Source organism: Aquimarina agarivorans, from assembly GCF_000218485.1.
Taxonomy (GTDB): domain Bacteria; phylum Bacteroidota; class Bacteroidia; order Flavobacteriales; family Flavobacteriaceae; genus Aquimarina; species Aquimarina agarivorans.
The window spans coordinates 1-57,671 of record NZ_AFPB01000086.1; the positions used below are offsets into that span (position 1 = coordinate 1).

The 57,671-nt window shown below is 32.3% G+C and carries 43 protein-coding genes and 3 pseudogenes (1 of these 46 running past the window's edge); 17 read left to right on the forward strand and 29 right to left on the reverse strand.

What is annotated here, in order from left to right:
• The first annotated feature begins 224 nt into the window (after positions 1 to 224).
• Together GMC_RS0104055 and GMC_RS0104060 are read left to right on the forward strand one after the other, a co-directional pair.
• On the forward strand, positions 225 to 1,229 hold the full coding sequence (locus GMC_RS0104055; RefSeq protein ID WP_010520932.1) for a zinc-binding metallopeptidase family protein: 1,005 nt from the start codon (positions 225 to 227) through the stop codon (positions 1,227 to 1,229).
• A 964-nt stretch (positions 1,230 to 2,193) separates the two neighbouring features.
• Positions 2,194 to 5,286 (forward strand): SIR2 family NAD-dependent protein deacylase, encoded by a 3,093-nt coding sequence (locus GMC_RS0104060; RefSeq protein WP_010520934.1) that lies wholly within the window; start codon positions 2,194 to 2,196, stop codon positions 5,284 to 5,286.
• 975 nt (positions 5,287 to 6,261) lie between these two features.
• Here GMC_RS0104060 and GMC_RS0104065 read toward each other — a convergent pair.
• From GMC_RS0104065 to GMC_RS0104090, 6 genes are all read right to left on the reverse strand, one after another.
• Positions 6,262 to 6,810 (reverse strand): DUF4251 domain-containing protein, encoded by a 549-nt coding sequence (locus tag GMC_RS0104065; protein WP_238527915.1) that lies wholly within the window; start codon positions 6,808 to 6,810, stop codon positions 6,262 to 6,264.
• Between the two features lie 137 nt (positions 6,811 to 6,947).
• Positions 6,948 to 7,208: a carboxypeptidase-like regulatory domain-containing protein gene (locus GMC_RS0104070; protein ID WP_157998135.1), complete on the reverse strand. Its 261-nt coding sequence runs from the start codon at positions 7,206 to 7,208 to the stop codon at positions 6,948 to 6,950.
• Between the two features lie 124 nt (positions 7,209 to 7,332).
• Positions 7,333 to 8,040, reverse strand: coding sequence for a trypsin-like serine peptidase (locus GMC_RS19025; RefSeq protein ID WP_094766249.1), 708 nt, complete (start codon positions 8,038 to 8,040; stop codon positions 7,333 to 7,335).
• Positions 8,034 to 8,405 (reverse strand): hypothetical protein, encoded by a 372-nt coding sequence (locus GMC_RS0104080; protein WP_010520938.1) that lies wholly within the window; start codon positions 8,403 to 8,405, stop codon positions 8,034 to 8,036. Before GMC_RS0104080 ends, GMC_RS19025 begins: the two co-directional genes overlap by 7 nt.
• Positions 8,406 to 8,831: 426 nt before the next feature.
• Positions 8,832 to 9,872: a cysteate synthase gene (gene capA, locus GMC_RS0104085; protein WP_010520939.1), complete on the reverse strand. Its 1,041-nt coding sequence runs from the start codon at positions 9,870 to 9,872 to the stop codon at positions 8,832 to 8,834.
• A gap of 92 nt (positions 9,873 to 9,964) precedes the next feature.
• Positions 9,965 to 12,025 (reverse strand): S9 family peptidase, encoded by a 2,061-nt coding sequence (locus GMC_RS0104090; protein WP_010520940.1) that lies wholly within the window; start codon positions 12,023 to 12,025, stop codon positions 9,965 to 9,967.
• 247 nt (positions 12,026 to 12,272) lie between these two features.
• Here GMC_RS0104090 and GMC_RS0104095 point away from each other — a divergent pair, with 247 nt between their 5' ends.
• The 5 genes from GMC_RS0104095 to GMC_RS0104115 all read left to right on the forward strand — a co-directional run bounded on the left by GMC_RS0104095 (position 12,273) and on the right by GMC_RS0104115 (position 16,930).
• On the forward strand, positions 12,273 to 12,596 hold the full coding sequence (locus GMC_RS0104095) for a YbaB/EbfC family nucleoid-associated protein (RefSeq protein ID WP_010520941.1): 324 nt from the start codon (positions 12,273 to 12,275) through the stop codon (positions 12,594 to 12,596).
• Positions 12,597 to 13,082: 486 nt separating this feature from the next.
• The gene (locus GMC_RS0104105) at positions 13,083 to 13,862 is read left to right on the forward strand and encodes a DUF1853 family protein (RefSeq protein ID WP_010520943.1); all 780 of its coding nucleotides are present in this window, start codon (positions 13,083 to 13,085) and stop codon (positions 13,860 to 13,862) included.
• A 14-nt stretch (positions 13,863 to 13,876) separates the two neighbouring features.
• Entirely contained in the window at positions 13,877 to 15,067 is a 1,191-nt protein-coding gene (locus tag GMC_RS22725) for a transglycosylase domain-containing protein (RefSeq protein ID WP_316928956.1), read from the forward strand.
• Complete coding sequence (locus tag GMC_RS22730) at positions 15,037 to 16,167, forward strand: penicillin-binding transpeptidase domain-containing protein (protein ID WP_316928957.1); 1,131 nt, start codon at positions 15,037 to 15,039, stop codon at positions 16,165 to 16,167. The genes GMC_RS22725 and GMC_RS22730 overlap by 31 nt, the downstream gene beginning before the upstream one ends.
• 160 nt (positions 16,168 to 16,327) lie before the next feature.
• Positions 16,328 to 16,930 carry a non-canonical purine NTP diphosphatase gene (locus GMC_RS0104115; RefSeq protein ID WP_010520944.1) on the forward strand — a complete coding sequence of 201 codons (603 nt, stop codon included), beginning with the start codon at positions 16,328 to 16,330 and terminating at the stop codon, positions 16,928 to 16,930.
• Positions 16,931 to 17,055: 125 nt separating this feature from the next.
• Here the strand turns inward: GMC_RS0104115 and GMC_RS0104120 are convergent, their stop codons facing one another.
• Entirely contained in the window at positions 17,056 to 17,325 is a 270-nt protein-coding gene (locus GMC_RS0104120) for a hypothetical protein (RefSeq protein ID WP_010520945.1), read from the reverse strand.
• Between the two features lie 125 nt (positions 17,326 to 17,450).
• Here GMC_RS0104120 and GMC_RS0104125 point away from each other — a divergent pair, with 125 nt between their 5' ends.
• Positions 17,451 to 18,389, forward strand: a complete 939-nt coding sequence (locus GMC_RS0104125; RefSeq protein ID WP_010520946.1) for a hydrogen peroxide-inducible genes activator — start codon at positions 17,451 to 17,453, stop codon at positions 18,387 to 18,389.
• A gap of 131 nt (positions 18,390 to 18,520) precedes the next feature.
• On the opposite strand, the gene GMC_RS0104130 is transcribed toward GMC_RS0104125, so the two are convergent.
• Positions 18,521 to 19,672, reverse strand: a complete 1,152-nt coding sequence (locus tag GMC_RS0104130; protein WP_010520947.1) for a THUMP domain-containing class I SAM-dependent RNA methyltransferase — start codon at positions 19,670 to 19,672, stop codon at positions 18,521 to 18,523.
• A gap of 171 nt (positions 19,673 to 19,843) precedes the next feature.
• Between GMC_RS0104130 and GMC_RS0104135 the strand changes: the two genes are divergently transcribed.
• The 3 genes from GMC_RS0104135 to GMC_RS0104145 are packed head-to-tail and all read left to right on the forward strand — an operon-like array spanning position 19,844 to position 21,690.
• Positions 19,844 to 20,575 carry a class I SAM-dependent methyltransferase gene (locus GMC_RS0104135; RefSeq protein ID WP_010520948.1) on the forward strand — a complete coding sequence of 244 codons (732 nt, stop codon included), beginning with the start codon at positions 19,844 to 19,846 and terminating at the stop codon, positions 20,573 to 20,575.
• Entirely contained in the window at positions 20,572 to 21,261 is a 690-nt protein-coding gene (locus GMC_RS0104140) for a ZIP family metal transporter (protein ID WP_010520949.1), read from the forward strand. The genes GMC_RS0104135 and GMC_RS0104140 overlap by 4 nt, the downstream gene beginning before the upstream one ends.
• Positions 21,262 to 21,690, forward strand: a complete 429-nt coding sequence (locus tag GMC_RS0104145) for a DUF4268 domain-containing protein (protein WP_010520950.1) — start codon at positions 21,262 to 21,264, stop codon at positions 21,688 to 21,690. It begins immediately after the preceding gene.
• Between the two features lie 78 nt (positions 21,691 to 21,768).
• Here the strand turns inward: GMC_RS0104145 and GMC_RS0104150 are convergent, their stop codons facing one another.
• From GMC_RS0104150 to GMC_RS0104180, 7 genes and pseudogenes are all read right to left on the reverse strand, one after another.
• Positions 21,769 to 22,410, reverse strand: a complete 642-nt coding sequence (locus GMC_RS0104150; RefSeq protein WP_010520951.1) for a peroxiredoxin-like family protein — start codon at positions 22,408 to 22,410, stop codon at positions 21,769 to 21,771.
• 399 nt (positions 22,411 to 22,809) lie between these two features.
• Positions 22,810 to 23,600, reverse strand: a pseudogene (locus GMC_RS19035) ((Fe-S)-binding protein).
• Positions 23,601 to 23,618: 18 nt separating this feature from the next.
• Positions 23,619 to 24,872, reverse strand: a complete 1,254-nt coding sequence (gene serB, locus GMC_RS0104160) for a phosphoserine phosphatase SerB (RefSeq protein WP_010520952.1) — start codon at positions 24,870 to 24,872, stop codon at positions 23,619 to 23,621.
• 138 nt (positions 24,873 to 25,010) lie between these two features.
• Entirely contained in the window at positions 25,011 to 25,793 is a 783-nt protein-coding gene (locus GMC_RS0104165) for a (Fe-S)-binding protein (protein WP_010520953.1), read from the reverse strand.
• Positions 25,794 to 25,822: 29 nt separating this feature from the next.
• Positions 25,823 to 27,154: a 4Fe-4S dicluster domain-containing protein gene (locus GMC_RS0104170; RefSeq protein ID WP_010520954.1), complete on the reverse strand. Its 1,332-nt coding sequence runs from the start codon at positions 27,152 to 27,154 to the stop codon at positions 25,823 to 25,825.
• Positions 27,155 to 27,161: 7 nt separating this feature from the next.
• Positions 27,162 to 28,112 carry an MlaD family protein gene (locus GMC_RS0104175; protein WP_010520955.1) on the reverse strand — a complete coding sequence of 317 codons (951 nt, stop codon included), beginning with the start codon at positions 28,110 to 28,112 and terminating at the stop codon, positions 27,162 to 27,164.
• Between the two features lie 302 nt (positions 28,113 to 28,414).
• On the reverse strand, positions 28,415 to 29,602 hold the full coding sequence (locus GMC_RS0104180; protein WP_040472422.1) for an N-acetylmuramoyl-L-alanine amidase family protein: 1,188 nt from the start codon (positions 29,600 to 29,602) through the stop codon (positions 28,415 to 28,417).
• Positions 29,603 to 29,853: 251 nt separating this feature from the next.
• Between GMC_RS0104180 and GMC_RS0104185 the strand changes: the two genes are divergently transcribed.
• The 3 genes from GMC_RS0104185 to GMC_RS0104195 all read left to right on the forward strand — a co-directional run bounded on the left by GMC_RS0104185 (position 29,854) and on the right by GMC_RS0104195 (position 34,325).
• Positions 29,854 to 32,526 (forward strand): putative LPS assembly protein LptD, encoded by a 2,673-nt coding sequence (locus GMC_RS0104185; protein ID WP_040472423.1) that lies wholly within the window; start codon positions 29,854 to 29,856, stop codon positions 32,524 to 32,526.
• Between the two features lie 18 nt (positions 32,527 to 32,544).
• On the forward strand, positions 32,545 to 33,342 hold the full coding sequence (gene proC, locus GMC_RS0104190) for a pyrroline-5-carboxylate reductase (protein WP_010520958.1): 798 nt from the start codon (positions 32,545 to 32,547) through the stop codon (positions 33,340 to 33,342).
• 74 nt (positions 33,343 to 33,416) lie between these two features.
• Entirely contained in the window at positions 33,417 to 34,325 is a 909-nt protein-coding gene (locus GMC_RS0104195; RefSeq protein WP_010520959.1) for a DUF8428 domain-containing protein, read from the forward strand.
• A gap of 266 nt (positions 34,326 to 34,591) precedes the next feature.
• On the opposite strand, the gene GMC_RS0104200 is transcribed toward GMC_RS0104195, so the two are convergent.
• Positions 34,592 to 36,055 (reverse strand): glutamate synthase subunit beta, encoded by a 1,464-nt coding sequence (locus GMC_RS0104200; RefSeq protein WP_010520960.1) that lies wholly within the window; start codon positions 36,053 to 36,055, stop codon positions 34,592 to 34,594.
• 2 nt (positions 36,056 to 36,057) lie between these two features.
• Complete coding sequence (gltB, locus tag GMC_RS0104205) at positions 36,058 to 40,563, reverse strand: glutamate synthase large subunit (protein ID WP_010520961.1); 4,506 nt, start codon at positions 40,561 to 40,563, stop codon at positions 36,058 to 36,060.
• A gap of 460 nt (positions 40,564 to 41,023) precedes the next feature.
• Here gltB and GMC_RS0104210 point away from each other — a divergent pair, with 460 nt between their 5' ends.
• The 3 genes from GMC_RS0104210 to GMC_RS0104220 all read left to right on the forward strand — a co-directional run bounded on the left by GMC_RS0104210 (position 41,024) and on the right by GMC_RS0104220 (position 43,175).
• The gene (locus tag GMC_RS0104210; protein ID WP_010520962.1) at positions 41,024 to 41,362 is read left to right on the forward strand and encodes a P-II family nitrogen regulator; all 339 of its coding nucleotides are present in this window, start codon (positions 41,024 to 41,026) and stop codon (positions 41,360 to 41,362) included.
• 46 nt (positions 41,363 to 41,408) lie between these two features.
• Entirely contained in the window at positions 41,409 to 42,674 is a 1,266-nt protein-coding gene (locus GMC_RS0104215) for an ammonium transporter (RefSeq protein WP_010520963.1), read from the forward strand.
• Positions 42,675 to 42,836: 162 nt separating this feature from the next.
• On the forward strand, positions 42,837 to 43,175 hold the full coding sequence (locus tag GMC_RS0104220) for a P-II family nitrogen regulator (RefSeq protein ID WP_010520964.1): 339 nt from the start codon (positions 42,837 to 42,839) through the stop codon (positions 43,173 to 43,175).
• Between the two features lie 334 nt (positions 43,176 to 43,509).
• Here GMC_RS0104220 and GMC_RS0104230 read toward each other — a convergent pair whose 3' ends face one another.
• The 12 genes and pseudogenes from GMC_RS0104230 to fabG form a co-directional block, all read right to left on the reverse strand.
• Positions 43,510 to 44,769 carry a DUF2254 domain-containing protein gene (locus GMC_RS0104230; RefSeq protein WP_010520965.1) on the reverse strand — a complete coding sequence of 420 codons (1,260 nt, stop codon included), beginning with the start codon at positions 44,767 to 44,769 and terminating at the stop codon, positions 43,510 to 43,512.
• Between the two features lie 6 nt (positions 44,770 to 44,775).
• The gene (locus GMC_RS0104235; protein WP_029489595.1) at positions 44,776 to 45,726 is read right to left on the reverse strand and encodes a Brp/Blh family beta-carotene 15,15'-dioxygenase; all 951 of its coding nucleotides are present in this window, start codon (positions 45,724 to 45,726) and stop codon (positions 44,776 to 44,778) included.
• Between the two features lie 142 nt (positions 45,727 to 45,868).
• Complete coding sequence (locus tag GMC_RS22090) at positions 45,869 to 46,297, reverse strand: bacteriorhodopsin (protein ID WP_238527917.1); 429 nt, start codon at positions 46,295 to 46,297, stop codon at positions 45,869 to 45,871.
• Positions 46,294 to 46,719: pseudogene (locus tag GMC_RS22095) on the reverse strand (bacteriorhodopsin). Before GMC_RS22095 ends, GMC_RS22090 begins: the two are co-directional and overlap by 4 nt.
• Positions 46,720 to 46,978: 259 nt before the next feature.
• Positions 46,979 to 48,757 carry a YfiR/HmsC family protein gene (locus GMC_RS0104245; RefSeq protein WP_238527919.1) on the reverse strand — a complete coding sequence of 593 codons (1,779 nt, stop codon included), beginning with the start codon at positions 48,755 to 48,757 and terminating at the stop codon, positions 46,979 to 46,981.
• A 6-nt stretch (positions 48,758 to 48,763) separates the two neighbouring features.
• A complete protein-coding gene (locus GMC_RS0104250; RefSeq protein ID WP_010520968.1) occupies positions 48,764 to 51,469 on the reverse strand; it encodes a TonB-dependent receptor in 2,706 nt (901 codons plus the stop codon).
• Positions 51,470 to 51,569: 100 nt separating this feature from the next.
• Positions 51,570 to 53,208, reverse strand: a pseudogene (locus GMC_RS19045) (ABC-F family ATP-binding cassette domain-containing protein).
• 216 nt (positions 53,209 to 53,424) lie between these two features.
• Positions 53,425 to 53,769 carry a hypothetical protein gene (locus GMC_RS0104260; RefSeq protein WP_010520970.1) on the reverse strand — a complete coding sequence of 115 codons (345 nt, stop codon included), beginning with the start codon at positions 53,767 to 53,769 and terminating at the stop codon, positions 53,425 to 53,427.
• A gap of 153 nt (positions 53,770 to 53,922) precedes the next feature.
• Positions 53,923 to 54,240 carry a hypothetical protein gene (locus GMC_RS0104265; protein WP_010520971.1) on the reverse strand — a complete coding sequence of 106 codons (318 nt, stop codon included), beginning with the start codon at positions 54,238 to 54,240 and terminating at the stop codon, positions 53,923 to 53,925.
• 5 nt (positions 54,241 to 54,245) lie between these two features.
• Positions 54,246 to 55,058 carry a prohibitin family protein gene (locus GMC_RS0104270; RefSeq protein ID WP_010520972.1) on the reverse strand — a complete coding sequence of 271 codons (813 nt, stop codon included), beginning with the start codon at positions 55,056 to 55,058 and terminating at the stop codon, positions 54,246 to 54,248.
• Positions 55,059 to 55,217: 159 nt separating this feature from the next.
• Complete coding sequence (locus GMC_RS0104275; RefSeq protein WP_010520973.1) at positions 55,218 to 57,248, reverse strand: hypothetical protein; 2,031 nt, start codon at positions 57,246 to 57,248, stop codon at positions 55,218 to 55,220.
• 58 nt (positions 57,249 to 57,306) lie between these two features.
• Positions 57,307 to 57,671 carry the final stretch of a 3-oxoacyl-[acyl-carrier-protein] reductase gene (gene fabG, locus GMC_RS0104280; RefSeq protein WP_010520974.1) on the reverse strand. Its footprint extends 385 nt past the window's final position, so 365 of the gene's 750 nt are visible here — the last part of the coding sequence; the start codon falls outside the window, past its right edge; its stop codon occupies positions 57,307 to 57,309.

Below are 57,671 nucleotides of genomic sequence, written 5' to 3' on the forward strand. Positions count from 1 at the left end.
AAAACAACACTGCCAATAGCTCTAATCAATTGAATATGTTTGACTTATAACCGGACAATAGTGATAAATTACCTTTATTTACACAAAAATAGATCAAAGTTTATTACCTTAATTTTTGATAGTTATTGAAAATCTGAAGTTTATTATTGCATTATTATATTGTGAAATATATACTATTCACGAGAACTTCGCATGTAATTACTATTTAATTTTGAACATTATTTATGAAAACTCTTAATTGCCCTAATTGTAATAGTATAGTTTATTTCGAGAATGATTCTTGTATTAATTGCAATGCTACTTTACACTTCGATCCTAGAATTTTTAATTTCATCCAACTTGGTAATAGCAGTAATAACATTAACGATATCAATGCTATATCTAAACCTTGCATCAATCATCAATTTAATTTATGCAACTGGATTGCGGCAGATAATGCAGATTACTGTGTTTCCTGCAAGCTAAATAATGAAATTCCTACTGTTGGCGATACTGAAAATTATCAAAAGTATATAAAACTAGAAAATGCCAAACGCCAATTGGTGTATCAACTATTGAAATTAAAACTTCCTGTAGTATCGAAGATTGAAAATAACAAACTTGGACTAATGTTCAATTTTATTCCCGAAAATAATTCTAAAGGATTAAAAACGGGTTATATGGATGGCACGATCACCATTCTATTAAAAGAAGCCGATGCTGTAGAAAGGGCACAAATTCGCAAATTATTATCGGAGCCCTACCGTACATTGATTGGACATTTTCGACATGAAATAGGACACTATTATTTTAGTCAACTAATTAATAATCAAAACCTATCGCAATACCGAAACCTTTTTGGTAATGAGGAAATAGATTACCAACAAAGCCTTAAACGTTACTATCAAAATGGACCACCAAATAATTGGAATGCACATTATATTTCTAAATATGCCTCAGCGCACCCTGCAGAAGATTGGGCAGAAACATGGTCGCACTACTTGCATATTATTGACCTTTTAGAAACAGCGCATTGTAATAATATTTGTTTTAATGAAAATGGAATCACTTTAAATTACATAGATCCATATAATTCAACGGATACTAATACTATTATTCATCAAAGTATCATTTTAAATATTGTAGCCAATAACCTAAATAGAAGCATGGGTATCCCTGATACTTACCCTTTCGTATTACCTAAGCCTATGTATAATAAACTAGCATTTATTCATAGCCTTTTTAGTTAGCATAAGTTCATTATAAAATTATAACACTAACAATTACGATAACTTAAACTAATCCATCAAAAATAATTATACCTATAATAAAAGCTGTATTGTTAGGTGTTTGAATTGAATATTGATAGTTATAACTTAGTTACTTTCACTTTAGATAAAATAAGGGATTCGATTCATTCTTCTCTAGAAAAACAGGACGAGTTATTTGAGAGTTCTAATATGTTTACAAAAGAATATATTGATCGTTAATCTATTTACAATAATGGTTTGCTACAATTTGACAAACCTTCAGCTATTAATATAGAATTTAATGATTCTTTTTTCTCCTCATTTTTCGATAAATATATTGAATTACCTAGTCAAAAAGTAAAAGAAGGCAGTAAAACTCTATTGATTTCACCATTTAAAAAGAATATTCTTAATTGTAATAAGGTTTAAAGCTAGTTCGAAGCAATCTTAAAAAGTTTCAATATTTTCTAAAATATAGTAATTGATCGCCAATACTACAGGCTCGCTACTCACTAAATTTAAGCTCTTGCGGGAACTACACGAGAATGCCGTAGAAAAAAATATTGCAGGATTATTATCTAATACGAGAATTTTGAAACAATCTAAATGACTTTTACATAATGTCAGATATAAAACACTAATAATATAAAATGCAAGCATTCGCCAATTTGCTACAATATACATTTGTCCTATAATGTTCTGCGTTAAATAACTTTGCTTTGGTAAAAAGCTTTTACCACTGAAATCTTCTTTGATTTTTTTTCTCAAATGTTTCTTCTGCTATAGTAATGGAACACTTATTATGCGAGCCAACGGAAGGAGGGGAGTGTAATGTGTGTGGAATGGGTAATTTGTTTCTAACTTTCTATTAATTACGGATTTCCCTCAAAGTTATTCATACAAAATTTACTATATTTATTTTTTCTGCTTGATTAAATTTCCCCATTGCACTAATATATAATTCATGAACGAAACTATAATACCTAAAGCTTTATTAGATCAAATAAAAGATGGAAATGTAATCTTATTTTTAGGTGCAGGTGCGACATTTGATGCAAAACATCCTAGATACGAATCTCCACCAACTGGGAGGCAATTATCGAACTTAATTGCAAGAAAATTTTTAGGTGATAAGTATTTAGATATGGATTTACAATTTGTTTCTGAATTAGCAATAAGTGAAACAGATTTATTTAGTGTACAGCAATTTATAGCTGATATTTTTAAAGAGTTTAAGCCAGGTAATCATCATTTAAGAATCCCTTTGTATCGTTGGCACTCTATTTTTACTACAAACTATGATTTAGTAATAGAAGATTCATATGAAATTAAAGAAAGGCAACAAGTACTTGCAACTTTTGTTAAAGATGGAGAAAGAATAAAAGACAAAATGATTTTTCCGAATTCACTTATGTATAATAAATTACACGGATCAATAACAGATATAAATGATCAAAAATTACCTTTAATTTTAACTCCAGATCAATATGTTGATCATAAAGAAAACCGTTCACGTTTATTTAAGCGATTACAAGAGTTCTCATATGATTACCCGATTTTATTTGTTGGTTTTAGTTTTGCGGATTTAGATATAAGACTTACTCTAAAAGAACTTAATAAACTTGGAGATGCTAGACCGAGATCTTATATGATTGGACCACATATTACAGATGCTGAACAAAGATTATGGGATTTAAAAAAGATTTCATCTATAAAATTATCTTTTAAAGATTTCATGGAAAGGTTAAAAACTGATATTAGTGAAAATGAACGAGTTTTAAGTGGAATTATTAAAAAAAGCTATTCACATCCAATAATGCATAAATTCCAATCTGATGCAAAAGAACCATCAGATAGATTAATGGAATTTTTAGAAAGAGATATAACTTATGTTCATCCTAATTTAGCAGAAGAAAATACTGATCCAAAGACTTTTTATAAAGGTTATTTTGAAGGTTGGGATCCAATAATTAAAAACTACGATGTACAAAGAAATGTAACAGATTCAATTTTATCAGAAGTTTTTTTAATAGAAGAAAATGAAAGGTTAACAGAACAAGAATTGTATCTAATTAAAGGCAATGCTGGATCTGGTAAGACTGTGTTATTACACAGGTTAACTTGGGAAGCGTCTGTAACTTTTGAACGACTTTGTTTTTATTATAAATCAGATCTATCAATTGAATATAATCGTATCTCAGAATTATATCAATTAGTTAAAGAAAGAATATATCTTTTTATTGATAATGTTACCGAAAGAGTTGAGGATATAGAATATATCTTATCAAAAGCTAAAAAAGATAAAATACAAATTACAATAATATCAGCAGAAAGAACTAATGTATGGAATGTAGAAGGAGATAGGTTATCTCATTTATTAAGTCGAAGTTATACATTAGGTTACTTAAAGGATAAGGAAATAGAAAACCTTATAGAACTTCTTACAAAATATAAATCATTAGGCTATTTAACTGGTAAAAGTTTAGAAAAACAAAAAGAAGCTTTATCTGAAAAATCAGGCAGAGAGTTATTAGTAGCTCTATATGAAGCAACAGCAGGAAAGCCTTTTCCAGATATTGTTATGGACGAATATAAATCGATTCCAAATGAGGAAGCCAAAAGTTTGTATTTGACAATATCTATGTTTCACAGAATTGGCACTTATGCAAGAGCTGGTAATATTTCAAGATTACATAATATTAATTTCTCATATTTTAAAGAAAAATTATTTAAACCTTTAGAGTCTGTAGTTTATAATCATAGGAATTATGTTATTAATGACTTTGTTTTTACTACTAGACATCAATATATTGCTGAACTAGTCTTCGAACAAGTTTTAGTCGATCAAGATGCAAGATTTCAAAAATATATTGCAGTAATTTCAAGTTTAGATATTGATTATGATAGTGATAGACAAGTATTTGTTGATTTAACTAATGCTCGAAAATTAATGGCAACATTTAAAGAGGCAAATATAATTAGAAGTATTTATGAGGTTGCCTATGAAAATGTTGGTGAAGAATCATCTCTATTACAACAGGAGTCTATTTTTGAAATGAACTCAAGTGGTGGTAATTTTGAAAAAGCAGATTTATTACTAAAAAAAGCACATGAAATGGATCCAGATAATCCATTCATAGCACATTCAAAAGCTGAATTCCTTCTTAGAAAAGCTGAGAAATCTGGACAAGATTTAATTACAAAAAAACTTTTAGCGTCTGCAAAAGATGTTTGTAATGATATTATTAAAAATAGAAAAACTAAAAATAAGTCTCATGGATATCATACCCTTTTAAAAATCTACTTATTTGAGTTAGAAAAATTATTTAAAGGAAATAATACTGAATTACTAGAAACTAAAATTCAAGAATTTGAAAAGACCATCAGTAAATCGAAACAATCATATCCAAATGAAAGTTTTTTATTGGATGCAGAATCAAGTTTTAATGAGCTACTAAATAATTCACCACAAGCATTTGAATCACTAAAATCTGCTTTTGAATTGAATAAGAGAAGTCCTTATTTAGCAACAAGATTGTCTAATTATTATGTTGAAAATGATGATATTGATACTGGATTAGGTGTTTTATTAGAGACTATAAATTTAAATCTAAATAACAAAGATTTAAACTTCTTGTACGCTAAATTATTAATGACCAAGAACCCTGAAGATTATGGCGAAATAAAACACTATTTAAGAAAGTCTTTTACTAAAATGGACAAGAGATATGATGCTCAATTTTGGTATGCAAGAATATTATATTTACTTGATGACAAAGAGTATATTGATTATTTTGAATATTTAAAAGGGGCTCCATTAGATATTAGAAGAAAGAAAAAACCTCAAGGTACAGTTACAGAAAATTTGATAACAAAAACTTATGATGGTACAATTACTAAACTTGAAAGTTCATATGGATTTATAAAACAAGACTTTAGCGGTGAAACTATATATTTCCATAGAGGAATAGATTTACAAGATTTAAGGTTTAATTCTAGAGTTAAATTTAATAAAGCTTTTAATTATAATGGAGTTATAGCATTATTGGCAACTTAGAATTTAAGACGGCCTCAGAAAATTTTGGCAAAGCAATAGGTGAACGAGCGTAATATTATAGAGAATTAAGGATGTATATTGTGAGTAGTACTAATGTTTATAGTAGTTCAAATGATTGTCACCAGTCAATATGTTTTCTAAAATATAGCGATTGAGACGTGGTTGTTTCCAAAGGTTTCTTCCAGCCTTGATTTTTTTGTTTCGCCACCGCACAAGCTCGCTCAAAGTATACTTTGTCGTATCAAGGAAAAAAGATAAATAATTATTAGCTCTTAGAAGTTCGAATTTCCTAATTGAATTCTAAAGTTCTTAAAAACATAGAGTTAAAAAATGCTGAATCAAAGCTACAAGGTTAGCAAGTGTATAGAAATTTTGTGTGGATTTATGCGGCGGGAAAATTTCATACTCTTGCGGGAACTTCACGAGAATGCCATAGAAAAAAATATTGCAGGATTATTATCGTATACGCGAATTATGTGCACAACTATAAAGTAGCTTTTTTGAGCGTTGGCCTGCGGTTGGAAATTGTGTTTAAAAAAATTACTTCGACAGCATAATTATTTTTAAAAAGCAATAGATCATTTGCGAGCGGCAATTTTACATAACGGCTAATTATAGGACTAATGTGTCTAACGGAATGTTTCTGATAAATCGTGTATTTGAAAAATTATAAACCATAGTAAAGAATACGTGATTTAAACTGAATGTAAAAACGAATGTTTCACAATGATTCTAATGGAAACGTAAACACTGTGGGATAATTTGCATAATACTAAATTATAGTTGACAAATGATAAATACTGTGCTGAAAACCGAAATAACATATTTGTCCTATAATTTATATTATGTAAAATAGAATATTATAACAAATGGAAGAAGCTGCTTCTTCAACTCTATATTTTATGTCTTTCAATCATCTGCTGACTATGTTTCAAATCAATCCCACGATTTATTTCTTGATATAAAAGAAAAATTTTATTGCACATCTTCAGAAACTATTGGTTCAATGGTTCCGTCATAAGAAATTGGATTTAAGTGTGATGAATTTACAATAACCTGAACTCGATCGGAATTTGAAGCCCATATGATAAATGTATGATTTTCGACATTGTTGTTGGCGTTCAATTTTGCCGTTACTGTATTCTTTTTTGGATTTGTAGTAACGGTGTATTGTTTCATTAAATTTTGAACACGAATTCCATTATCTGTAGTTCCATAATTCCCACTAATTTGTCGTTCTCCAAAGAATGGTAAATCTGCATCAATGGAATCTCCCATTATTTTTATAAAATTCCCATTTCCTTGAACATCAATACGTGCTGCAGAATTTCCTGTGGGAAATAAAATAGTATTCAATACCTGATTGGTTGCTGTTGTATTAAATGGATATACAGCCTTAATATTAATTTGATATTTTTTACTCTCAATCAATTGTATTAAAGCGGCTAATTGCTCCTTTTCCTGAGCGGAGTTTACCAAACGACTTGATTTACAAGCTATAAAACAACTCGCTACACTAATCACTATAAAGCATTTTACAATAAAATTCATACCCATATCTCTATTGGTATTAATATACGAAATAGTTGCGAGGTTTTGCCTATTTAGTTTTTAGCTTTTGACCATTGAGTGTTGGCTTTTGATAATTTCTTGTATAATAACTATAGAAACACTAAAATTTCCTCCACGCCTGCTTCAATAGGACTTACATTTATTGATTTGTACTGTTTGTATCCTTCCTTTATAATTGTAAGCACGTAGGTATCTTGATCTAAATCGTAGTATTTGAATTCTCCTAGCTCGTTTGTCAGCTGCGCGATATCTTTAGAGAACCTATTTTCTGCATTTAGCGTAATTATAGCCTCTTTAATGGGCTTATTTGTAGTTTTATCAAAAACTTTTCCTAAAATTGAAAATTTCATCACCTTCATTCAAATTAAAAACAGCATTCAGTTTAACAATTATACTGTTTCTGGTATTAAAAAACAGTTAACAGTGTTGCAATTGTTAAACTATGAATGCTGCTATCAACACATCCTCAATAAATTATTTATATTTTTTCTTCCAATTGCTAATGTTTTTATACACCGCAGTATTAATTCGAGTAGCTGAATTCCCTAATTTAGAACCGTTAGTATGAATACCAACTACGTAGCGTTTCCCGTTTTTGTATTTCCATACGGGCGAACCACTTTGTCCTCCTGCAGTGACAATATTATATACAAGTGTTCTTGGCGTTACTGCTTTAATTTTTCGGCAATGCCACCACTGCGTACCTAATGGTTTGTCTCCCGGATACCCAGAAAGGTTGACTTTTAAACCAAATAGTTTGGTGAAATTGTAATTTGCAAATCCGAAATAACCTACCGTATTTCCAAACTTGCAGTTTTTTGGTAAAATAATGGCTCCATAGTCATTGATACGTTTTTTCTTTTTTGTCCAACCAGTTACCGAATGAAAATGGCTTGTTTTGCATGATCCGTATGGTTTTTTTGAGCCATTACAGCCAGGGATCACCTCGATACTTTTTGCCCAACCGCCGTGTTTATGCATATATACCACGTGTCCAGCCGTAATTACAGTCCGTGGTCCTACTAAAAATCCAGTACCAATCCAGCTTGTACCATCTTTAGCTTTTATACGTAATGAGCAAATGGCACGCCAAGGATATCGTTTTGTTCCTGCATCATTTTTTGACCACTTTCCGTTCGCATTAAATTTTCTAAATCCTCCCCTTCGTAACTTGCTTAATATGCGTTAATTGCATTTTCGCTAAAGTCACTTTCGGCAAAGTGCTCCTGATCTTCTTCTACTATAGAATAGTCATAACCATTGACCTGTTCCAAGGTGGCTTCATTACTATTCTTTTCGTACGCCTCACTTTGAGCTACATCATCCGCTCCACCTTCAAATGGATTTTCCGAATTTGCAGTCGTATTGCTTTCATCTGTACTTGTTACTTCTTGATAATCTGATTCATTGACATCATCTTCAAATTCGTTTACCGCTTCATCAAATTCCGAAGATGCATTTTCAACTTCTTGTTTTCCATTGAAAGATTCTTCCAATGCATTTTCATCGATTACTGTTTCCGATTCGTATACCCCATTACTTTTCATAATTTTAAATTTAAATGTTATTGTATACTTTAAAATTACTAATTAATGTTTTGTTTATCAGTATTTTAAATACGGTTTTGCTTTAGGTGAAATACGGTTTTTTATAAGGGGAAATGTATTGATTGTGGGGAAAAACACGGTATTGATTACAGTTAAAATGATTCACTATGGGCTAAAAGTATCATAGTTTCGGTTATGACTAAAAGTTATTGCTTTTTTAAACATCCGTTTTTTGCAATTAGCTATTAGCCTTTGGCTATCATATTTTAAAGTCAACAGCTAATTGCCAATAGCTCTTGTAATATTTTTAGAAGCTAAAAGCGAAAGGCATTAAAAATGCATAGTTTTAACTAAACCTGAGATCAATAAAAAAAACCACTCAAACGGGAGTTCAAGTGGTTTTTTAAATACGATTATAATTGCTATTTAACGTACAAATTGAATTTTAGTAGTGTTTCCTTCTCTAATACTATCGAAAAACCCTTGCTTATTCATCCATTCGTCGCTAAAAACTTTACTTAAATACCTTGATCCATGGTCGGGAAGAATGATTACTACATTACTATTAGCATCAAATTCGCCATGTTCAGCAAATTGTTTAACGCCTTGTATAGCAGCACCGCTGGTATAGCCTAAAAACATCCCTTCTTTAAGTACCAATTCTCGGGCAGTATGCGCACTATCTTCATCAGTTACTTTTTCGAATTTATCAATAATATCAAAATCGGTCGCTGTAGGTATTAAATTTTTTCCTAGGCCTTCAATTCGGTAAGGATAAATCTCTTTATCATCAAATTCACGTGTTTCATGGTACTTTTTTAGTACCGAACCAAAAGCATCTACACCTAATACTTTAATATCAGAATTTTGTTCTTTCAAATAACGTGCTGTACCCGATATAGTTCCTCCAGTTCCACTACAGGCCACTAAATGCGTTATTTTGCCGTTTGTTTGTTTCCAAATTTCAGGACCAGTGGATTTAAAATGAGCATCCATATTCAACTCATTAAAATATTGATTAATATATACGGATCCTTTAATTTCCGAATGTAATCTACGAGCAACTTGATAATAAGAACGGGGATCATCGGCACTAACGTTTGCAGGACAAACGTACACCTTGGCTCCCATATTCTTTAGGGTTTCAATTTTATCTTTTGATGATTTTGAACTTACGGCCAGTACACACTCATATCCTTTTATGATACTTACCATAGCCAGACTAAAGCCAGTATTTCCACTGGTAGTTTCAATAATAGTGTCTCCTGGTTTGAGAATGCCCTTTTTTTCAGCTTCTTCAATTATATAAAGTGCAATTCTGTCTTTTGTAGAATGTCCCGGATTAAAAGCCTCCACTTTAGCGTAAAAATTACCAGGTATACCCTCGATGATCTTGTTTAATTTTACTAGTGGTGTATTTCCAATTAAATCAAGTACACTATTAAAAGCCTGTATATCGTCTTTCATAAAATTGTTTTGTGTTACCTATAAAGATAGGATAAAATGTTTAATTATCTCATTTCCTTGCAGGCGATGCAAATCTACGGATTTTTTAATTATTACTCAGTAATTCCTTCCAAATCGAATAAAAACGCATATTCCTCTGCCAATTCTTTTAGCGCTTCAAAACGTCCTGAAGCGCCACCATGCCCCGTATCCATATTTGTGTGTAAAAATAATTTATTATTGTCTTGCTTTAAATTACGCAACTTAGCAACCCATTTTGCTGGTTCCCAATATTGTACCTGAGAGTCATGCAAGCCAGTTGTAATTAATACATTTGGGTAATTTTGCTTAGTAACATTATCATAAGGTGAATATTCCTTCATGTATAGGTAATACTCCTTTTCATTAGGATTGCCCCATTCGTCATATTCTCCCGTGGTTAACGGTATCGAATCATCAAGCATGGTGGTTACAACATCAACAAATGGTACAGCTGCAATTACTCCATGATACAATTCTGGCCTACTGTTCATTACAGCTCCTACCAATAATCCTCCTGCAGATCCGCCCATGGCGTACAAATGTGCTGGACTGGTATATCCTTTTTCAATTAAAAATTCCGAACAATTGATAAAATCAGTAAACGTATTTTTCTTTTTTAATAGTTTTCCATCATCATACCATGGTCTGCCCAAATATTCGCCTCCGCGAACGTGGGCAATTGCATAAATAAATCCGCGATCCAACAAACTTAAACGCGTGGTTGAAAAATAAGGGTCAATAGTATGTCCGTAAGATCCATACCCGTATTGCAGTAACGGTTGCGATCCGTCCATTTTAATACCTTTTTTGTAAACTAAAGATATTGGAATTTTAGTTCCATCATTTGCTGTAGCCCAAACCCGTTCAGAAGCATAATTATTTTTATCAAACTTCCCTCCTAACACTTCTTGCTCTTTTAAAACCTTACTTTCTTGCGTAAGCATATTAAATTCAATTACCGAAGTGGGTGTTGTTAACGAGTTATAACCGTAGCGAAACCATTCAGTTTCAAAATCAATATTGATGCTTGAATATGCCGTATAAGTTTCGTTGTCAAACGGCAAATAGTAATCCACTGTGCCGTCCCATCGCTTTATCCGAATTTGGTTTAACCCATTGGTACGCTCGCTAAGTACTAAATACTCCTCAAAAACATCAATATCTTCAAGTAAAGTATCGCTTCGGTGCGGAATTAAGGTTTCCCAATGCTTTTTTTCGGTAGCATCTTCCTGAGTTTTCATCAATTTAAAATTGGTGGCATCATCTGCATTTGTTAAAATGTAAAAATGACCATCATAATGAGCCATACCATATTCCAAACCACGAATACGTTCCTGAAAAATTTTGAAATCTTTTAAAGGCGTATTGGCATCTACAAAACGATATTCAGAAGTTAATGTCGCACTAGCGCCTATGCAAATGAATCTTTTTGATTTCGTTTTGTAAACAAATACATCAAAAGTTTCGTCTGTTTCTTCGTAAACATCAACATCTTCGGTAACTGATGTTCCCAAAGTATGACGACAAATTTTATAAGATCGTAAAGTTTCAGGATCTTTTAAGGTATAAAATAAGGTACTATTGTCATTTGCCCAGGTAATGCTTCCTGTAGTATTTTGTATGGTTTCCTCGTAATATGTTCCAGTAACTAAGTTTTTTATACGTATAGTATATTCCCGTCTACTTACGGTATCCACTCCAAATGCCATCATCGTATTATCCGGACTGATGGATAATCCTCTTGCTTTATAATATTCATGTGGTTCGGCTTCAATATTACAATCCAGTAATATTTCTTCGGAGGCATCTAATGATTCTTTTCTGCGTGTGTATATGGGGTACCCCTTGCCAGTTTCATAACGCGTTATGTACCAATATCCGTTGTATTTGTAAGGCACTGAACTTTCATCTTCTTTAATTCGGGCTTTCATTTCCTGAAATAAAGATTGTTGAAAATCCTTGGTATGCGACATATTTTCTTCAAAATACTCATTCTCAGCCTTTAAATAATCTAAAACTTCCTGGTCTTCGCGCTGATTTAACCAAAAAAAGGGATCAATTCTGAGGTCGTTATGTATGTTTAGTTCCTTTGCTACTATTTTCGCCTTTGGAGCGCTTACTTCAGTTTTCAATAGAAAAAGTGTATTTTTTTTATAACTCACAATTTATTTAAACTCTAAAAATCTTACCATATAAAATTGATATATATTTCAACATTTTTTTACTTTTGATGGTTGATAAGTTTATTTGATTACGTGTTATAGTGTCAATTTTTGTCGATTAATACTTGTATTTAGACCAAATTACATAAAATAAAATGTTCGTATAATAAATGAATAGTGACACTAATTAATTTTTAAAAATTTAAAATAAGAAACTATGTTTGGAGATATGATGGGCATGATGAATAAATTGAAAGAGTCGCAGGAAAAAGTTGCCCAAACTAAAGAAAGACTGCATACTGTTTTAGTAGATGAACAAAGTCTGGATGGTTTACTAAAAGTGACTTTAACAGCAAACCGTACGATAAAAAGTATTACTGTTGATGATGAACTATTAAAGGATAAAGAACAATTAGAAGATTACCTGATTTTAACACTTAATAAAGCTATTGTTAAAGCGACAAGCATTAATGAAGCTGAGCTAGCCGCTGCCGCCAAAGATGGTCTTCCGAATATTCCTGGAATGGATAAGTTTATGTAAAGATTGGTTTTTGTTTGCTACTGAGGGGTTAAAGTTTAGCTTTAAGCCATTAACTTTTAGCTTATAAATGTTGGGTGTTACGCAAATATTTTTTATTTCTTGTTGATTTACAGCTTTTTTATAAGTCTTACATCTTAAGTCAATATTTAAAGAGAAAATCTATGTTCTATAATTTATGAGCGGAGCAGTCTATAATTCAGTCAATGAAATTGAGTGTTAACCCGAAACAAATTTTAGTTGACCCAAAATCTTTTTATACAAATCAGCTTAGTTAAATTGTGTATTTTTAATTTGTAATTATAAAGCAAAATACAATGAATAAAATTATTAAGGCTTTAATAGCTGCTTATGGCTCTAAAAAACTTGGCGGAGGATGTTTTTCAACAGTTATTATATTTATAATAATCTATTGGTTATTGGGTAAATTAGGGTAATATTTTAGAAACGAATAGTCATATCAAAAATCTATTTGAAGGGTATTGCCGTATGCCCTTATTATGGGACGATCAATTTGAAGGTTTAACGCAGTTTGCCCCTACCATAATTGAGCAATTACCGACACATTTTTTCACAAAACCAGGATATCAGCGTTTAGGTAAGGTAGCGGAATCGCTTTTTAATGATTACATACAAACCACACCTAATTTTAAGGTTGTACTGGAAAATTATCAAGTTATTGATAATAAACAAACTATTGGTGAACTTGATGTTGTTTTAAAAAATGAATTTGACAAAACCATTTATCATGTTGAGCTGGTAACTAAATTTTATGTGTATCACCCTGATTATGATCCTGATTCTATTGATGCCTGGATTGGTCCTAACAGAAATGATTCTTTAAAAAATAAAATAGAAAAGCTACAAAATAAACAACTTCCCCTACTCTATCATCCGATTACAAAAAGTTTTTTACAATCTTTAGGGCTTACGCCAGAAGGTATACATCAGCGGGTTTGTTACAAAGCATGGTTATTTGTACCATTAAAATTTAACAGCAAACTTAATTTATTTAATAATCAATGTATTGCTGGGAATTACGTGACCTTTGATGAATTAATGGGTTTGCATAATTTAAAAACTACTTACTTTTGTCCGCCAAAAAAAGATTGGCTTAGATTTCCTGAAACACAAAAGGAATGGCATTTACTAACAGATTGTATGCCTAAAATTCAAGAATTTATGAATGGCCATCAAGCAATTATGATATGGATTCAATATGAAGAACAATACAAACGTTTCATTATCGTTCCATACCAACAATTTTAGGAATTCACGTATTTATGAGTAAAAAAACGCTAAAAAAGCACCTTTATATCCTTCTTTTCAAGATATTAACAATAGGATTGCTAGCAGTAGCCTTACTTATAGCAAGTATTTACTTAGGTTTTTGGGGGACTATACCTAGCCAGAAACAGCTCACTGAAATTCAGCAAAGTAAGGCCACTGAAGTATTGAGTAGTGATTATAAATTATTAGGAAAATTTTATACCACCGACAGGCAACCTATTACATTTAAACAAATTCCTAAGCATGTTATTAACGCCTTAGTAGCTACGGAGGACGTCCGTTTTTTTGAACATGAAGGAGTTGATAATTTAAGTTTATTGCGTGTTTTAATTAAATCCATTTTACTACAAAACAAATCTGCAGGTGGTGGTAGTACGCTTTCGCAGCAGTTGGCTAAAAATATGTTTCCTCGTAAAAACCTAGGCAAATTTGGTATTGTTATTCATAAAATTAGGGAAATTATTATTTCGAACCGTTTAGAAAAAGCGTATTCAAAAGAGGAATTACTAACACACTATTTAAACACAGTTCCTTTTAGTGACAACACTTTTGGTATTGAAAGTGCTGCCAAAAAGTTTTTTAATAAATCAACCCATCAATTGTCAATTGATCAAGGTGCGGTTTTAATTGGAATGTTAAAAACAAACTATTACTACAATCCAAGATTATTTCCTGAAAAAAGTAAAAAACGAAGAAATGTGGTGCTGCATCAAATGAAAAAGTATCATTACCTAAAAGATGCCGATTACAAAAAACTACAAAAATTACCACTAGAATTGGATTATCAAAGTTTTAGCCATAATACTGGTTTGGCCCCCTATTTCAGAGAACATTTAAAAAAAGAATTAGGGCAATGGTTGAAGGATTACAATGCAGAACACAAAACACAATTTAATTTATATAATAGCGGTTTAAAAATACATACTACTATTGATGCTGGCATGCAGCAATTGGCTGAGGAGGCTATGTGCTCGCATTTATCTAAATTACAAACCGATTTTGAGCGTTCACACGGAAAAAATGCCCCTTGGAAAAAGAAAACAAACTTAATTAGTAGAGAATTAATTAAACTAGACGCTTACAAAAAGCTGAAAGCCTCGGGTTTAAATGCCAAAGAGATTATAAAAAAAATGAGTACACCTCATGATATTGAATGGTTTACCTGGCAAGGAAAAAAATTGTAAAAGCTTCCACGCTTGACAGTATTCGACATTATTATAAATTTCTAAACACTGGCTTTGTTTCTTTAGAACCTCAAACCGGAGCTATAAAAGCTTGGATAGGTGGCATCAACTATGAGCATTTTAAATACGACCACGTTAACCAAAGTAAGCGTCAGGTAGGGTCTACCTTTAAACCTATTGTGTATGCTGCTGCTTTAGAGCAAGGTTACAATCCGTGTACTTACATCTCAAATGCGCCAGTAACTTACGAAGATTTGGATAACTGGACACCCCGAAACGCATCTTCAAACACAGATGCCAATAAGGAATATGCTATGTGGGCAGCTTTAAGTAATTCGCTAAATGTAATTAGTGTGAAATTATTAAATTTCATTGGTATTGACAGCGCAGTTGATATGGCTTATGATATGGGTATTGAGACTGAGCTTCCCAAAGTCCCATCCTTGGCACTAGGTACTGCAGAATTAAATGTGCTAGAATTAGCCAAGGCCTATACTACACTATCCAACAATGGAAAAGCTGCAATTCCGTATTACATTACTAAAATAGAGGACGCCTCTGGTAATGTGCTAAAAACTTTTCAACCTGAAAAAAATGCTAATAAAGCGTTTTCAGAAAATACCCGCCAGCAATTAATTGCTATGATGCAACGGGTTGCAGATAGTGGTACGGCCAAACGCTTACGAACCGCTTATAAATTACGCAACGATATTGCTGCAAAAACAGGAACTACTCAAAATAATAAAGATGGTTGGTTTGTGGGAATTACTCCAAAATTAGTTTCTGTTTGTTGGGTGGGAGCCGATCATCATAGTATTGGCTTTACTAATACTCGAATTGGGCAAGGCGCAAACTCAGCACTACCTATTTTTGCCAAATGGTATCAAAAGTTGAATGCCGATTCAAAATATAAGAAATACACAGCATCGCGTTTCTCAATTTCGTCAAGCAATAGATCCAAATTAAATTGTGCTGCTGCTCGCAACCCGAATTTGTTGAAAAAAATATTCTCCAAAAAAGATAAGATAAAGCAAAAAAGATTTGATAAGCAACAGAAAAAGAAAGGCTTTTTAAATCGATTGTTTGGAAAAAGGAAATAATTCATTTGTAAAATACATAATAGACAAAATATTATTGTAACAAAAAAGCTTTACGAAAACACCTTAATTTCAAAATTAAATAGCTAACATTAAATTTTATACTTTACTTTAACACATACAAATATCAACCAACCACTAACAGTCAAATGATAACTAAAAAATGAAAATCGTATTTGCCACAGCTAATCAAAACAAAGTAAAAGAAGTACAAGCGCTCCTGCCTGATACTGTACAAATATTGAGCTTAAAAGATATTAATTGTTTAGAGGATATTCCTGAAACTTCAGAAACTATTGAGGGAAATGCCATTCAAAAAGCCCAATATATATTTGATAATTACGGATATGCGTGTTTTGCAGATGACACAGGATTGGAAGTTGATGCTTTAAACGGTGACCCCGGCATTTATTCTGCACGCTACGCTGAGCCTGAAAAAAATGCTGACAATAATATGAGCAAATTATTAAACGAATTAGCCGCTAAAAATAATAGAAAAGCTCATTTTAAAACAGTTATAGCAATCATTGGTTTCAATAAAGAGTTAAAAACTTTTGAAGGTATTTGTAATGGTGAAATTACTACTGAAAAATATGGAGAAAAAGGATTTGGTTATGATCCAATTTTTAAACCATTTGGATACGATATTACTTTTGCGCAAATGCCGTTAGCAGAAAAAAACAAAATAGGTCATCGGGGCAAAGCAGTACAAAAATTGATTTCTTATTTAACCAAAACCAGTTATTCTAAATCTGATTCTAAGTAATTTAAATAAAAAATCGGATAAATAAAACACAAGCGTAGACTTAACTATGGTATTGTTTTATTTTGAAGTAATAAGCAAATAAGAACCATTTTAAATGAGTAATATAATGTCAGAAACAGAATTAATTACAACATGCGTTTTAGCTTAAAGTTAAACTTTAATACTTCGCCTTTTCTATCAATAATAACGGTCATTCTTTTGCCTTCTTTAACAGATAGCCATTCGGTAATTTCACCAATCAATTCTGCCGGAATCACAATCATATTACTTATTAATTGAATTTTCAATTTACTTTTCTGATCTTTAGGATCAACAAACTGATATCCTATTTGCGCATTAGCAACAAAAGTGAAAAATAAACTAAATATTATAAGTTTTAAAGTACTAATTTTCAAAAATTAACAGTTTAGTATAATATACAATTAATATTAAATAGTTCCCGTCATTTTTGTAAGAAAAAAATGATATTTAGCTCGTTTGTAAGGGAAAAATTCATAGATTTATCCTACAAGAACTACATATGACAATCACACAACTAAAGTATGTATTGGCAGTTGCCGAATACCAAAATTTCACTAAAGCCGCAAAAAATGTATTTGTAACGCAGCCCACGCTTAGCATGCAAATTCAGAAACTTGAAGATGAACTAGACATACAAATCTTCGATCGGACAAAGAAACCTATTCAACTTACAGAAGTAGGAAAAAAACTAGTAGTACAAGCTCGAAACATTGTAAATGAGAGTAATAGAATGCAGGATGTTGTCGATCAACAGAAAGGATTTGTAGGAGGTGAATTCACCTTAGGGATTATTCCTACAATAATGCCTACATTACTACCCATGTTTTTAAATACTTACATCAAAAAGTTTCCTAAAGTTAAACTTAAAATTGTGGAGTTACCAACCGAAGGTATTATCCAAGATATTTTAGATGGGCATTTGGACGCTGCTATAGCTGCTACACCATTAAATAACGATACTATCAAAGAGCGTGTTTTATATTATGAACCTTTTATAGGGTACGTGCCACCAAGCAATAAATTGGCAAGCCATGAAAAACTGGCTCCTGGCGATTTGGATATTAACGATATGTTACTTTTAGAGGATGGACATTGCTTTAGGGATAGCGTTTTAAACATTTGTAAAACTCAAAAAACCTATGACGAAGAACGTTTTAAGCTTGCAAGCGGAAGTTTTGAAACTATGATAAAGCTAGCCAATGAAGGTTTGGGCATGACGTTACTTCCTTATCTGAATAGTTTGGATGTAAAAGAATCGGATAAAAAAAATCTTCGAAATTTTGAAGATCCAAGTCCCGCTCGAGAAGTTAGTCTAATTTATCATAAGAGTGAATTGAAAATTCAAATTATAAATTCATTAAAAGATACCATTAGTGCAATTGTAAAAGGCGCTATTGCTTTTCAGAATGTTCAAATAATTAGTCCTTTGGGAAAATAAGTTTTTTCTTATATCAGCTCAGAAATTCAATAAAAGTTTATGTCTTAAACATAAAACGACCGTATTAATTGATAAAATTTATCTTTTAAAACGGTCGTTTTCTTTATTGTAGCAGAGACTATTTACTGCTTCTATTTTTTTTTAAATTTGGTACGCTTACTTCCTGAGTACATTTTATAATTTACTAAACGTGCCTCCAATTTAGCGTTAAATACTTTTATCTTTCGCGAAGGCCGTAATCCAACGTGTTTTAAAGCTTCTAAATCAGAAGTAATAAACCATGCCTCAGTACCAGGGTATTCTTTTTTAAGTGTATCCCCTATTTGTCCATAAAATGTTTCTATGTCAATAGGCAAACGTTCCCCGTAAGGAGGATTAAATACCATATGAAGTGATTTTTTAGCATCAATTTTTTTGGAAGACTCAAAAAAATCTGCTTGTTCAATGCTAATAAAATCAGTCATATTGGCATTTTCAATATTATCATGAGCTTTCCTAATTGCCGAAGGTGCTTTATCATATCCGGAAATTTTTACAGCGCAATCGCGTATTTTTTTGAGTACAGCAGCCTCTATTTTTTCAAAAAGATCCATATCCCAATCCAGCCATTTCTCAAAAGCAAATTCTTTTCTGTTCAAATTAGGAGGAATGTTACATGCAATCATAGCAGCTTCAATAAGTAGTGTACCACTACCACACATAGGATCTAAAAAATCTGATTGTCCCCTCCAACCTGAAAGTAGCAATAAACCAGCTGCTAATACTTCATTAATAGGTGCAATGTTAGTAGCTGTTCGGTACCCTCGATGGTGTAATGAATCCCCTGAGCTATCTAATGAAATGGTACAAATATCTTCGGATATGTGAATGGAAATCATTAAATCAGGGTGTGTGGTATCTACATCAGGACGCTCATTATATTTATCCCTAAACTGATCTACAATAGCATCTTTGGATTTTAATGCAACATATTTTGAATGATTAAAAGTAGTAGAATTAACTGTAGTTGCATATACCGCAAATGTATCATCTTTAAACATATAATCCTCCCAGTTGATGCTTTTGACAAAGTCGTACAATGCTTCATTATCAGCTATTTTTTTTTCAGCAATGGGTTTTAAAATTTTTAAAGCCGATCGCAGGCAAAGATTCGCTTTATACATAAAACCCGTATCTCCATAAAAACTCACCATACGATTGCCTTGAGTAATTTTTTCTGCTCCCAAAATTCTAAGCTCATTTGCAAGTATTTCTTCAAAACCATAAAAAGTTTTGGCAACCATTTTAAACGATGTATTCACTCTATATAAAAATTAGTAAAAATTAGTGTCTTTTTGATCAAATCAACTCACTATTAATTTTATAAAAAAATTATAAATATTTGTAATAAGTTGTAAGAATAAAAGACTTAAACAGTAACAACTATTGCAAAAATACATTAATTTTGTGCCCCTATGTCAAAAGATATTACAAAGTGGTATTCTGAGTGGTTTAACACGCCTTATTACCATTCATTATACAAAAATAGGGATGATTCAGAAGCTAAAAAGTTTATGGATAATCTAACACAGCATTTAAGCATACAAAAAAATGAAACTATTCTTGATTTAGCCTGCGGCAAAGGACGCCATAGTCGTTATTTAAATAGTTTAGGATACAGTGTTACTGGGATTGACTTATCAGATAACAGCATTAATTTTGCTAAGCAATTTCAGAATGATCGCCTACATTTTGCAGTACATGATATGACTAAGGTTTATGAGCAACAGTTTAATTTTGTGTTCAATCTTTTTACCAGTTTTGGTTATTTTGAAAAAGAGGAAGACAATTTAAACACCATAAAGGCCATAAAACAAAACCTAAAGCCAAACGGTATTGGTGTTATTGATTTTATGAATGTGGATTATGTAATTGAAAATTTAGTGCCCTCCGAAACAAAAAATGTTAATGATATTATTTATAACATTAATCGTTTTGTAGAGAATGGTTTTATAATCAAGAAAATCAATTTTATTGATAACGGAGATGCTTATAGCTTTAGCGAAAGGGTTAAAGCCATAAAATTGAACGAATTTAAAGCTTACTTTAAGGCTGCAGGTATGACACTACTTGAAATTTTTGGAGATTACAATCTAAACAAATTCAATACACATAATTCACCCCGATTAATCATGATTTTTCAATGATGATAAATTATTTGTTACCCATAATAGCGGTTATAATTGGTTTCGTTGTTGTTTATTTTTTGAAACTAGATAACCAGCGGAATATTAAAATACTACTAGCCTTTAGTGGTGGTTTTTTATTGGCTATTACCATATTCAATCTATTACCTGAAATTTTTGAACACAGCATCCACTCAACGAATTCAAAATACATTGGATTATTTGTTTTGTTTGGAATTTTATTTCAAATTTTTTTAGAATATTTTTCCAAAGGAGCTGAACATGGTCACGTACACAGCCATGATAGACAAAAAAAATTTCCATGGTTACTATTTTTCAGTTTATCCATACACGCTTTTTTGGAAGGTTTTCCTATACACAAAACGCATGGTTTACTTGCTGGAATTATTATTCATAAAATACCCGTTGCTATTATATTAGCTACGTTTTTATTACGATCTGCAATATCAAAACCGAATACGTTCATTTTTATGTTACTATTTGCCATAGCAACACCATTAGGTAGTTTCGTATCCGAAAATTTTGCAATAATAACTCATTATTATACTGAAATTGTTGCCTTAGTGATTGGGATATTTTTACATATTTCAACAACTATTCTTTTCGAAAGTAGTGAGGGACATCGTTTTAATTTAGCAAAATTTACAGCTATTATTTCTGCAATAGCTATAGCTTATTTCATTTAAATGTTTAGTAAAGAAGACGCCAAGCGCATAAGACAAGAATTTTGGACTAGTTTTGGGCAGGAATATCCCAGGAAATGGTTACTGTACAATACAAAGGTTAAAGAAATATCACTAAAATTTACATTCACCACTAAACTGGCGCAAGTTTCTATTGATATAGATGCTGATGATGCCCTAATCCAAGAATATTATTACGAAAAAATTTGGAGTTTAGAGCAAATTTTAAAAACTGAATTTATCCCAAACATTATTTTAGACCCAAAATATGAGGTTACCGCTGGTAAATTTGTTAGTAGAGCCTACATTCAGCTTAACAATGTTTCAATCCATAACAAAAAAACTTGGCAGGAAGTTTACCATTTTTTATACGATAATATGACACAGCTAGAATTGTTTTTTTATGAGTATGAAGATTTTATCAAAGGATAATACTTTATTTTGTTAAAAAATACTATCCTTTTGCAAGCTATACTAATTTTGAACGTATTGAATATAAAAAATTAAAATTTATGACAATGCTTCTAAAATATCTTCAGGGTCAGCTCTTTCTTTATAATCCGCTTTTACAAAGTCATATATTATAGTTCCATCGGTATCTACAATGTATGTAGCAGCAATAGGTAACTCCCTATTAGTATTTTGTTGACTTTTTTCAAGATTAATTCCAAAACTCAAATAAATTTCATTCAATTCTTCTGGAATTTGATATACTAAGTTGAATTTTTTAGCTAGCGAATTATCCTCATCTGTCAGTATCTCAAATGAAAGTTCATTTTTTTCGATCGTACTCAGTGAATTATCAGGTATTTCAGGTGTAATTGCTACTAAAACAGCATTTTTAGCCTCAATTTCAGGCAGTACCGCTTGCAGTGCTTTTAATTCCAAATTACAATATGGACACCATCCTCCTCTGTAAAAAGCTAAAACAACTTTTTTACCTTTTTGCAACATTTGGTTTACGGAAACTTTATTGCCCTTAGCGTTTGGTAATTGAATTTCAGGAATTTTTTTGCCAGTCCTTAATGAAGAAATTGCTAATTCACTTTCTTCTAGTTCTTTTATAGCTGCTAGCATCAGTTCCAATTTATCTTTAGGAATTTTTAAAGCGCTCTGATCAGCATAATCTTTTAGATGTTGTGTTAATGACATGTGTAATGTATTTGTGGTTAAATACTAAGTCGGTAATTTTTTTTAAAATAACGGAAAACTAATAAGTTTTTTATATAAAAATAATAATTAATTTAAATACTAATTTACTAAATCTATTACACAAAACTATTTAAGATGAGATAAATAAAGAAATAATCAATATTTTAACAGTAAATATGGAAGATTATTGTAACAATTTAATATTGAAAATACCAGAATGCATTATTTAAACAATTTTCCCTTAAATTTTGCTATTCCAAAACAACAGTAAAAAAACAAAAAAAATTTAAAAATCGTTTTAAATTTGTTGTTTATAAATAACTTAGAGTAAAATAATTATTTTAATATATAATTTGAAGAAAGACAAAATTTTTAGTAGTGTGCTAAAATTTGTAATGACTACAAATCTTTTGCAGCAGCAATCATTTCAGCAATATCCATCATCGGAATATCAGCTTCTTTTTCTTTATTTTTTATGCTATCCGTCATCATAGTATTACAAAATGGACAGCCTGCTGCAATAATATCAGGGTTTGTTTCCAGTGCTTGCTCGGTACGTTCAATATTAATTTCTTTGTCTCCTGGCTCCGCCTCCTTAAACATTTGAACACCGCCAGCACCGCAACACAATCCATTTCGTTTACTTTTTTTCATTTCAAATAATGCACATCTAATTTTTTGATTAAATCCCTCGGAGCTTTGTAAACAGCATTAGCTCGACCTAAATAACAAGGATCATGAAACGTAATCCGTTTGCCTTTAAATTGATCACCTTCTAACTTTAAACGACCTTCGTCCAATAAATTTTTTAAAAATTCTGTATGGTGTAGCACTTTATAATTACCTCCCAAACTTGGGTATTCATTTTTAATGGTATTGAAGCAATGTGGACAAGCAGTTACAATTTTTTTTACTTGATAAGCATTCATGACTTCTATATTAGCCATTGCCTGCATTTGAAATAAAAATTCATTACCTGCTCTTTTTGCAGGATCCCCGGTACAACTCTCTTCTGCGCCTAAAACAGCAAAATCAACTCTAGCATTGTTTAACAATTTGACAAATGCTTTGGTTATCTTTTTAGCTCGATCATCAAAACTACCTGCACAGCCTACCCAAAAAACAACTTCAGGTGGTTTTCCATCAGCTATACATTGGGCTAAGGTGGGGACTTTTAATGCTTCGTTCATAAGATTAGACTACTAAAATTAAGTGGTCACCGTATCATTTGACAATTCTGGTTTAATCAAATCAATGTGCCTATCATGGTAACCTAATAAATATAACACCCCATCCAGTCCTATACTTGAAATGGAACTTTGTGCGTTATCTTTAACCTTTGGTTTGGCATGGAATGCAATACCCAAGCCCGCTAAATTAAGCATCGGCAAATCATTTGCACCGTCACCAACAGCAATAGTTTGATCAATTGCAATCCCTTCTTTTTTTGCTATTTCTTTTAAAAATTCTGCCTTTTTATTTCCATCTACTATTTCGCCAACATATCCGCCTGTTAACACACCATCTTTAATTTCTAATTCGTTAGCATGCACATAGTCAATACCCAATTCTTTTTGTAAATAATGTCCAAAATAGGTGAATCCACCAGATAATATTGCAGTTTTGTAACCATACCGTTTTAAAGTGTCAATTAACCTACGAGCACCTTTGGTTATTGGCAAGTTGATAGCGACATTATGCAGCACCTCTTCACTTAACCCTTTTAATAACAGCATTCGTCTTTTAAAACTTTCGTTGAAATCAATTTCGCCCTGCATGGCAGATTCAGTAATTTCAGCTACCTGTTTACCTACCCCTGCTAAGTCAGCCAACTCATTTATAACTTCTGTTTGTATTAACGTAGAATCCATATCAAAACACACTAAACGTCTGTTTCTTCGGTAAATATTATCTTCCTGAAAAGCTATATCAACATCTAAATCTCTGGAAATTTGCATAAATTTTTCGGTAAATTCCGTTTTATCAGCAATTTCACCTCTTACAGATAATTCAATAGACGATCTAGGATATTCTTGTTCTTTAACAAGTGATAACCTTCCTGTTAATCGTTTTATAGAATCTATATTTAATTTTTTATCCGAAATTACTTCGGTTACCGCCGAAATTTGTTTTGCTGATAATTTTTCTCCCAGAAGGGTAATTATATAGCGATCTTTGCCGTGTAAATCCACCCATTTTTCATATTCATCAGAGCTAATTGGTTTAAATTTTGCCTTTATACCCAACTCATAAGCTCGGAAAAGTAAATCTTTTAAAACCGCTGCTGATTTTTTTCCTGAAGCTATTTCAAATAAAATACCGAGAGATAAAGTATCGTGAATGTTGGCTTGACCAATATCCAATACTTTAGCTCCATACTGTGCCAAAACACCTGTTAAAGATGACGTTAAACCAGGCTCATCCTGACCTGAAATATTTAAAAGGAAAATTTCTTTATTCATAATTATGTATACTACTCAATACGCATCGCAAAAATGACTAATCTATTTGGATTGTAAAAAATTATTTTCAAACTTTTACTAAAGATCGCATTCGCTTTTAAAATTAATTGGAGGTTTATTTAGAATGTGATTTAAATTCTAGGAATTTGCTATCAATTCAGCAATATCCAATACAGAAACGTCTGCTTCCTTTTCTTTATTTTTTATGCCATCAGTGAGCATCGTATTACAGTACGGGCATCCCGTTGCTATAATATTTGGTTGTGTTTCCAAAGCATCATCAGTACGTAAAATATTAATGTCCATATTCCCCTTTTCTGGTTCTTTAAACATTTGCGCACCTCCTGCTCCACAACACAATGCTGTTTGTTTACTACGTTTCATTTCAACAATGGTAGCTTTTGTGCTGGATAAAACTTTACGTGGGGCATCGTATTCGCTATTGGCCCTACCCAAATAGCATGGGTCATGAAAAGTAATTCTTTTCCCTTTATAGGTATTGCCTTCAACTTTTAAACGCCCTGATTGTATTAATTCGTCAATAAATTGTGTGTGGTGTAACACCTCATAATTACCTCCTAATCCAGGATATTCATTTTTTAAACAATTGAATGAATGTGGATCACAAGTAACAATTCGTTTAACTTCATAAGCATTTAGTACTTCAATATTTGTAACGGCCTGCATTTGAAACAAAAATTCATTTCCAGCACGCTTGGCAATATCACCAGTACAACTTTCTTCAGTTCCTAAAACGGCAAAATCAACATTTGCTTTATTTAGTATTTTTACGAAAGCCCTTGATATTTTTTTTGCTCGATCATCAAAACTGCCTGCAGATCCTACCCAAAATAAAATTTCAGGTTTTTTATTTGCTGCAAAACAGTCCGCCATTATTGGCACTTTAAGTTCATCGCTCATAATAAATTATAGCTGTTAAATTAAAAAAACTATTCGTTTACCCAGTTCAAACGATCCATTTGGTTATAAGGCCATGGCGCTCCATTATTTTCAATATTGGACATCATGTTATTCAATTCTGTAGGAGCGGCGCTTTCTTCCATTACCAGGTAACGACGCATTTCATTAATAATAGACAATGGATCAATACTTACAGGACATGTTTCCACGCAAGCATTACAGGTAGTACATGCCCAAAGTTCTTCTTTAGTAATGTAATCGCCTAGTAATTGTTTTCCGTCATCTTTAAATTCGCCTTTGTTGGCATCAATATTTTTACCAACTTCCTCTAAACGATCTCTGGTGTCCATCATAATTTTACGAGGAGATAACTTTTTACCGGTTAAATTAGCAGGACATTCGCTGGTACAACGGCCACATTCGGTACACGTGTAGGCATTCATCAATTGTACCCAATTTAAATCCATTACATCAGATGCTCCAAACTTAGCTACTTCCTCAGTTTCAGTCGAAGGATCAGGAGTAGCAAAAGGATCAGCATCAGGATCCATCATCAATTTAACTTCGTTTGTAACTGCTTCTAAATTATTAAATTGTCCGTTTGGTGTCAATTTAGCAAAATAGGTATTTGGAAATGCCAATAGAATATGTAGGTGTTTTGAAAAATACAGGTAATTTAAAAATATAAGTATCCCGGCAATATGCAGCCACCATGCAGTTCGCTCCACGATAATTAAAGCACTCTGAGATAAATTATCAATCAATGGCATAATCAACCAGCTACTTACAGGAAAAGCTCCCGCCTCAACATAATGAGGTGCACCAAGCAATTGAAGTTTGTAATCCGCAGCATTCATGGTTAAAAATAAGAGCATTAGGACTACTTCAAAATATAAAATGTTGTTCCCGTCACTTTTAGGCCAACCCTTCATTTCCGGACTTAAAAAACGTTTTAGTTTAATAACATTTCTTCTTGCCCAAAATGCGATAATGGCTATTAATACTAAAAGTGCTAAAACCTCAAAACTTCCTATAAGTATGTCATATACCTTTCCTAATGGAGCAAAAATCCTATGCGTTCCAAAAAGTCCGTCAATAATAATTTCTAAAACCTCAATGTTTATTATTAAAAAACCAACATACACTATAATATGTAGCAAACCAGCAATAGGCCTCCTAACCATTTTGGTTTGACCTAATGCTATTTTTGCCATATTTTTAAAACGCAAGTTTTTTTGATCAGAACGATCAATAGCTAATCCCAAATTTATATTACGGATTAGTTTGCGTACATTAATGGTAAAATATCCAATACCACCTGCTAAAAGTATAAAAAAAAGAATGTTAGGTATAAATTGCATAAACTATTTATTGTAATGAGTCTTTGGGCTTTTTGTAATCTTTATTTCGTTTTCCAAAAACAGAAAAATGGACATAGCGCTTTGGATTCAATTTCATATCCTGTAATAACATGTCCAATTGTTTTGTCGCTCTGTCAAGATTGTCATAAACTTCATTGTCGTTTAGGAATTTACCGGCAGAACCTTTACCCGCCTTTAAATTAGCTGCAATACCTGAAAAAGTAGCTACAGAAGCATCTAATTTTCGTATTAAATCATCAACAGGAGCATTAGATAGCTTTGTTGATAAAGTTTTAATACCAACTGAGGCTTCATTAAAATTACTAATTGTTTGTGACAATTTCAACTGATTTTCCGATATTAACGATTGTGCAGTACCTGTGGTATATTTTAGTGAATTTAAAGATGACGACAAATCTTTTAAAGATTTCCCCAAAACAATTGCGTTTTCTTCGCTCAAAATTTTATTTAGCGACGCTATCAACACATCAGTTTTAGTGAGTACGGTTTCAATTTTGTTTTGAAGTGGTGATAATTGATCCGTAATAGCGTCAATCATTCCTAGTTCAATATGCGATTTTAAAAAATCATTGCTTTTAGCGAAAATCTTTGGATTTTTTTCCGGAACAATGGCTAAACCATTTCCTTCAACAAATCCCATACTGTATATTTTGGCAGTACTGTTTTTCCCAAACTTAAAATCATTTGTTACACTAAAAGTGACTGTTAACTTGCCTTTTGCATCTGCAAATTCAATTTTTAGTACTTTTCCTACTTTAAAACCGTTAATGGTTACAGGCGAAGATGTCGTAAGTCCTTCTACATTATCGTACATCGCATAAAAAACACGATCCGTTTTTAGTAAGTTTTTTCCTTTTAAAAAACTATATCCAAAAATTAATAAAGCGATAGCTGAAAGAACTAATATTGATGCTTTGACTTCTCTTGTAATCTTCAAAATTGATTTTTATTTTATAAATTCAAATTTAGTGAATTAAATGGGACTTCAACGTAAACTAATTGTTTGAAGTTATTAATTTTTATTGAATCCAATTTACCTAACAAACATATAAAATGTTTCTTTTTTTTTAGATTAATTGGTTTAAAACGTTCATTAATTTATTGATAAAGCGCAATAAATTGGTTCGTATAAAACGTCTTAATTTTTAAAATTTTAGAACACCGTTTAAAATTTAGATAAAGATGATAAATAAACTAAAATTACTTGCTAAAAATCAATAGCTTCAGATAAAGGAATTTTTATTTGTTTTTAAAAGCAACAATAAAGCATGATGAAAAGCCTTTTTCAATCGCCAATTGTTTTACTTTTTTGATTCTTTCGTAAGAATTTTCAGTTCCGTAATAGTATTTAAAGACACCATCGTTTTCTTCAAAATAAACTTCTGACAAGCCTTTAAAATTAGCAGGAGTTGGCTCAATTTTACTTGACCCCACAGCAAGTTGTATTCGAAACTCCACCGCATTACTCGTTGCTATTATCTCTTTTGGCTCTTTTTTCACCTCTTGCTTATTCAACAATTTATCAGTAGCAGCTGTAATGGCAGGACGAATGGAATCTTTAATAATATTGGACAAATCTTTTTTAACAGTATTTTTTTCATAAATTTCAACTTCGGGAATATAATTTTCTAACACCGTATTTCTGTAGTTTTTAATGGCTTTAGCAATAGAAGTTGCCATTTCCAACTTTCCTTTCTTTGAATTTAGGTATTTGCCTTCGGATTTATTAGTTAAAAAACCTGTTTCAATAAGTACACTTGGCATAAAGGTGCGGTGCAACACTAAAAAACCAGCTTGCTTTACTCCCCTATTGGAGCGCTTTAATTTTTTTGTAAAATTTTGCTGCACAAAACTGGCTAAATTTAAACTTTGTTCTAAATATTCTTCCTGCATTAAGGTGAGTCCAATTACTGACTCGGGTGAGTTTGGATCAAAACCATCGTAATCCTGCTCGTAATTATCCTCTAAAAGAATTACGGCATTTTCTTTTTTGGCAATATTAAAATTTCGTTCATTTGCATGTAGCCCTAAAACGAACGTTTCAGTACCAAAAGCACTACTCTTATGTGCATTACAATGAACCGAAACAAACAAATCAGCCTTTGCTTTATTAGCAATATCAGCTCGCTTACTCAAAGGAATAAATACGTCGGTTTTACGCGTATATATTACTTTAATATTAGGGTCTGTTTTTAAAATTTCGCCTGTTTTCAGAATAATATCTAACGCAATATTTTTTTCAAAATACCCGTTCCCTCTATTCCCTGAATCATGTCCTCCATGACCTGCATCTAAAACTACAACAAAAGGTTTTTTATTACTTTTATTGTTTGTTTGTTGCTTGTTGTTTAATGGAGTTGTTTTAGCATAAAAAACAGTAGATACTGTTACAAATACTATGGCAAACAAATAATGTATTTTTATCATATGCAATTAAAGATTTACTACAAAGCCTCTTTTAACACCCTAATTTTCGTCACATAGTTAATAGTAAAACGTTCATTGGTTAATATTATGCTAAAAAAATAAAAAGGAAATTACTTTTTTAATACAATAACAATACCAAGCTGAAAAATAAATGTAATTTAGCTCGCTGAAATAACATGTAATTTCTGGCTACAAAAATAAGTTTATAAGATTTGCAAACAACATTGCGCTATATATTTTTTTTAATCCTAATGTGGTGTGGTGCTTCTACTACTTTTGCACAAGAAAAGCCAAATGCAAAAAACCTGAGCGAGGTTAAAAAAAAGGCAACTGACACCATAAATTCTTCAGTAGAAATTAATCTTACGGAACAGGATTCCACTTTAAATGACAGTATAAAAAAGAAATCTTTTTTAGAAGGTAATGTGGTTTATAGTGCTAAAAACTACATGCGTTTAAATCGTAAAAATAATAAAATGTATTTGTACGATGATGCTAAAATTAAATACACCGATATGGATATTGAATCGGGTAGTATTATTGTTCATCAGAGCAAAAAGGAAGTTTATGCCAAAGGAATCAAAGATTCTGCAGATGCTTACACCCAAACACCAATATTTACGCAAGGTCAAAATGTTGTAGAACCTGATACCATTCGTTTTAATTTTGATACAAAAAAAGCGTTGATTTATAATTCAAAAACAAGTCAAGGAGGTTTTAATATTATAAATGAGGTTTCAAAGCGCGAAAATGATTCGGTGGTATACATGAAAAATGTTCGTTTCACTACTTCCACTAATTTGGAAGATCCTGAATATTATTTTTACGCTAGACGCATAAAATTTGTTCCCAAAAAGAAAATTGTATCGGGTTTAGTCAATATGTATATTGCTGATGTTCCTACTCCTCTGGGGCTGCCTTTTGGTTATTTTCCTATGAAAGAAGAAGCGGTTTCAGGATTTATCGTTCCTAGTTTTAATGATAGTAATGACAGAGGATTTACATTACAAAACGGAGGTTATTATTTCGCTATAAGCGATTATATGGACTTGACTTTAGTGGGTGACTACTCTACCAATAATAGTTTTGCGTTGCGGGGCGACTCGAATTACGCCAAAAGATATCGATTTACTGGAAATGTGAGTATTCGATATGAAAATAATATTACTAGCCAGCGTGGTTTCCCAGATTTTTCTAAAGCTACAAATTATAATATTCGTTGGGCGCATAGTCAAAGCCAAAAAGCAAGCCCAAATTCACGTTTTTCAGCTAGTGTAAATTTTGGAAGCAGCCAGTTTTTTCAACAATCACGTAACTTGACTAACGTGGGATCACGTTTAAATACCGAGCTAAGCTCCAGTGTCTCCTACTCACGTACAATTCCAACAAATCCGCAAGTCAATTTTGATACGGCAATTCGAATCAGCCAAAATACAAGTAATCAACGAATTAATTTAACTACACCTTTAAATGTTACTGTTGCCCGAATTTATCCTCTTGCCCCTAAAGTTGGCGCAAAAAAAGGAATTTTACAAAATATAAATTTGCAATTGACCTCAAGGGCAGAAAGTAGGATTGAAACAAACGATGACAATTTTTTAACTTCCGAAATGTTTAGAGATGCTGATGTTGGTGTGCGCCATAGCATTCCTATAAGTACAAACTTTAAGGTTTTAAAATATTTTAGTGCATCTGCTAGTACAAATTTTCAGGAAAGCTGGGTATTTGAAACTATTGATCAAAACTACGCTCCTGACGATCCACGAAGCAATGAAAGAACAGGAGTTTTAAATGACACCATTAAAGGTTTTGATAATTTTAGAACTTATAATTTTAGTACCAGTTTAGGTACCACTATTTATGGAACAAAGGAATTTAAAAAAGACTCTAAAATAAAGGCAATAAGACATGTCATGCGTCCTAATGTAAGTTACAGCTACACACCCTCATTTGATCAATTTTTTGATGAGTATGTAATTCCTGCTGATCCAACGTTGGAACGAGAAGCCGAAACGGTTTCCTTTTCTAGATTTTCAGGTGGTTTTTATGGTGCCCCTGGTAATCGAATTTCAAGTGCTATGAGCTTTTCATTAAATAATGTGATAGAGGCTAAGGTTGCAGATAGAGATACTACTAAATTAGAACCTAAAAAGATTAAAATTTTAAATTCATTAAATTTTAGTAGCGGTTATGATTTTAGAGCAGAGGAATTCAAATTAAGGCCTGTAAGTGTCAGAGGAAGTATACCCGTGGTTGAAAAATTAACCCTAAATTTTGGTGGAACATTAAACCCATATGCATTAGATAATAATAACAATCAAATTGATCGTTGGAATATTGATAATGGCGGAAGTTTATTTCGACTTACCAATGCTAATTTAAACTTTGGTTATTCCTTTTCCAGCAACGACTTTAAAAAGAAAAAAGAGAAAGAACCTGATGAAGATGATTTAGATGATGAAACTTTTAGAAATGGTGGGCGCCGAGATGATTTGTTTGGTACGCATACCGATTTTAGGGATGGAAGCCTTTTTGAAGAAGAAACGGAAGAGGAAAAAGCTGAAAAAACCGACGTTGATTTTTACAATTACAAATTACCCTGGTCATTAAGGCTTTCTTATTCCGTTAATTATTTAAATACCAGGCGACAGGATGAAATCTCCTCACACTCATTATCTTTTTCAGGAGATATTGAATTAGCTCCTCGCTGGAAAGTTGGTGCATCTTCAGGCTACGATATACGAAATAAAGGATTTACATTTACCAATTTGCGCTTCCAACGTGATTTGGAAAGTTGGCGTATGAGTTTTAACTGGGTTCCCTTTAGTACAATTACCTCTTGGAACTTTTTTATTGGAATATCCTCATCCGTACTTAGTGATATTAAATGGGATAAACGCCGTCAGCCCGACAGAAGGCAGTAATAATTACAAAAAATAAACATGAACATAACTGTTATTGGAGGAGGAAATATGGGATTGACCTATGCCCTTTCTATTCATAAAAATTTTGATGAAGCTACCATAGCTATTATTGAAAAGGATGCTGAAAAAATAACGCATTTAAAAAACACCACCCCTTTTGCCATTCATACTAATGAAAACGAATGCTTAACCAATGCAAATATTATTTTGTTAGCTGTAAAGCCACAAGCATCAAATTTAGTATTTAAAAATATTGCTCATTTAATTAAGCCTAATCAATTAATCATTTCCATCATGGCTGGAGTTACTATGGAAAGTATTAAAATTGGCTTAAATGCTACTAAAATTGTTCGTGCAATGCCTAACTTGCCGGCGCAAGTTGGTCGTGGAGTTACGGGCTATCTACTTTCGGACACAATAACACTTGATGAAGGTTTACAAATACAACAAATTTTAAGCGCCACAGGAAAAGCAATCAAAGTTTTTAATGAAGATGCCATTGACGCCATTACGGCATTGTCAGGTAGTGGTCCAGCTTATGTTTTTTATTTTATGAATGCTATGATTGAACAAGCTGCTGCTTTTGGTTTTAATGAAAAAGAAGCTAAATCAATTATTTTACAAACGTTTTTGGGAACGGCCTCATTGTTTGAAAAATCCGAAGATAGTGCACAACTATGGATTGATAGGGTAACTTCAAAAGGAGGCACTACACATGCTGCAGTGACTAGTTTTAAAGCAGATCAACTTAATGAATCTATAAAAAAAGGAGTAGATCAGGCTTTTAAACGAGCTAAAGAATTGGCTAAAATTTAAAAAAATTACAACACAATACAACAAATTCAATATAAATTGAGTTTACTAAACTAAATTTTAACTAAACAATTTGTATGCAGAATACTGAAACCACTAACTCATCATCAAAATCATCAATAATTCAAAAAGTGATTATTGGTGTTTTAATCCTTTTAAGTATTGTCGCGCTGTATTTTGCTTTTTCTAATTATTCTAAATTAAAAGAAAATCAGCAGTTTTTTGAAACAGAAAAGTCCGTGCGTATTGCGGAACTGAAATCTTTACAGAAAGAATATGATGATTTACAATTAAATGATTCTATCCATCAGGATGAAATATTAGAAATTAATGAGCGATTAAAAATTGTATTAGACTCCGTTGAAGATTTAAAAGCCAATACAGAATTAGTCAACGATTTACAGCGAGTTAAACGAAATTTATTGGCAAAGCTTAAGCGATTGAAGCTGGAGAATAAAGAGCTAAAAGAGAAAAATGCACTTCTGGCTATACAAAAAGATAGTATCTCTTCGGAATTATCAAGTGCCTTAGTAGTTTACGATTCAGTAAATGAAATAAAGAAAAATCTTGAATTAGTAGTTGCAAAAGCGCAAAAGTTATTTGTATCTGGCGTAAATTTTAAAGCGGTAAGAATTAAATCAAATAATAAGGTAGTTCCTGTTACAAAAGCTAAAAAAGCGTCAGGAATTGAAGTTTGCTTTGATGTTCAAGCAAATACTGTAGCCGAATCAGGTGAAAAAAGCTTTTATATTCAAGTGGTATCTCCTTCTAAAAAGGTTTTGGGAGGGCGCTTTTATATGAATGAAGAAGATGATAGATCAATCAATTTTAGTAAAGTTTCTAAGTTCCGTTACAAAGGCAAAGCTATGACGGTTTGTGACTTTGTAGAACCTTTAGATAATGAAGCTTTTGAAAGTGGTAAATACACGGTAAATATTTTTGATGGTGTTAACTTAATAAGTTCTTCAGCCATTAGCTTAAAATAAATATTACCCATCTTAGTTATAAAAAAACTCCAGATACAATCTGAATTTGTATCTGGAGTTTTTCATTTTATCTTACATTGATTCAAATTTTAAATTATTTTTAGGTTGAATAATACCATTGTTCATTACGACAACGTAAATTAATTACTCAAAGGTTTCTCGTAATTTTCTAAAATATTTCATTATCAACAATTTAAATTAATTTTTTTTAAATAAAAAAACCCGATATAAAACTATATCGGGTTTTTAAAATTCTTAATTTCAATTTATATTGCTGGTAAATCTCCTTCAATATTTTTAGACGGCAAGTCTGATTTTCCCATTAAAAAGATATCTACCTCTCTAGCTGCTTCACGACCCTCGGAAATTGCCCAAACAATTAATGATTGTCCTCTACGCATATCACCTGCAGCAAAAATATTAGGCACATTAGTTTGGTAATTACCATAATCGGCCTTATAATTTGAGCGTGCATCAGTTTCAATACCTAATTGATCCGCTAAATATCCTTCAGGACCTGTAAATCCAAGCGCTAACAAAGCTAAATCACATGGCCAAGTTTTTTCAGTTCCTTCAATTTCAATTAATTGAGGTCGTTGACCTGGAATTATTTTCCATTCAACATTAACCGTTTTTAAAGCCGTAAGTTTACCGTTCTCATCGGTTACAAACTCTTTCGTATTAATTAGCCAATTACGCTCCACGCCTTCTTTATGTGATGAAGATGTTTTCAATTTCAATGGCCAGTAAGGCCATGGAGTACTTGCAGCTCTATCACCTGGTGGTTTTGGCATAATTTCAAAATTAACCACAGATTTTGCGCCTTGTCTGTTGGAAGTACCCACACAGTCAGATCCTGTATCTCCGCCACCAATAACAATTACATTTTTACCTGTTGCTAAAACTTGGTCTTGAACTTCTTTACCAAACACTACCTTGGTTTGCTGAGTCAAAAAGTGCATTGCTTGCACCACTCCGTCAGCATCAATACCAGGTGTTGGCAATGACCTTCTTTGTGTTGCACCACCAGTTAATACGATAGCATCAAAAGCTTTCAATTCATCAACTGAAACATTTTTACCAACATCTGCATTTACTTTAAAAGTAATTCCCTCGGCTTCCAGAATAGCTAAACGACGATCAATAATCTCCTTTTCCATTTTAAAATTAGGAATACCGTAACGTAACAATCCTCCAATTTCATCATCTCTTTCAAAAACAGTTACTAAGTGTCCTGCTCTATTCAACTGTTGTGCAGTTGCTAAACCAGCAGGACCAGAACCTACAACAGCAACCGTTTTTCCTGTTCTGGTTTTAGGTGCCTGAGGTTTTATCCAACCTTCTTTAAAAGCACGTTCTACAATATTTTTTTCTATATTTTCAATAGAAATTGGGTCTTCAATAATTCCTAAAACACACGCTTGCTCACAAGGAGCTGGACATAAACGTCCCGTGAATTCAGGAAAATTATTAGTTGAGTGTAAAATTAATGATGCTTTTTGCCATTCGCCTTGATGCACCATGTGGTTAAAATCAGGAATTAAATTTCCTAATGGGCAACCACTATGGCAAAAAGGAATACCACAATCCATACATCTTGATCCTTGAGTTGTCAATTCTTGTTCACTCAAAGGAATCGTAAATTCTTTATAATCCTGTAAACGTTCTTTTACAGGTTCGTAAGCTTCGTCTTTTCTATCGAACTCTTTAAATCCAGTTACTTTTCCCATTATTACGCTTCTGTTAATTCTTCAACCATAGGCTCTTCGTTAGCAATTCTTTCCAATGCCACTTTATATTCTTTAGGCATTACCTTTACAAAATTGGCTAAACTATTATCCCAGTCAGCTAAAACTTCTTTACCTCTATTACTATTTGTATAAGCAACATGGTTTTCAATTAATCCTTTCAATTCCAAAGCATCTTGTGCTGATATAGGATCAAAATCAATAGTTTCTTCGTTACACAAACCTTTAGTAAATTTACCTGTAGTATTTAATACATACGCATAACCACCACTCATACCAGCAGCAAAGTTACGTCCTGTATCACCTAACACTACAATTCTACCTCCAGTCATATACTCACAACCATGATCGCCTAGTCCCTCTACAACTGCTGTAGCTCCTGAATTACGCACGGCAAAACGTTCACCGGCAATACCATTAATATAGGCTTCCCCTTTTACTGCTCCAAATAAACATACATTACCTACAATGATATTATGTTCGGCAATAAAATCAGCATCCGCAGGCTTTTTAACTATAATTTTGGCTCCAGACAATCCTTTACCTAAATAATCGTTTGTGTTACCTTCCACTGTAAAGGTGATACCATGAGCTCCAAATACACCAAAACTTTGTCCTGCTGAACCATTAAATTTTAAATGTAATGTATCTGCTGGCAATCCTAAATGACCGTATATTTTTGATATTTCATTAGAAACAATAGCTCCTACTGATCTATCAACATTTTTAATTGGATAAGATAGGTGTGTTACCTCTTTTCTGAACACAGCGGCATGCGCATCCTTTAAAATCTGGAAATCAATCACATTATCTAAATTATGATCTTGCTTTTCGCTATTTTTTATTGGCAATTCACTGTAACCTTCAGGTTGGTATAAAATTGCTGATAAGTCTAATCCTTTAGCTTTATAATGCTCAATTGCTTTGTTAGAATTAATCTTTTGAGTTTGACCAATCATTTCATCCATAGTACGGAATCCTAATTGCGCCATAATTTCCCTCAATTCATTTGCTACATAGTAAAAGAAGTTAATTACATGTTCAGGCGTACCCTTAAAGTTCTTGCGTAACTCTTTATCTTGCGTTGCTATACCTACAGGACATGTATTTAAATGACACTTACGCATCATAATACATCCTGAAGCTACTAATGGCGCTGTAGCAAAACCAAATTCTTCGGCACCTAATAGCGCTGCAATTGCTACATCACGACCTGTTTTTAATTGCCCGTCGCATTCAACAACAATTCTAGATCGCAAATTATTTAGCACCAATGTTTGTTGTGCTTCCGCTAATCCAAGTTCCCAAGGAAGACCTGCATGCTTAAGCGATGTTAATGGAGATGCTCCTGTACCACCATCATAACCTGAAATTAATACTACATCAGCCTTTGCTTTTGCAACACCCGCAGCAATTGTTCCTACGCCTACTTCTGATACTAATTTTACGTTGATTCGCGCCTCTCTGTTGGCATTCTTTAAATCGTAAATTAATTGAGCTAAATCTTCAATTGAATAAATATCATGATGTGGAGGTGGAGAAATTAATCCAACAAACGGCGTTGAATTTCTGGCAGCAGCAATCCACGGCAACACTTTAGTCCCTGGCAACTGACCTCCCTCACCTGGCTTAGCACCCTGAGCCATTTTAATTTGAATTTCCTTAGCAGAACTTAAGTAGTGCGAAGTTACTCCAAAACGTCCTGAGGCTACTTGCTTAATTGCAGAGTTTTTATTATCACCATTTGCATCTGGTTGAAAACGCTTTCTGTCCTCACCACCTTCACCAGAGTTCGATTTACCTCCTAAACGGTTCATTGCAATGGCTAAATTTTCATGTGCTTCTCTGGAAATAGATCCATAAGACATGGCACCTGTTTTAAAACGCTTTACAATTTCAGTCCAAGGTTCTACTTCATCTAATGGAATAGGATCCAGGTTATCAAACTCAAACAATCCTCGTATAGTTAAATGTTTTTTGGACTGTTCATTAATATCATTTTTGTATATATCGTATGAAGCCTGATCACTCAAACGTACTGCTTGTTGTAGTTTTGCAACCGTTACAGGATTAAATAAATGGCGTTCACCATTTCTTCTCCAACGGTAATCACCACCGATATTTAAACCTAAACGTTTATCAATTTGAGTATCCGGATATGCGTATTTGTAACGCTTGTCAATTTCTTTTTCAATTTCATATAAACCGATACCTTCAATTCTTGAAGCTGTATACGGAAAATATTTATTTACAAATTCAGAATTGAATCCAACAATTTCAAAAATTTGAGATCCTCGGTAGGAATGCAATGTCGAAATACCAATTTTGTTCATTACCTTCAAGATACCTTTACCGATAGCTTTGTTAAAGTTATCTACAGCCTTTTGCTCATCCATTTCAATAAAACCTTCCTGCACCTGTAAACGAATGATTTCATTTACCATATAAGGGTTAATTGCAGAGGCTCCATATCCAAATAACGTTGCAAAATGATGTGGCTCTCTTGGTTCAGCGGATTCAATAACAATATCAAAGTAAGAACGTTTACGTAAACGGTTCATTTGATGGTGTACGTACGAACATGCTAATAGTGCTGGAATAGGCGCTGAACCTTCCTTAGCTCCCCTATCCGAAAGAATAATGATATTAACATCATTATCCACAGCTTTAGATATTTTAGAGATAATCATATCAAGACCATCTTCTAAGCCATTCATTCCTTTGTCCTTTTCATACAATATCTCTATTGTTTCAGCTTTAAAGCCTTCCACATCGATATTTCTGATTTTTTCTAAATCATTATTAGAAATTACAGGGTTTTGGATTCTTAATTTTTTACACTGATCTGGTGTGATATCAAAAATATTCTTGTCATGACCAAGTGCTAAGCTAATATCAGTAACCACTTCTTCACGAATACCATCTAATGGCGGATTAGTTACTTGAGCAAATAATTGTTTGAAGTAGTTCGATATTAATTGTGGTCTGTCAGACAACACTGCCAATGGTGTATCAATACCCATTGAGCCTAAAGCTTCTTTGCCCACTTGAGCCATTGGTACGATAACTTCTTGAATATCTTCTATAGTATAATTGTATAAACGCTGTCTTGTTTTTAGATCTAATGTTTCAATAGGACATGCCTCATTATTATTAGGCACATCTTTTAATTGTAAATTGTTTTCGTCTAACCATTTGCGGTATGGACGTTCAGAAACAATTTTATTTTTGATTTCTTCATCATCAATAATTCGTCCTTCATTCATGTCCACTAAAAACATTTTACCTGGCTCCAAACGACCATGACTCTCAATGTCTGAAGGTTCAATATCAACTACCCCAACTTCCGAAGACATAATCAATTTACCGCTTTTAGTCACCGTATAACGAGAAGGTCTTAAACCATTTCGATCAAGTAACGCTCCAATATAATCACCGTCAGTAAAAGGTACTGAAGCTGGTCCATCCCAAGGCTCCATGATACATGAATTGTATTCATAAAAAGCCTTTCTTTCCTCTGACATTGTAGCGTGCTTTTCCCATGCTTCAGGAATCGTCATCATCATAACCTCGGGCAAAGAACGTCCTGTTAAAGTCAATAACTCTACTGACATATCCATAGAAGCTGAATCGGATTTCCCTGGTAAAATAATTGGAAATAAATCTTCAATTTGATCTCCAAAGATACCAGACTTCATGATTTCTTCGCGTACACGCATTCTGGAAACATTACCTCTCAACGTATTTATTTCACCATTTTGACATAAAAATCTAAAAGGTTGTGCTAATTCCCATGCAGGCATTGTGTTTGTTGAAAAACGCTGATGTACAAGTGCTAATCTAGTCACTAAATCTGGCTGCTGTAAATCCGTGTAATAAGGACCTATATCCTCAGGCATTATGATACCTTTATATATAAGTGTAGTATTTGATAAACTTGGGATGTAAAAATAATCAGCCTCTGAAATTTTTGAGTTTCGAATGGCATGCTCAGCTATTTTGCGAGCAGCATATAACTTGGCTCTAAAAATAGTTTCCTCTAATTCACCCTGAGCAATAAATATTTGCTCAATTGCAGGTTCAGATGCCAATGCTATTTTACCCAATTGTGTTGAATCCACGGGTACAGTTCTCCATCCTAAAATTTCTAAGCCTTGAGCCTTAATTTGCTTTTCAAACTCGTTCTTACAAAAAGTGTATTGATTGATATTTTTTGGTAAAAATATCATTCCTACTGCATATTGTCGTTGTTCAGGTAGTTTGAAATTACAAACTCTAGTAAAGTAATCATGTGGTATGTCAATAAGTAAACCAGCACCATCACCAGTTCTACCATCAGCACTTACACCACCACGATGTTCTAGCTTTACTAAAATTTCTAATGCATCATGAATAATTTGATTGGTCTTTTCCCCTTTAAGGTTACAGATAAAACCAGCCCCACAGTTTTCATGCTCAAATTCAGGCAAATACATTCCTTGTTTTTGCATATTCTTATTTCTCTTAAGTTTTTCCGGTGCAAAATTACGAAAACGCTAAGGATTCCGAAAATTTATAACATTATAATAGTCTCTTTTGCGAGTTAGCCATTTTTAGCCGTAGTTTTTTATTAATTCTCACTAAACTGTCAATTTTTGTAAGAATTTAACAATCACAGTTTTTAAACATTTTGTTTAAATTTCATTCTATAAAATTAAACAAGAATGTGCTTTTTTGAAATAAACAAATATTAAAGTTATGCTATTTAAGTATGCTTACGTAACAACATTCTTACAAAATAAGTATTAATAAGATGTGATTTTAATAAATAATTATGATTATGATACTATTAAGTAAATTATTGTTGTTTTTTCGTAAAAATACTTAGTTATTCAACGAAAATCTTGCTCAAACTAACTAGTTAATATACTTTTGATCTCATAATAAATACTAACAATATAATTATACTCTATGAGAAAAATAGAAGCAATTATCCGAAGATCAAAGTTTCGCGCTGTAAAGGAAGCGTTACATTCCAAAGGAATTAACTTCTTTTCATACTGGGATGTTACTGGTATCGGAAATGAATCAACAGGTCATGTATACCGTGGTGTAAGCTATAGTACAAGTGACATCCAACGTAGATACTTGTCTATAGTGGTAAACAAAGAATTTGAAGAGGCTGCAATAGATGCTATTTTATCTGCTGCCAAAACTGGTGAAGTTGGTGATGGAAAAATATTTGTTTCTGATGTTACTGAAGCGTACAGAATACGTACTGCTGAAAAAGGTGGTGAAACACTTAACTAATTAAATCCCCTAAAATTATATTTAAAAAATTACAAAACTCATTATTATGAATGAAGTACAACAAAAAGCATTAGATGCTGCTATATCGAGCATCAATGGAGATATGGGTGCCTTATGGATAACTATATCTGCAATACTAGTATTTTTTATGCAAGCTGGATTTACGCTTGTTGAAGTTGGTTTTACACGCGGAAAAAATGCGGGTAACATTATTATGAAGAACATTATGGATCTTTGTATTGGTTCCATCATGTTTTGGGCAGTTGGTTATGCATTTATGTATGGCGATACTGTTTTATTGGGTGGATTTATGCGTTCTAGTTCTGCAGATCAAGGATATTTCTTTTTTCATGCTGATGACTGGTATAATTTATTTTTCCAAACAGTATTTTGTGCTACTGCTGCTACTATTGTTTCTGGAGCCGTTGCCGGAAGAACAAAATTTACTACTTATTTAGTATTCTCTTTTATTTTAACAACAATCATATATCCAATATCAGGTAGCTGGTACTGGCCATTTGATGATGATGCATGGTTAAACACTTTAGGTTTTGTTGATTTTGCTGGTTCATCAGTAGTTCATGCTGTAGGTGGTGGTGCTGCATTAGTTGCTGCTAAATTAGTTGGACCTCGTATTGGAAAATATGTGGACGGAAAAGTAAACGTAATTCCTGGTCACAATTTATTATTTGGTGCATTAGGGGTACTAATCCTATGGTTAGGATGGTTTGGATTTAACGGTGGATCTCAATTAGCTTGGGGTGGTTCTGATACTGTTGCTGCTGGTAGCGTAATTATTAATACAAATATTGCAGCTGCAATGGGTGCAATTGCTGCATTATTCTTTACATGGATCAAGTACGGTAAGCCAGACATTTCAATGACATTAAATGGTGGTTTAGCTGGTTTAGTAGGTATTACCGCTGGATGTGGTGCTGTAAGTGCTGGTGGTGCTTTAGCTATCGGTTTAATTTGCGGTATTGCCGTAGTATTGTCTATCGAATTTATTGACAAAACATTACGTATTGATGATCCTGTTGGTGCAATATCAGTACACGGAACTTGTGGTTTCTTAGGAACTGTATTAGTTGGTGTTTTTGCATTAGACGGTGGTTTACTAAACGGTGGTGGTGCTAAGCTACTTGGTGTACAAGCATTAGGTTCATTGTCTTACATCGGATGGGCTGTATTAACTACTTTCATCGTACTATTTATCCTTAAAAAAGTGATGGGATTAAGAGTTTCAGAAAAAGAAGAAATAGAAGGTTTAGATGTTCACGAACACGGAATTTCAGTATACACTGCAGAATAACCAACCTGAATATTATATTATTCATAAAAAAAAGGCTACCAAATTTGGTAGCTTTTTTTATGTAAAATCACCATCCATTCAGTGCTTTTAAAATTGCAGATTTGCCACATAAGGATAATTTTTCTACATTTATTACTGATATTATAAATAGTAAATATATTCATGAAAAAAATAGAAGCAATTATCAGACGCTCAAAATACCGTACTGTACGCGATGCGTTACACGCAAAAGGAGTAAATTTCTTTTCATACTGGGACGTTACTGGTATTGGAAATGAAAAAACAGGTCATGTATATCGTGGTGTAAGTTATAGTACAAGTGATATCCAACGCCGCTACCTATCAATTGTTGTAAATGATGATTTTGAGCAGCTCACTATTGATACCATTATTGAAAATGCCGGAACAGGTGAAATTGGTGACGGTAAAATATTTGTATCTGATGTTAAGGATGCCTACCGTATCCGAACTGGTGAAAAAGGAGGCGAAACACTTGACTAATTTATTAATTGCCGTTTTCAGATAATAGTTGACAATAACTTGTAAAGTGTATAAAATTCAAAATTTTACACTTATGTAATATACTAATTAACTCAATGGGTATACTATTTTCGGATGCTTATATTTTACGCTTCTATTCACCAATTAAATTTTGAATTGCTCTCCTTTTTATTCCCCTAAATCCATTGGTCTTTTTAATTTCAAAATATTCTTTTTTCTTTTCGATTTTTTTCGAATAGGTAGTTTTTATAAAGAAAAATTTAGTACTTATGCTTTCTAACACCTGCTATTCCTACCATTTTTCGGACAATTATTTAAAGACTATTTATTTTACTTACGCAGAAGTAATATCTCTTTTTAGCTGATCAATACTATTTTGAACATTTTTTTTAATTTTTAATAACGCTGAAATTATTTTGCTATCATTACTGATATGATTAAGATGAGTAATTGATTCCGATAATTTTTCTAACACCAATAGGTCATTTTTGCTATACTGAAATATAGGGATATAAATTCGGTCAATTAGCAAACTCTTATCAATTTCCGTAATGAGTAATTTGATTTTATTTCCCTTATTCACGCGTTCAACTTCAAACTCCATTGGAATAATTTTTTGCATTAATGTTTCAATTGCCGTAATAATATGTAGCATTGTACCAGGATCATTTATACCAGGAGACATGGCTTTTAAACCAATTTCTTTTAATTTTATTAAATTATTTTCAATGTTTTCATTATTATATCTGGTAGGGTTTATTAGGATACTTTCTTTTAAAGAATTTATTTCTTTATCAGGAACATCTTCTTTAATTTTTAATACGGGATCCCCTTCCCTTATATAATCATTAAAACAGGGTATTACTTTAACATGATGCGTATCTTTATTAAAATAATCACTTGTAAATTGTATAATTATTCCATGAAAAAAGCCTGTATGATCACTGTAAATAGTATGCCAATTCTCTTGATCTCCAAAATCAGCAGGCTTGCATTCGCTTCTTTTATCAATTAGGATAATTGTTTTATTTTTAAGCTGTTCAACAATGTTTTTTAATTGAATTGATTTTGAAATGTTGTGTATAAAAAACACAAAACATCCAATACTCAATATCATAAAAAAAAACGCGATAATGACACCTATGGCAATATTAGGTTCCGCTAGCTTACCACTACCCAAACCAAGTAAAATAATGAAAGTAAAAATGATACTTCCAGCATAAAATCCTAAAATACTTTGATGTCCCCTGTCCGCAATTAAATTTGGTAATACACGGGGAGAAAAATTTGATGAGGCCTGATTTAACACTACCATAACCATAGAAAAACTAAACACCATCAACGAAATTTCGCCTCCTGCAATACTCGTAAGAATGGTACTTGCGGAATCTTTATTTTTTACAAATAAAATTTTAGTCCAACCCAAGCTACCAAATAATGTTATATCAAACGTAATAAGTACACTACTGAGACCTAACAACAAAAAAAAGCTGGCAATCAAAACGGGATAAAAAGCAATACTCTTATAAACGTTCTGAAAAATAATTTTAATTTGCTGAAGCAAACGTTGTGCAAAAATTGAATTACCTATCATGTTTCTCTATTTACTAAAATAATTTTTAGGCTGTATTGGATTTAAGTGACTTCCTATCATTTTAGAAATTGTAATGATATGTGGAATTACAATTGCTGCAACCAAACTCATATAAATATGCGCCATCCAACTTTTTGCTTCCATAGAAATAAAAGCTGGAATAAGTACTAAGATAGAAATTATATATACTGGAAATCCTCTTTTTAAAAATAACAAACTGTTTGTTTTGTTTAGAGTTTCAAAATCATTGAGCACCTGTAATCGTAATGAAGATATACTATGCCAAAAAATGAAATAAAAACAAAAGCTGCTTAGTAAACTAGTATTATTAAAAAAAACAATTAGAGTCAGCAAAGCGACTTGAAATAATAGCCAATCTCTTAATTTTAATCGATTTAAAACAACTAAACGAAACAAATAAATTGATTGTAAAATTGTTGGCACAATAAAAAGTAATTTTAAAGTTAAAATATTATTAGTTTTTGAAACTTGCAAGAAGCGATGTATAATTGCTAAAACCTCTTGTTGGTGAAAAAATAACAAGGCTCCAATAATTGCCATGCCATAAGTGAACCTAAATGCATACGCAGTTAAGTAAAAACCTTTAGTATCGCAGTAAAAATGCTGCTCTCCAAAATGATAGCCACTGAAAATTATGAATAAACTGAGTCCTAACAGCGGGAACATATAAAATAATACAAAACCAATACCTGCTAATACTAAATATCTTGCTAATCTGAATTTTATGGAGTCTACAAAAACTGATTGCTCTTTTATATTTAAATACAAATCATTTACTCCATGGAATAATCCTATAGTAAATAATAGACCTACTTGTAAATATGTAAAATCAAACCTTATACTAAAATAATAACATAAGAAATTTACAATCAACACTAAAATTGTTAATAGAGTCAGAAAAAGTAACTCTTTCCTTATGCGTTGTAAATTTCTCATGTTATTAAATTTTACTTAATTAACGTGATCTAAAAAGACTATTGCTATTAAATTTATTAGTATAAATTTTTAATAGTACGTGCTTTACATTTTGTAAAGAATGATCAAAAAAGTCTAGTAACATCTATTATAGTTGCCACTTTTAATAAGTGCTTGATAGTTTTTCGTAATCGTAACCTTCTGCTTTGCTTAAAATTACAGCAACTTTACCCAATAACACTCCATAAATTACTTTTGAGCTTACATCGGCAATGGTGTACGTAAGTTGTCTTGCCATAACACCATCTTCATTAAAAAAGGCTCCTTCAACACCTAATAAATGAGGCATTAGATATGCTCCTGGGTACAAAAACCATGATATTACAAAAAGCCACCAAATGTTATTTAAAGTGTTTTGTGCTTCTAAAGGAATACCACTTTTACCTTGATCAATTACTTTTTTCATCACCCAAAGAATATGGAAAAAGAATATACTTGAAACTCCTCCCCAAATAAAGAATTTTGGTAAATCTGATACTTCGTAAAATTGACCAATATAACCAGTTATAATCATTAATGCCCTGAAAATCAAAATTGATTTCGTATGGATGAAAAACTAGAAGTGGTTAATTTTACTACAAATAGGATTTGAAATAACAACATTGGAACATCGATCAACCAATTTAAATAACGGTATCCATTGTTAAATAAGTCACCGCCTGGTGTTAAAAATTACTTACCAGCTTCCTGATTGTATGAAAATGAAGTAACCCAGTTACCAGCCTGTGCAAATAATAACAAAAAGGCTGATACCATAACCACACCTGATAATAAATTTGACATCCGATACTTTGGAGCTACATTTTTAATGGTAAGCACAAAATAAAATAGTCCTGCCAACATGATAGCGTAACCTAACGTTAATATATGTGATACAAATTGATATGCGATTTCTGAATAACCAGTTGTTGCACCAATAATGTTTTCAAAATTGGCATTAATTAATTTTTCCATGATTGATATAAATTTTAGTCTATATCAAAATTATTTTTAAACGATTCAAGATTGTATTTCAATTGACTAAAAGTTTAACTCAATACCTAATTCATTGATAATTAAATAGTTTTAACAGGTTGTTAATTTTTGTTGAGTTTGTAATAATAGTTTTTAAATGTAAATTATTTCTATTAATATGCCAAACAAACTAAATGAAGACAAGCATATTAATCTAAATAGGAAATTTTATATCTGTGATTAATGATGTGGCTGTTTGTTACACCGCTTCAATTAATTCTGGTTCATCCTTAAATTGAATAGTAAAAGAGAACCTAGATCCCTCTCCTTTTTTAGAGGTAACTGAAATGTCTCCATTATGAAAACCAATGATTTTTTTACAATGAGCCAGTCCAATACCAGTTCCTTCATATTCATCCCTAGCATGTAACCGTTTAAAAATATTAAAAATTTCATTCTGATGTTTTTCAGAAATTCCTATCCCATTATCTTTTACATGAAATTGCCAGCGGCTGTCAAAAACGTCAGTCTTTTCAAGCTTTTCACCATAAATATGTATAATAGGCGTTTTATTGTGTTTGCGAAATTTGATTCCGTTGGATATTAAATTCTGAAATAACAATCCCAATTCTACTCTATACCCTTTTATTTTTGGCATGTTACCTAGAATAACTTTTGCTCCTGTTTCCTCAATAGTTGCAGTAAAATTCTTAATAGTATTATTAAGTAGTTTTTTACTATCAATGTTTTCCAGTTTTCTATTGGCGCCAATACGTGAATAATCCAATAATGAACGAATTAAAATTGACATGCGATCACAACCTTCTTTAATATAAACCAAGTTTTCCTTACCCATATCATCAAGTTGATCGTAATAATCTTCCAACAAAAAATTTGAAAAACTTGTTACTGTGTGTAATGGCTCTTGTAAGTCATGACTGGCGATAAAAGCAAATTGTTCTAGCTCACTATTCTGCCTACTAAGTATTTTTGATTTTTTAGCAATTTCTTCATTTTTAAGTTCCAAATTTTTGACAAATAAGCGCTCTTTTTTACGTGTTTTATAAAAATAAAATGAAAACAAAAGGGTGGACAAAATTAAAGAAAGTAATAGCCAATTAATTTTTCGCTGTAGAGACAATTTTTCTTCTTGTTCTCCAAGAATTTCTTTTTGTAATTGTATTTGGTTTTCCTGCGTTTTTAAAAATTCGCTTTGTTTTCTTATTAAGTTTTTTTGATCAACTAATTCTTTTTCCTTGGAAGTAACTAAGTCTTTCTGTATACTATATCTATTTTCTAATTCTTTCAGTAAATCACTAGTAGCTGTAAATTTTTTTCTCTGACTTTTTGTTAATTCTTCAAGGTTTTCAACTCTTTTCTGCTCTTGTTCAATTTTTAGATCTTTATCAACAACTTCTTTTCTTTGTTCCTTTAATTCTTTTTGCTGCTCTTGTAAAATTTGCTCTTGCTCTTGCGCTACAATTCGGGTTTTGGTGTATAATTCTTTCCAATTTTTTACCGATTTTAATGAACTTTCCAACAAACTAGTAGAAGCAGTAAAACCATATTGAGCTAATAAATTAGTGTTGACATCAATTATAAAATCTCCATTTAAATTTGAAATATTAATCATTGACGGTTCAAAATTGTAATTTTCGGTAATCAGTAACGTAGGATACCTGTTTAATTTTACCAAAATTTGTTCAATTTCTAAATTATAAGATTTGTTTACATACAAAACATCCACTCCTTTCAAGTGATTAAGGTTTTCTACTAATTTCACGTTAATAGGTCGGTCATTAATTGTTCTTTTTGAAGCTCTTCTCACTAAGGAACGAGCCGTTGTTTTGTCTTTTAGAACCCCGATCACAAACTTTTTTTTACTTTGTTTATATCCCGAAGTTTGCTCGGCTATGTTTAAAATATAAATAGCCCTTTTTTCTGCTTCAAATTGCCCATAGCCTGATTGGGCAATGACTTTATTACCCAAAAACATAAAGGATAACACGATATACAAATATGTTGTTTTAAACTTCAAAGCGAATTATAATTTTAGTAATAATCTAGCAAAGTAATTTGCTCCTTTTACTCCATATTGTTGTACTCTGCGGCTATAAATAAACCTTCCTTGATTAACATTATCGGAATGTTTATGTTTATCAGGAAATACGTTAAAGACGTTATTTGAACCTACTGAAATTTGTACAAAGTCATTAAAATTATAAATTACAGTAACATCTGTAACCAATTTAGGGGAAAACTTTTGGTCACGACTTTCAATGATCCCTGAAAACTCATTTAGCGTCCAATTATCAGGATTTCCATCCGTTGGATGTTTATAAATAACACTACCAAACAAATTGTTGTTTAAAGTAAATGAAAAATTTTCAACTTCATAAATATTTGAAAAATTAATTTTAAAATTGGGCTGTCCTGTTTCAATTCGCGACCTTTCTTCTCTATTAAAAATTTCCTGATTTTGATTGGCTATTTGGGCGGAAGTCCTTGGTATTCCTAAAATATCCGTATTAGAAAAATTTGCTGAAAGTACGGAATGTAACATCCCTTTTCCTAATAGCATATTATAGTCTATTTTAACATCTATTCCGGTTGTACGGGTGTCAATAGCATTTGTGAAAAACTGGGCTCTATCTAAGTTAAACGGTTGTAATAAAGCTTCAAATCCTTCATCAATAGGATTTGATAACACAATACGATCATTAATTTCAACAATATATCCATCAATAAACAAATTAAATTTATCTAAGAATTTTGTGGTAAAACCTAAACTAAAATGTTTTGATAATTCAGGGCGTAAAGGTTCAATACCTAAACTTTCTGCAGCAGCACTTGAATTATTAAATGTTCCTACATTAAAAGCTTCCCCATTTGAAAATTGTGTACTCGTATTATTAAAAAAAAATTGATGCAATGAAGGTGCTCTAAAACCAGTTGATAGGGAACCCCGAAACGTGATGTCCGTTTTAGGTTTGTATCGCGTAGAAAATTTCCAGGTTCCTTGCGAGCCAAAACTATTAAAAGTTTCATAACGCCCTCCAATAACAGCCAGTAATTGCTTGGAAATTTTTGATTCAAATTCAATATACCCTGAACTGTTAGTCCTAAATTTATTTAATTCATTTTCAGGCATAAATCCAGGAAAACCTTGTGCTCCAATGCTTCTTGGAATAACTTCGCCGTTTTCAATAAAAGTTTCTCCTCCATTGATATAGGATGCCTCCTCTCCTGCAATAATTTCATAATTTTCCACACGCAATTCCGCACCAAATGCAAAATTAGAACCTTCCAAAAAATCAAAAGGTTTTGAAAAGTCTAAATTGGTTACGTTTTGACTATAAATAAACCCTCCTGCATAAAATGTTTTGGGCGATATGATACCTAACGATGCATTGTTGGAGTTGTTAACGGTATAGTCCAAACTATTTTTACCAATTGTATGACTAAAATCTACATTCCAGTCATTCTTTTTTCCTTTAATTCCGAGTGTTATAGCATCATCTTGAATATCAGTAAAAATTTCAGGAGAAAATCCATTTTCAAAAAGTTCAGTAATTACTTTACTTTCATCATTTGGAAACCTGTAAAAAGCTCGTGCTCTACCCTCTCTATAATTTCGACCTCCAAATGCATAAACTGTCGACTGCGTTCCAATTTTAAATTCTGAGTTAAATTGTAATGCCAAATTACGAGTTGCTGCATTACCAACTTGCATAACTCTACGGTCACCAAAACCAGTTTGATCAAAAAAATCATTTAATTGTTGGTTAGTTTCGGAACTGCCAAAAACTGTTCCTGTATAATTTCCAGACCTATTGGTGGCTTCACGATCTCGATACTCTGCTGAAACATTAACAAAACCATTATTCCCTAATTTAAATCCTGCATTACCCGAAGTGTAAAAATTTTGTCCATCACCTGCTTGATTGACGCTTCCAACACTTTCAATTATAATACTTTCCGTCTGGCTTTTTAAAATAATATTTACCACTCCAGCAATAGCATCAGATCCATATTGTGAACTTGCACCATCTCTTAAAACTTCAACCCTTTCAATGGCGGATACCGGAATGGCATTAAAGTCAGTCCCAACTGATCCACGACCAATTGTTCCGTTAACGTTAACTAATGACGAGGAATGCCTTCTTTTTCCATTTATTAATACTAACAGCTGGTCTGGTTCCAACCCCCTTAAAGTCGCTGGGTCAATGTGATCCGTACCGTCCGATATGGTTTGATGAGTGGAGTGAAAAGAAGGTAATAAGAAATGTAATAACTGTCCTAATTCCATTTGCGATGAATTTGCAATATCTTTAGAATAAATTACATCAACTGGTGCTATAGTTTCTGATAATTTTTTTGGCTTTGATCGGGAACCTAATGAAATAGGTTGATCATCATCCAAATCAGGTATTAAGGTGATATTAAATTCTTTAAATTCACCTGTTTTTAAAGCAACTATTTTTTCGAAAGATTTGTATAATAAATAGTCAACTTTTAGGGTGTATTTTCCAGGTTTGTGAGCTAAAAAAAAATCCCCTGCAACGTTAGTTTTTGTTTCAATTCCAGTTTCTTTAATGTAAACCGTAGCGCCAGGAAGTGCTCCAAATTGATCCAACACTTTTCCTTTAAAACCGCTGACTTCTGATTCAATTTGAGCAGTGGCAAATAAAAAACAAAAGTTACTAATTATCCAAGCAAAAAAATGACCACTTGAGTAATGTTTTGTCATAGTTCAATTTTAATATGAAAATCAAAAATACATTTTTTAGATGATTATGATAATCTTATGTTAAATTTAAACTACAAAATCGATAAAGTACCTTTTTAATCTACTTCTGTAAGTCAATCTCATTCAAATTTTCAATTCTATTACGAACTAAAAAATCATCTATTGTTTCAAAATGCTCAATTACTCTTTTATTTTTAAACTCAAATACTTTTTTTGAAAGTCCTTGTAAAAAATGCACGATCATGAGATACCAATATCAATGTACCGTCAAAGGAAACTAAGGCCTCTTTCAACACATCTTTTGATTTTATATCCAAATGGTTAGTAGGCTCATCTAATATTAATAGATTGACTGGCTCCAATAGTAATTTTACCATGGCTAATCTTGTTTTTTCACCTCCGGAAAGTACGCTCACTTTTTTATCAATATCATCGCCTTTAAACATAAATCGCCCTAAAATATTTTTAATCTGCGTACGTACATCCCCTTTAGCAACTTCATCAACCGTTTGAAATATGGTTAAATTTTCATCAAGTAATGAAGCTTGATTTTGAGCAAAATAACCCACTTTTACATTGTGACCTAGCTCGCAAATACCATCAACTTCAATCTCCTTCATAATGGCTTTTATCATAGTTGACTTCCCTTCGCCGTTTCTGCCAACAAATGAAACTTTTTCGCCTCGGGAGATAGACATATTTGCTTCCTTAAATACGATATGATCTTCATACTTTTTTGAAAGATCCTTAACAGTAACTGGATAATCGCCAGATCGAGGTGCGGGAGGAAATCGTAATTTTAACGCTGAAGTATCCACTTCATCAATTTCAATAATGTCAAGTTTTTCGAGCATGCGCTGCCTATCCCTAACTTGATTGGTCTTTGAATAAGTCCCTTTAAATTTGTCAATGAATGCTTGCGTATCGGTAATAAATTTTTGTTGCTCCTGATAGGCTTTTATTTGATGCGCACGGCGATCCTTCCTTAATTCTAAATAATGGGAATAATTTGCTTTATAATCGTAAATTTTTCCCATAGTAATTTCAATAGTACGATTGGTTATATTGTCAATAAAGGTTTTATCATGAGAAATTACCATAACGGCTTTGGCTTTGTTTAATAAGAAATCTTCCAACCAAATTACAGACTCAATATCAACATGATTTGTTGGCTCATCCAACAATATCAAATCAGGCTTTTTTAATAAAATTTTAGCCAGCTCAATACGCATTCGCCATCCGCCACTAAATTCACTGGTAGCTCTGTGCAAATCTTCGGCTTTAAAGCCTAAACCTTTTAATGCCTTTTCAACTTCTGCTTCATAATTAACCTCCTCAATTGCATAAAACTTTTCGCCTAATTCCGAAACTTTTTCAATAATTTTCATGTAAGCATCAGAATCATAGTCAGTACGCGTTTCCAATGCTTTATTTAAACGATCCATTTCATCGCGCATTTCAAAAATATGACTAAATGCTTTTGAAGCTTCTTCCATGACCGTGCAGTCATCTTCGATAAGTAAGTGTTGCGGAAGGTAGGCAATAACAATATCTTTAGGAAAACGAACACCTCCGCGGGTAGCTTTTTGCGTGCCTGCAATAATTTTCATCATTGTAGATTTTCCCGCACCATTTTTACCCATCAAGGCAATTTTGTCGTTTTCATTTATGGTAAAAGCAACATCTTGGAACAACGCTTCACCACCAAATTCTACCGCTAAACTATCTATTGAAATCATATTATTTTTTATGTGTTGCGAAAATAGGAAAAGAATGATTCAATTGTAATTTTATACTAAGCAAAGAGCGTAAAAATAAGAGACTTCTAAAAAAGGAAGTCTCTTATTAAATTTAAGTATAGTAAAGCTACAAAAAATGGAGTATAACAGTTGTCGAAGACAAAATTTAAGTAAACTCGTTACAATTCGAAATAGATTATTTGCTTTTACTATGGATTAAAACTTATAACTAACACCCGTGCTAAAGGTTACTCCTTGTGCAAAGGACGTGTGACAACTGAGTTTTCCAGTTATTTTATTTTGCGAAAAATATAGACCTGTAGCGGTGGTTAAAATTTGATTTCCTCTGCCTATACTACTCCAAAAACCTAATTCTGAATCAGTATCAACCCTAAAGATTAGCTCACTTATAGCACTTAAATTTATACTTCGCTTTTGGGGCGCTAAGTCAATAAAATCTATTTCAACAATCGGAAAATCATCGTCCTCAGCCACAGTTTCAATCCTTGCCAACTCTTTTCTTAAGTCAGCATAACTTCCATCTTCATATTGTACTGTCAATTTTGCGCCTATAATGCGCCAGTCTACTTTTTTGAATGGAATATTGTAAGCAATTTCTGCTGAAAGACCAGCACCGTAGAAATTTTTAGTACTAATATTAATGGTTTCACTAATTGTATTAAAAGTTCCGGAAGGATCATTTATTGAAAATGTTCAGTCAGCAATATCAATAGTACCAAAATGCGAATACCCCCCATAAGCATACACTACACTTTTTCGTGTAAAACTTTTATTGTATGCCACTGAAACAAAAGTACTTTTATCATCTACGTCAATACTTTTATGAAACGTTCCTGATACGTAACGTGATTTTAAAAGGGTACCTCCTTGTTGCATACGCTTTTGATATACCGTACTTTCGTTTGCAAAATTAGCAGGTCCAAAAAGTGCAGTACAACTCACAGTTGACTGCACAAATAATCCCACAATTACCATTTTAATTGTGGGATAAATAAAATTTTTTATTCTCATTTAAATTATTTTCCTAAAATAAGTGGCAAACCATCTTTTGCTGAACCCACCACAATCACTTTTGAATTTGGTGATTTGGATAACTCAATAGTAGCCTGTATGCCTTTTTCCTGAAGAATTTTATCGGTTAACGAAGCACTTAAAATTTTATTTGCCGTAGCTTTACCTTCCGCATCGATCTTTTGTCTTTCAGCCTCCTTTGCAGCCTTTGTCAAACGAAATTCATACTCTAACGATTCTTGTTCTTGCTTTAGCTTACGCTCAATGGCATCTTTTATAGTTGGTGGCAATGTTACATCTCTTACTAAAATTTCTTCCAAATCAATGTATTGCTTGCCTACAATTTTTTTTGTTTCATCAAAAATTTCTTTTTGAATTACATCTCTTTTACTTGAGTATAATTGCTCAGGAGTATATCGTCCAACAACACTCCTCGCAGCGGAGCGGATAGCGGGTTGAATAATTCTTGCCAAATAATTTTTACCTTTTTCCTGGTGTAGCTTACCCAAATCTCCATATTTTGGCTTATACCAAGCCGAAGCTTCTAGCTTAATTTCCAATCCATTGGAGGATAATACCTGCATTTTCTCAAACACCTCCTGTTGTCTTACTTCATACAAAATAACACTGTTCCAGGGTGCTATAAAATGAAATCCTTCACCCAGCGGAGGTTCATCCGTAACCACTCCATTAGCAAATGTTTTGTACAAAACACCAGCTTTACCAGAATCAATTGTTATGGTTGATTTTGATATAAAAATAATGGTAAAAACTAAAAGTATTATTAGTGGTATTCCAATTTTTGGTAATCTGTCCATTGCTTTTAAATTTTATAAATAGTACTTTATAGTACTGTGTTAATTTTGTGTCTTTCTTCTGGTATTTATAGTTTTGAATACTCCAATATATGATTTATTTAAAGAAAAACTGAGATGTTTATACTAAATCTATTTGAGCTATTGTAACCGAAATTTATTTTAAATAAGTCCGTTATATTTTCTTAAAAACCATTCTACACTTAACAAAAATAATAATAATGCTAGCATGAATTTCCAGGATATTAGTGGGAGTTTTTCTTGCCTCGATTTTTGTATTGGCTTAAATTGATCACTTTTAATTAAGGTTTCAATTAATTGATCTATTTGATTTGGATAAAACAGCGCCCCATTATTTTTAACGCTTAACGCAGAAAGATTTTCAATATCGGGGCTGAAAAATTGTTTTTCTATATCAAAATCTAAAATATTGAACCGCCCAAACGTTTTTAGTTTTGTCCCCTCAGCATTGATTGAAAATGTATAATTACCAGCAGGCAGATCACTTAAATCAGCCTCGTAGTAATTACCTTTTAAAACCATGGGTAATTTTTTGATCGATGCTGTATTTGTATCAGTGATCATTAACAATAATTTCCCTTTGGTATCAAACTCGTAGTTTTTATTAAAATATCCTGCCGTTATTTTAATTGCATTTGAAGTATAGTAAGTAGACTCATAATTAGCTGTTAGGCGTTTTCGTTCTTTTTTACTGGATAAAAATTGAATTATTTTCCCAAAAAAATCATCAAACTTTTTAAAATCTCCATCTCTTTTAAAATTTGCCAGGCGCCATTTCCAGAAACCTTCTCCAAAAAGTACAGCTTCATTTGCCGCATCATTCTCCCAAAAAGCAAGTAATGGATCGGTTGTAGCTACATTTGCTATCTTTTTGAATAACAAGCTTTCAAAAGGTGGCAGTAAGGTTTCCTGACCAAAACTACTCTCCAACGGAGGATAGTCTTTCAAATCAAATTGATCTGTATTAAAAACTGTAAAATTATCGGATAAAATGGCAATAATTTCCTGATCCTGATTTGAATCATTTTTTTGATAATTTCTTTTCAACCTATTTAAAAAAGTCCAGTCAGTTTGCTTACCTGTAATGGTTAATAATTGCGCTCCTTTTTTAGCTATCAAATCAAAAACTGGTCTAAAAGTAGGTTTAGGCTGGTATGCAATAACCAACTGATAACCTTCCAAACTATTAACTTCACTTGCTTTTTTTACTGTTAGCGAACGCCTTTCGTTACTTTCTATAGTTCTTTTTAAGGCAGCAATGTCTGAGTGTATGATATCACTTACTAACAATACATTTGTTTTTTGATCAATTGTTTCAACCACAAAACTTTTACTATTGTTATCCTGATTCTTTTCTCCCGTAAAGGGTAAAATACGAGCGGTATAGCTATGCAATCCTACCTGGGTAGCTTTTACAGTAAAATCAACAAATTCAGATGTTTTTTGTATATCAAATGACAATTGCTTTTTAAACACTAGCTGTTTGCCTTTATACACTTGCAATTCAGATTTTTTACTTGATTTACCTGCATAGTTGACTAATACTTCTATGGGGAATTTATTGTTTAAATAAGCATATTTGTTGGCGTTTATGCGGGTAATTTTTAAATCTTCCACCCGAGTGGTATCTCCAAAAGGGACACTGTAAATAGGTTGTTCATGGTTACTTTTATAATAAGAATAATCCGAGCCATAGGTTTGATTCCCATCGGTCAATAAAACAATAGGCGACTGCGCCTTTCGGTGTATTTTTTGAACATTTTTTAAGCTATTAAAAATTTGTGTTTGTCCGCTGTTGAGATTGTCAACAACACTATCTGATAATTGTTCCCCAAATCCATAACTAAAAATAGCAAAACGTTCTTTTAAATCAGCACTTTGATTAAATTTTGCTAGTGTTTGTGTTAGTGATTGCTGAAGATTTAAATATTCTATTGATTTTGATTGATCGGTCAATAAAATTAAATCAGGCTTTTCCGTAGTAGTTTTGGTAACTGATACCTGCGGATTTATCAATAAAACCAGAATTACAAATACGGTTAAAAAGCGCAAAAAAGCGAAAAGTAATGTCTTTTTTGACTTACTTTTCGCTTTATACAAATATTGAAAAATAGCTACTAACAGTGCCACGACTGCTGATGCAATTATTAATAGTACTGTTTGTGTAGCCAATTTTTTATTTTAATTGTACCCTACCTGGGGTGTGATGTAATATAATGACAACTTTTGGCTATGTCAACATTCCGCCATCAACATTAAGTACTTGCCCTGTTACGTAAGCACTTAAGTCGCTACCCAAATATACACAAGCATTTGCAATATCTTCGGGTGTTCCTCCTCTTTTTAATGGAATTCCAGCTCTCCAGCCTTCAACCACCTTTTCATCAAGACTTGCTGTCATTTCAGTTTCAATAAAACCTGGTGCTACCACGTTGCAACGGATATTTCGTGATCCTAATTCCAATGCCACTGATTTTGAAAAACCAATGATTCCTGCTTTGGAAGCCGCATAATTAGTTTGTCCCGCATTTCCTTTTACTCCTACTACCGAACTCATATTTATAATAGATCCCTTGCGTTGTTTTAGCATTGTGC

What these genes read in the sequence shown, in the direction of transcription:
- GMC_RS0104055 (WP_010520932.1), top strand. Translation starts at nt 225, where the DNA reads ATGAAAACTCTTAATTGCCCTAATTGTAATAGTATAGTTTATTTCGAG.
- GMC_RS0104060 (WP_010520934.1), top strand. Translation starts at nt 2,194, where the DNA reads ATGAACGAAACTATAATACCTAAAGCTTTATTAGATCAAATAAAAGAT.
- GMC_RS0104070 (WP_157998135.1), bottom strand. Translation starts at nt 7,208, where the DNA reads ATGAAATTTTCAATTTTAGGAAAAGTTTTTGATAAAACTACAAATAAG.
- GMC_RS0104080 (WP_010520938.1), bottom strand. Translation starts at nt 8,405, where the DNA reads ATGAAAAGTAATGGGGTATACGAATCGGAAACAGTAATCGATGAAAAT.
- capA (WP_010520939.1), bottom strand. Translation starts at nt 9,872, where the DNA reads ATGAAAGACGATATACAGGCTTTTAATAGTGTACTTGATTTAATTGGA.
- GMC_RS0104095 (WP_010520941.1), top strand. Translation starts at nt 12,273, where the DNA reads ATGTTTGGAGATATGATGGGCATGATGAATAAATTGAAAGAGTCGCAG.
- GMC_RS0104105 (WP_010520943.1), top strand. Translation starts at nt 13,083, where the DNA reads ATGCCCTTATTATGGGACGATCAATTTGAAGGTTTAACGCAGTTTGCC.
- GMC_RS22725 (WP_316928956.1), top strand. Translation starts at nt 13,877, where the DNA reads ATGAGTAAAAAAACGCTAAAAAAGCACCTTTATATCCTTCTTTTCAAG.
- GMC_RS22730 (WP_316928957.1), top strand. Translation starts at nt 15,037, where the DNA reads ATGGTTTACCTGGCAAGGAAAAAAATTGTAAAAGCTTCCACGCTTGAC.
- GMC_RS0104115 (WP_010520944.1), top strand. Translation starts at nt 16,328, where the DNA reads ATGAAAATCGTATTTGCCACAGCTAATCAAAACAAAGTAAAAGAAGTA.
- GMC_RS0104125 (WP_010520946.1), top strand. Translation starts at nt 17,451, where the DNA reads ATGACAATCACACAACTAAAGTATGTATTGGCAGTTGCCGAATACCAA.
- GMC_RS0104130 (WP_010520947.1), bottom strand. Translation starts at nt 19,672, where the DNA reads ATGGTTGCCAAAACTTTTTATGGTTTTGAAGAAATACTTGCAAATGAG.
- GMC_RS0104135 (WP_010520948.1), top strand. Translation starts at nt 19,844, where the DNA reads ATGTCAAAAGATATTACAAAGTGGTATTCTGAGTGGTTTAACACGCCT.
- GMC_RS0104140 (WP_010520949.1), top strand. Translation starts at nt 20,572, where the DNA reads ATGATGATAAATTATTTGTTACCCATAATAGCGGTTATAATTGGTTTC.
- GMC_RS0104145 (WP_010520950.1), top strand. Translation starts at nt 21,262, where the DNA reads ATGTTTAGTAAAGAAGACGCCAAGCGCATAAGACAAGAATTTTGGACT.
- GMC_RS0104150 (WP_010520951.1), bottom strand. Translation starts at nt 22,410, where the DNA reads ATGTCATTAACACAACATCTAAAAGATTATGCTGATCAGAGCGCTTTA.
- serB (WP_010520952.1), bottom strand. Translation starts at nt 24,872, where the DNA reads ATGAATAAAGAAATTTTCCTTTTAAATATTTCAGGTCAGGATGAGCCT.
- GMC_RS0104165 (WP_010520953.1), bottom strand. Translation starts at nt 25,793, where the DNA reads ATGAGCGATGAACTTAAAGTGCCAATAATGGCGGACTGTTTTGCAGCA.
- GMC_RS0104170 (WP_010520954.1), bottom strand. Translation starts at nt 27,154, where the DNA reads ATGCAATTTATACCTAACATTCTTTTTTTTATACTTTTAGCAGGTGGT.
- GMC_RS0104180 (WP_040472422.1), bottom strand. Translation starts at nt 29,602, where the DNA reads ATGATAAAAATACATTATTTGTTTGCCATAGTATTTGTAACAGTATCT.
- GMC_RS0104185 (WP_040472423.1), top strand. Translation starts at nt 29,854, where the DNA reads ATGTGGTGTGGTGCTTCTACTACTTTTGCACAAGAAAAGCCAAATGCA.
- proC (WP_010520958.1), top strand. Translation starts at nt 32,545, where the DNA reads ATGAACATAACTGTTATTGGAGGAGGAAATATGGGATTGACCTATGCC.
- GMC_RS0104195 (WP_010520959.1), top strand. Translation starts at nt 33,417, where the DNA reads ATGCAGAATACTGAAACCACTAACTCATCATCAAAATCATCAATAATT.
- GMC_RS0104200 (WP_010520960.1), bottom strand. Translation starts at nt 36,055, where the DNA reads ATGGGAAAAGTAACTGGATTTAAAGAGTTCGATAGAAAAGACGAAGCT.
- gltB (WP_010520961.1), bottom strand. Translation starts at nt 40,563, where the DNA reads ATGCAAAAACAAGGAATGTATTTGCCTGAATTTGAGCATGAAAACTGT.
- GMC_RS0104210 (WP_010520962.1), top strand. Translation starts at nt 41,024, where the DNA reads ATGAGAAAAATAGAAGCAATTATCCGAAGATCAAAGTTTCGCGCTGTA.
- GMC_RS0104215 (WP_010520963.1), top strand. Translation starts at nt 41,409, where the DNA reads ATGAATGAAGTACAACAAAAAGCATTAGATGCTGCTATATCGAGCATC.
- GMC_RS0104220 (WP_010520964.1), top strand. Translation starts at nt 42,837, where the DNA reads ATGAAAAAAATAGAAGCAATTATCAGACGCTCAAAATACCGTACTGTA.
- GMC_RS0104230 (WP_010520965.1), bottom strand. Translation starts at nt 44,769, where the DNA reads ATGATAGGTAATTCAATTTTTGCACAACGTTTGCTTCAGCAAATTAAA.
- GMC_RS0104235 (WP_029489595.1), bottom strand. Translation starts at nt 45,726, where the DNA reads ATGAGAAATTTACAACGCATAAGGAAAGAGTTACTTTTTCTGACTCTA.
- GMC_RS0104250 (WP_010520968.1), bottom strand. Translation starts at nt 51,469, where the DNA reads ATGACAAAACATTACTCAAGTGGTCATTTTTTTGCTTGGATAATTAGT.
- GMC_RS0104265 (WP_010520971.1), bottom strand. Translation starts at nt 54,240, where the DNA reads ATGAGAATAAAAAATTTTATTTATCCCACAATTAAAATGGTAATTGTG.
- GMC_RS0104270 (WP_010520972.1), bottom strand. Translation starts at nt 55,058, where the DNA reads ATGGACAGATTACCAAAAATTGGAATACCACTAATAATACTTTTAGTT.